Here is a 57096-nt window from a genome sequence, read left to right on the forward strand (position 1 = left end):
GCCATGCGCGACAAGGGCAAACCAGCCAAGCTCGTCATCATCGCCATCGCAAGACGCCTCCTCGTCGCCCTCAATGCAGCCGTGAGGGACAACAGAGCGTTCCTGTCTTGACATCTCACAACACAGTTGCTCGGGCTTGACCCGAGGATGACCAAGCGGCGCTGAGATCAGCTCTTCTTGAGCTGGAACGTGTGCTCGGGACCGGGGAAGCTGCGCGCCTTCACCTCTTCAGCATAGGTCGCGAAGGCCTCGCTCATCACCGGAGCGAGATTGGCGAAATGCTTGACGAAGCGTGGCTTGAAGTCGGTGAAGATGCCGAGCACGTCGTCGACCACCAGCACCTGCCCGTCGCAATCCGGCGAAGCGCCGATGCCGATGGTCGGGGCCTTGACCTTGCCGGTGATTTCACGCGCCAGCGGCTCGACCGTGCCCTCGATGACGATGGCAAACGCGCCGGCATCGTCGATGGCCTTGGCATCCCGGCGGATCTTCTCGACTTCCTTGTCGTTGCGGCCGAGCGAGCGGTAGCCGCCTGTCGTGTTGATGAGCTGCGGCATCAGGCCGACATGGCCCAGCACCGGAATGCCGCGCTGGGTGAGGAAATCCACGGTCTCCGCCATTTCCGCGCCGCCTTCGAGCTTGATCGCCGAACAGCCGGTTTCCTTCAGCACACGGGCGGCCGTCGCGAAGGCCTGCTCCTTCGACTGCTGGTAGGAGCCGAACGGCAGGTCGACGACGACGCAGGCGTTCGACGAGCCGCGCATGACGGCCTGGCCGTGCGCGATCATCATCTCGATCGTCACGCCGACGGTCGAATCCAGGCCGTAGAGCACCATGCCGAGGCTGTCGCCGACCAGCATGAAATCGACATGCGGATCCATGAGCTTGGCGACCGGCGTCGTATAGGCGGTGAGGCTGACGATGGGGCGTTCGCCCTTGAGGGCACGGATGTCGGCGGGCGCCAGACGGCGCTTTGCAGTGTGTACGCTCATGTCACGCTACCTTTGCAATTTTCACGTTTTTCGGGCCGATGACCCGGTTGTCGAGGAGTTTCGTGCTCCCGAAGCGCACGAAAAGCAACAAAAGAACCGGTTTTTCACCAATCCGGTCGATATCGGCCAGCGTTTCCGGGTCGCGCAGCGCGACCACTTCGGGCCTGGCCAGCGGCTCGGTGCGCAGGAAGGCGGTGACGCCCTCCTCCACCCGGGCGGCATTCGTTTCGCCGGCGGCGATCAGCCGCTCGGCCTCGTTGAGCGCCCGCGGCACGATGGCGGCGGCGGCGCGTTCTTCCGCCGAGAGATAGACGTTGCGCGAGGAACAGGCGAGCCCGTCCGCCTCGCGCACCGTCGGCACGCCGATCACCTCGACCGGCTGCGCGAGATCCTCGGCCATGCGGCGGATGATGGTGAGCTGCTGGAAATCCTTCTCGCCGAAATAGGCGCGGTCAGGCCCTGCAATGTTGAAGAGTTTCGTCACGACCGTCGCCACGCCGGCGAAATGGCCGGGGCGCACCGAGCCTTCCAGCTCGGCGCCGAGTGTCGGCACATCGACCACCGTCTCCATCGGCCGCGGATACATGTCCGCCACGCCGGGCGCGAAGAGGTAGTGCACGCCTTCGGCTTCCAGCATCGCCTGGTCGCGGGCGAGATCGCGCGGATAGCGCGCCAGATCCTCGTTGGCGCCGAATTGCAGCGGGTTGACGAAAATGGTGGCGACGACGATGTCGTTTTCGGCGCGCGCGCGGCGGGCAAGCTCCATATGGCCGACATGAAGATAGCCCATGGTGGGCACGAGGCCGATGGTGCGGCCGTCGAGCCGGTGCGGCGCAAGGGCCGCGCGCAAATCCGCGATGGTGGTGAACGTCTGCATCGGCGGTCCTCCTTGCTCTCGCCCTCTCCCGCAGGCGATGCCGCCCGCGCGGTCTCTTCCGGACCGTCTCAGGCAGGCGCCGTTTTCTATCTTGTGCAGCGCAAAAAGACAATCGGCAAACACCTTTCCCGGCGTTCGGCGGGCCCGCTGGGCAGCGTTGCGTTTTGCGCACTGTACATTTCGGCCAATCGCCGGTAGAGAGCGCACCACACGCCCGTCCCGGATGGGCTGAGAGTGCGACGCCGGTTCGTCGCGAAACCCGAATTCCGAAAGACCCTAGATGACAAGTTTTGAAGGCCTCGCTCCGGCGATGGCAAAGGCGTTGGAAAAACGCGGCTACACCACGCTGACGCCCGTCCAGATCGCCGTCTCCGACCCCAAGCTGAGCCAGGCCGACGCGCTGGTCTCCGCGCAGACCGGCTCCGGCAAGACCGTGGCCTTCGGCCTGGCGCTCGCGCCCACGCTGCTCGGCGGCGCGGAACGCTTCGAGCGCGCCGAAAGCCCGCTCGCCCTCGTCATCGCGCCGACCCGCGAACTCGCCATGCAGGTCAACCGCGAGCTGGACTGGCTCTACGAGATGACCGGCGCCGTCATGGCCTCCTGCGTCGGCGGCATGGACATGCGCACCGAACGCCGCGTCCTCGAGCGCGGCGCGCACATCATCGTCGGAACGCCCGGCCGCCTGCGCGACCATATCACGCGCGGCAACCTCGATCTCAGCGCCATCCGCGCGGTCGTGCTCGACGAAGCCGACGAGATGCTCGACCTCGGTTTCCGCGAAGACCTCGAATTCATCCTCGAAGCCGCCCCGGAAGACCGCCGCACGCTGATGTTCTCGGCCACCGTGCCGAAGGAAATCGCAGCCCTTGCGAAAAACTACCAGCGCAACGCGATGCGCATCTCGACGGCCGCCGAACGCGAGCAGCATGTCGACATCGACTATCGCGCCCTGCTCGTTGCGCCCTCCGACCGCGAGAACGCCATCATCAACGTGCTGCGCTTCTACGACGCCCAGAACGCCATCGTCTTCTGCTCGACGCGCGCCGCGGTGAACCACCTCACCGCCCGCTTCAACAATCGCGGTTTTTCCGTCGTGGCGCTCTCCGGCGAGCTCAGCCAGAACGAACGCACCCATGCGCTCCAGGCAATGCGCGACGGCCGCGCCCGCGTCTGCATCGCGACCGACGTCGCGGCCCGCGGCATCGACCTGCCGAACCTCGAACTCGTCATCCACGCCGACCTGCCGACCAACCCGGACACGCTGCTGCACCGCTCGGGCCGCACCGGCCGCGCCGGCCGCAAGGGCGTCAGCGCCCTCATCGTGCCGCTGAGCGCGCGCCGCAAGGCCGAGCGCCTGCTCCAGATCGCCAACCTCAAGGCGAACTGGGCAACCCCGCCGTCGGCCGAGGACATCCTGCGCCGCGACGACGAGCGCCTGCTCGCCGACCTGACGCTGACCGACAAGATCCGGGAAGACGAGGTCGAAACCATCGACGCCCTCGTCGGACGCTACGATGCGCGGCAGCTCGCCGCCGCCGTCGCCCGCTTCTTCAAGGCCGGCCGTTCGGCGCCGGAAGATCTGATCGAAGTCTCGCTCGAACAGCGCAAGCCGCGCGAACGCGGCAACGATTTCATTCCGGCTGAAACCAAGCGCCCGCGCGACGGTTTCGGCTCCAGCGTCTGGATTTCCGTCTCGGTCGGTCGCAAGCAGCGCGCCGAGCCGCGCTGGCTGATCCCGATGCTCTGCCGCAACGGCAACATCACCAAGAACGAGATCGGCGCGATCAAGATGCAGCCGGAGGAGACCTTCGTGGAACTCTCCGCCGCCGCCGCCGACGGCTTCCTCGGCCATCTCGGCCCGGCGAGCACGCTGGAGCGCGGCATCCGCGTGACCAGGCTCGACGGCCAGCCGGACCTTACCCCGCAGCCGTATGAGCGCATGCCCGGCGAGAAGAACCCGCGCTACGACAAGCCGGAGCGCCGCGCCGACTGGAAGCCGAAGGGCGAATTCGACAAGAAGCCGCGGTTCGAGAAGAAGCGCGACGGCGACAAGCCGGAGGGTGCCGCCGCCAGGCCGCACTGGAAGGACCGCGACGGCGACAGCAAGAAGCCGGCAAAACCCTTCGCAGGCGCAAAGCCCTTCAAGGGCAAGCGCGACGAGAAATTCGCCAAGCCGGACGGCGCGCCCCGCAAGCCCAAGGCCAAGAAGCCGGATTACTCCTGACGACCTTCGGCGGCGCGGAACTATCGTGACCGCGCCGCGTTACCCTCGCGCTTTTGCGAGGGGATTTTGAATGGCAGGCGAAGCGGCATCCGCCCGGGACGAGAGAAGTGAATTCAACCGCTTCGTGACCGGCCTCGGCCGGGGCATCGCCGGCGCGCTGTTCCTGGCGCTGCCCATGCTGATGACCATGGAAATGTGGTATCTCGGCTTCTACATGGCGCGTGAACGCCTGCTGCTCCTGCTTCTCCTCAACATTCCCCTTCTCGTTCTGCTCGCCCATCGCATCGGCTTCGAGGAGACCTTCACCTGGCGCGAGGCGGTGCGCGACGCGATCATCGCCTATGGCATCGGCATCCTCGCGAGCCTCGTCGTGCTGTCGGCGCTTGGCCTGCTGAAAGGCGGCATGCCGGCAAGCGAACTCGTCGGCAAGGTGGCGCTGCAATCGGTGCCCGCCAGCATCGGCGCCATGCTCGGCCGCAGCCAGCTCGGCCATGACGACGAAAAGGACCACGACGACGCGAAGGAAACGCGCTACCCCGCCGAACTCCTGATGATGGGAGCAGGCGCGCTCTTCCTGTCGCTCAACATCGCGCCCACCGACGAGATGATGGTGCTCGCCTACAAGATGACGATCTGGCACGCCATGGTCGTCACCGTCATCTCCATCGCGCTCATGCACGGCTTCGTCTATGCGGTCTCCTTCATCGGCGGGCACGAACTGTCGCCGGAGACGCCCTGGTGGCATGCCTTTGTGCGCTTCACCTTGCCGGGTTACGTCATCGCGCTGTCGATCAGCGTCTTCACGCTGTGGGTCTTCGAGCGCCTCGGCGACAGCTCCGCCGTCGAGATCATGCTCTCCGTCATCGTTCTCGGTTTTCCCGCTTCGCTCGGCGCCGCCGCCGCGCGGCTCATCCTGTGAGGCCGTCATGACGAAAACCGAAAAGGGCCGCCACCGGGAACGCCACGAACCGCACTGGATCGAATGGCTGACCGGCCTCGTCTCCGCCGTGCTGGTCGCCGGCCTGCTCGGCTGGCTCGGCTGGGAGGCCTTTACGCGGGAGGGGACCCCGCCCGACCTCTCCATCACCGTGCTCACGACGGAGAAGGCGGCAGCAAGCCACCGCGTCACCTTCGACATCTACAACACCGCGACCACCACGGCCGCGGCCGTCACCGTCATCGGCCGGCTGATGGAGGGCGAGAAGGTGATCGAGGAAAACCACGTCGTCTTCGACTATGTCGCGGCGGAATCGAAAGCGACGGGCGCCATCCTGTTCCAGAGCGATCCGGCCGGCCGCACGCTCGATATCCGGCCCGCGGGATATACCGATCCGTAGAACAACGACAAGCTGTGGACGACGGTCGGCAGGCGGAACCAATTCCGCCCCGGTGGATTGAACCCCAGGCAACCGTGTCCGCCGACCAGAAAAGGGCATGGCAGATCCCGCAAGGCTCGAAACATGGTACTGCCCCTTCTCATCCTGCTGATAACGCAGGTCCTTCTGCCAGCCTTCTTCCTTCTGTGGTTATGGTTGCCACGCCCGCCCGACAGGCTCGGCTGGCTCATGCGCGTGTTCTACGGCGCATCCTTTTTCGCCTTCATCGCCGTCATCGGCCGCTGGGATTTCCTGAGCACGACGCTGGCGATCCTGTTGCCGCTCGCCTTCGTCGCCTGCGCCGCCCTCTCCTACCAACGCGTGCGCGACCGCGCCTGGAACCGCTCGTTCTCGACGCTGCGCGCGCATGGTTTTACCGCGGCAATGGCCGTCTTCTTCCTGGCGCTCACCGCCCGCGCGCTGTCGGGCTACGGCTATCAGGACAGCGCGGTGGAACTCGCCTTCCCCTTCGCAGCCGGCCACTACTATATCGGCCAGGGCGGCAGCGCGACGGCGATCAACAACCACCATGCCGACCAGAGCCAGCGCTTCGCGCTCGATATCGTCGCGCTCAACGGCTTTGGCGCCCGCGCCGACGGGTTGATGCCGAAGGGGCTTTCCGACTACGAGATCTTCGACCACGAGGTGAAAAGCCCCTGCACCGGCGTCGCCATCTCGATCCGGGATGGCATCGACGACAACCGCATCTTCGAAACCAACACCGACCAGCCGGCCGGCAACCACGTCATCCTCGCCTGCGGCACGGCGCGCATCCTGCTGGCGCATTTGCGCAAGGGCTCGATTGCGGTCGCGGCCGGCTCCATCGTCAGCGAAGGCGACACGCTCGGCCGGGTCGGCAATTCCGGCAATTCAACCGAGCCGCACCTGCACATGCACGCCTATCTCGGCGGCACGCTCGACTACAATGCCGGCCAGGGCGTGCCGATGACCTTCGACGGCCGCTTCCTCGTGCGCGGCTCGACCGTCACTGTGCCTTAATTCGCTCGAACCAGCCGTCCTCGTCGATCACCTCGACGTTGAATTCCTTCGCCTTGTCGAGCTTGGAGCCGGCGCCCGGACCCGCCACCACGAGATCGGTCTTCTTGGAGACCGAACCCGCCACCTTGGCGCCCAGCCGCTCGGCCATCGCCTTTGCCTCGTCGCGCGTCATCTTTTCGAGCGAGCCGGTGAACACCACCGTCTTGCCGGCGACCGGGCTCGACGTCACCACCAACGCTTCAACGGCCTCCGGCGTCACCTCCTGCAGCAGCCGGCCGATCACATCGAGATTGCGCGGCTCCTTGTAGAACTCCACCATCGCGCGGGCGACGACCTCGCCGATGCCGTCGATGCTGTTGAGCTCGCCCCACGCCTCGCCCGAGAGCGAGACGGACGCCGTCATCGCCTCCGCGAAGGCCGCATAGGTGCCGTAGGCGCGCGCCAGAAGCTTGGCATTCGTCTCGCCGACATGGCGGATGCCGAGCGCGTAGATGAAGCGGTTGAGGGAAATCGACCGCCGCGCATCGATGGCGTCATAGAGTTTGCGTACGCTCACCTTGCCGAAGCCGTCGATGTTTTCGAGCTTGGTCAGCGAATCCGCCTGCCGCTTTTCCAGCGTAAAAATATCCGGCGCGGTGCGGATCGTCAGCGACGGGTCTTCCGCCTCGAAGAAGAAGTCGATCTGCTTCGAGCCCAGCCCCTCGATATCGAAGGCGTTGCGCGAGACGAAATGTTTGAGATGCTCCACCGCCTGCGCGCGGCAGACGAAGCCGCCGGTGCAGCGCGTGACCGAATCGAGCCGGCCGGTCTTCTCGTTGCGCTCGCGCACCGCATGACTGCCGCAGACCGGGCAGGTTTTCGGGAATTCATAGGCAACCGCATCCGCCGGCCGCTTTTCCATCACCACGTCCAGCACCTGCGGGATCACGTCGCCCGCACGCTGAACGATGACGGTATCGCCGATGCGGATGTCATGCTCCTCGGCGCGGATACGCTCGCCGCTATTGCCGATGCCCTCGATATAATCGGCATTGTGCAGCGTCGCATTGGTGACGACCACGCCGCCGACCGTGACGGGCGTCAGGCGCGCGACAGGCGTCAGCGCGCCGGTGCGGCCGACCTGGATGTCGATCTTTTCAACCGTCGTGAAGGCCTGCTCGGCCGGGAATTTATGCGCGGTCGCCCAGCGCGGCGAGCGGGAGCGGAAACCGAGGCGCTCCTGCAGCGCCAGTTCGTCCACCTTGTAGACGACGCCGTCGATGTCGTAGTCGAGGTCGGGGCGGGCGAGCCCGATCTCGCGATAATGCGCGATGATGTCGTCGACGCGCGACAGCCGCTTCGTCATCGGGTTGACGGGGAAACCCCAGGATTTCAGCACCTCGATCATGCCGTACTGGCTGGCCGCCGGCATCGCGGACATCTCGCCCCAGGCATAGGCGAAGAAGCGCAGCTTCCGGCTCGCCGTCACCGTGGCGTCGAGCTGGCGCAGCGAGCCCGCGGCCGTGTTGCGCGGGTTGACGTAGGTCTGCTTGCCGTCCGCCGCCATCTTCTCGTTGAGCGCCAGGAAGTCGCTCTTGGCCATGTAGACTTCGCCGCGCACCTCGACGACATCAGGCGCGCCGGCCGGCAGGCGGTTGGGGATTTCGCCGATGGTCAGCACGTTCGCCGTGACGTTTTCGCCCGTCGTGCCGTCGCCGCGCGTCGCGGCGCTGACCAGCCTGCCGTTCTCGTAGCGGATCGACATGGAGAGCCCGTCGATCTTCGGCTCGGCGGTAAAGGCGATCGATTCGTCGGGCAGGCGGCCGAGGAAGCGGTAGACCGAATTGACGAAATCGCGCACGTCCTCGTCGGAGAACGTGTTGTCGAGCGACAGCATCGGGCGGGAATGGGTGATCGGCGCGAAGGTCGGCAGCGGCGCGGAGCCCACCCGGCGAGACGGGCTGTCATCGCGCACCAGTGCCGGAAACCGCGTCTCGATCTCCTCGTTGCGCCGCTTCAGCGCATCGTAGTCGGCATCCGAAATCTCGGGCGCATCCTGCCCGTGATAGAGCTCGTCATTGCGCGCGATCTCCGCCGCCAGAAAGGCCAGCTCGGCCGCAGCCTCTTCTTCGGTGAGATTCTCGACGGGGGTTTTCGCGTTCGCCATGGCATGCTCCGGATTCTGCCACCGGTTTTAGAGGAAATGGGGTGAAAGAAAAGATGGGAACGCCGTGAGATACGGCTCTACTGTCCGCTCTTGGCCTACCCCCCTCTGCCCTGCCGGGCATCTCCCCCTCAAGGGGGGAGATCGGCAAGACGAGCGCACATTGCTCAACCGGTGACGTTTGCGATGGGTGAAATCATGCCCCATCCAATCTCCCCCCTTGAGGGGGAGATGCCCGGCAGGGCAGAGGGGGGGGTGAGCCTTGGAGCCTGCGTTAACCGCTACACCCCACCCGACAACAACCGCGCCGCCGCCGCCCTCGCCTCGTCGGTCACCGAGGCGCCGGCGAGCATGCGGGCGATTTCTTCCGTGCGGGCGCTGGCATCCATGCGGGCGACGCGGGTGGCGACGGTCTCGCTGCCTTCGACGGGGCCTTTGGAGATGAGGAGATGGGTCGCAGCGCGGGCGGCGACCTGGGGGGCGTGGGTGACGGAGAGGACCTGCACCGTCGCAGAGAGGCGCTTCAGGCGCTGGCCGATCGCATCGGCGACGGCGCCGCCGACACCGGTGTCGATTTCGTCGAAAACGAGCGTCGGAGCCGAGCCGCGGTCGGCAAGTGCCACCTTCAGTGCCAGCAGGAAACGCGACAGTTCACCGCCGGACGCAACCTTCATGATCGGGCCGGGGCGCGTGCCGGGGTTGGTCTGGACATGGAACTCGACCGTGTCGATCCCCTCCTCCGCGCCGCCGTCCGGATCGGTGGTAATCTGGACGGTGAAGCGCGCGCGCTCCAGCTTCAGCGCCGGCAGTTCCGCCATGACGGCGGCGGCGAGCGCCTCGGCCGTGTGGTGGCGTTTTTCAGAAAGCGAACGCGCGGCGAGCTCGAAGGCGGCGCGCATCTCGGTCAGCCGCGCCTGGAGCTGCACCAGCTTCTCCTCGCCGGCATCGAGATCGGCCAGATCGGCGATCATCTTCGCCGCAAGCGCCGGCAGGCCGGTGACGGGCACGGAATATTTGCGGGCGGCGGCGCGCAGCGCGAAGAGGCGTTCTTCCGTGCGCTCCAGTTCCTTCGGGTCGTATTCCGTCTTGCGCAGCGCCGTCTCGACCGCCATCTGCGCGTCGGAAAGCTGGCCCAGCGCCTGGTCGAGCAGCTCGACCGTTTCTTCCAGCAGGCCCGGCGCCTCGTGGCTCTTGCGCTCCAGCCGGCGCACCAGCGCGGCGATCAGCGGCACGGGCGAGGCATGGCCGTTCAGGAACTCGCTCGCCTCGTTGATATCGCCGGCAATACGCTCGGCCTTCATCATGCGGGCGCGCACGTCCGCCAGCGCATCCTCCTCGCCGTCCTGCGGCGAGAGCGCTTCGAGTTCATCTACGGAGGAACGCAGGTAATCCGCCTCGCGGGCGGCGGCCTCCACCTTGTCGCGGTGGCGGCGCAACGTGCGCTCGGCCTCCTTCCAGAGGTGATAGAGCGTGCCGACCTCGGCCGCCGCCTCCCCGAGGCCACCGAAGGCGTCGAGCAGCAGGCGGTGCGCGTCCGTATCGACGAGCGCGCGGTCGTCGTGCTGGCCGTGGATTTCGACGAGAAGCTGGCCGGCCTGGCGCATCAGCTGCACGGAAACCGGCTGGTCGTTGACATAGGCCTTGGTGCGGCCGTCGGCGGATTGCTGGCGACGGAAGATCAGGTCGCCATCGTCGTCGATGCCGTTGTCGCGCAGGAGTGCGCGGGCGGCGTGGGCGTTCGGTACGTCGAACACGGCCGTCACCTGGCCGCGCTCCGTGCCGTGGCGCACCAGCGAGCCGTCGCCGCGCCCGCCGAGCGCCAGCGAAAGGCTGTCGAGAAGGATGGATTTACCGGCGCCCGTCTCGCCCGTCAGCACGGAAAGACCCGGCTCGAACGCAAGGTCGAGCCGTTCGATCAGGACGATATCGCGGATCGATAGCTGGGCCAGCATGCCGGATCATATCTCTTGCGTCAGACGCCGATCAGCTTCTTGCCGGCACGCGAAATCCACGATCCGGAATTTTCGCGCGGCTCCAGCCCCTTGGACTGAAGCAGCTTGTAGCTGTCGGCATACCACTGGCTGTCGGGATAGTTATGGCCGAGCACGGCGGCGGCGGTCTGCGCCTCGGTCTCGACGCCCATTGCGTAATAGGTCTCGACGAGACGGGCGAGCGCTTCCTCGATCTGGTTGGTCATCGGGTATTTTTCGACGACCACGCGGAAGCGGCTGGCGGCAGCGATGAATTCCCTGCGTTCGAGATAGTAGCGGCCGACCTGCATTTCCTTGCCGGCGAGCTGGTCGCGGGCAAAACGGATCTTGGTCTGCGCGTCCTCGACATATTCCGAATCGGGGTAGTTCTCGACGACGGCCTGCATGGCTTCCAGCGTCTGCGCGGAGGCGCGCTGGTCCTGCGTCACGCTCGGGATCTGCTTCCAGTAGGCAAGGCCGACGATATATTGCGCATAGGCCGCATCGGACGAACCCGGATAGAGATTGAGGTAACGCTTGCCGGCGGCGATCGCCTCTTCATTGCGGCCCTGGCGATAATTCGTGAAGGCCGACATGACGAGCGCCTTGCGCGCCTGTTCGGAGAACGGATGCTGGCGGTCGACGGCCTCGAACTTGCGGCCCGCCTCCGTCACCTTGCCGGCATTGAGGTTGGCAAGACCCTGATTGTAGAGCGTATCGGAAGATTCGGTCTCAGCCGAAAGCTTCGTGATGTCGATGTCCGGATCCGACTGGCATGCGGAAAGAGCGACGGAGGATCCCGCCGCGAAAAGCGTAAGATAGACAATGCGCGCCGTCTTCTTCACACCAACAGCCCCTGCAACAACCATGTGATAATCCCAGTTCAACAGTGCCCCATGCGGACAGGCCGCACACGCGCCCCGCGTTTTATCTCCAAATATGCGAAGACCGCAACGCCATGCCGGCGCATTAACGCATTTTTATGGCGGAGGTGTCGGGAAAGCGGCAACCGGGTCTAACCGCTGGCCTCAAAGAGACCAGGGAGCGAATTCCGGGGCGTTGACGGCGATCAGTTCGCGCTGCCCGGCGCGCGAGCGCGGTGCGGTCGCCTCGACCACTTCATAGGCGGTGCGGTCGCTGAGCAGCGCCTTCAGCGCATAGGCGTTCATCTTGTGGCCGCCGCGATAGGAGCGGTAGCAGCCGATGAACTGCGCGCCGGCAAGCGCTAGGTCGCCCACGGCGTCGAGCGTCTTGTGGCGCGCGAACTCGTCCTTCGCGTAGCGCAGGCCTTCCACGTTGATCACGGTGTTGTCATCGGAAATGACGACGGAATTTTCCAGCGACGAGCCGAGCGCATGGCCGGAAGCCCAGAGCCGCTCCACATCGCGCATGAAGCCGAAGGTGCGCGCGCGCGACAGTTCCGTGCGGAACGTCGCCGGCGTCAGGTCGCCCTTCCAGGACTGCCGGCCGATCAGCGGGCAGTCGAAATCGATCTCGACTTCGAATCGCGTGCCGTCATAGGGCGAGAACTCGGCCCAGGAGGCGCCAGCCTCGACGCGGACCGGCTTGATGATTCGGATATAGCGGCGCTTGACCGTCAACGGAATGAGGCCGACCTGGTCGATCGCGTCGATGAAGGGCGCGGAGCTGCCGTCCATGATCGGCATTTCGGCGCCATGTACTTCGATCAGCACATTGTCGAGGCCGAGCGCGTAAAGTGCGGCCATGACATGCTCGACCGTGGCGATCGACGTCGAGGGGGAGAAGCCGAGAACGGTGCAGAGATCCGTGTTGCCGACCTGCGAGGAGACCGCGCGATATTCGCTGACCGTGCCGTCGTCGTGCTGGCGCTGGAAGACGATGCCGAAATCGGCTTCGGCCGGGTTGAAGGTGATCGAAACGGTTGCGCCGGAATGGACGCCCGTCCCGGCAATCGTCACCGGGTGGGAAATCGTCGTCTGGAAACCGAGCATACCGATCGTCATGTGCATTCGCCTCGTCTTACTATCGGCTGATTCTTCGCCGACATCTTATTTCACGGCCCAAGAAAACCCTTGGCCGGGCGCGCCGCGCCCACCGACAAAGTCTGCCCGAACGTCTGGAGTGATTTGGTACGTCCCGGCCTGCGCCGACGATCCGATTCCTGACTGGCCCCTGTGCCTACGCTGAATGTAGTAGGTCCCTCAGTGTCATACAAATCACTGTTTCTTTCGCTTTGTTACGCTTCTTTCGGCCACCAACCAATTGAAAACAAATAACAATAAAAAATGCCCGGACCGAAATCCGGGCATTCTGTGACAAGACCCTGCGGGCGCCTCAGTTCGACTGGCGACGCAGGAACGCCGGGATCTCCAGCTGGTCGTCCTCGCCGAGCGCACGCGGCTGCGGATTGGCGCGACCGTGGTCGTCGAGCTGGCCGCGACGCGGTGCGTAGAGGCTGGCTTCCGGCGAGAGCGGGCGGCGCTGCTGCTGGGCGGGCGCTGCGGGCTCCTGGGCGGCCTGCGTTTCCTCATGACGGCCGAGCGACGAGGTCAGGCGCTTCAAGAGGCCCATCGGGCCACGCTCTTCGTGGTGCGAGGCGACCGGCTGCTGGGCCGAACGGTGGTCCATCTCCGCCTGCACGACCGGCGGAAAATCCTCGATCTTCGGCATGCGCATGGTCTGCGGCTCCTGGCGGATGATCGGAGCGGCAGGCTCGGCGCGCTGCTGCATGACCGGAGCGTGTTGGACCGGCTGCTGCTGGACCGGACGCTGCACCGGCGTCTCGGCCGGAGCGGAGAACAGGCGGTTCTGCAGGCGCGGCTCTTCCTGCATGGAAGCGACCGGCTGCTGCATCTGCGCCGGGCGGCTTGCCGGAATGGCAAGCTCGCGCTCGAGGCTCTCTTCCGAGGCGCGAATGGCTTCGGCGATCGGATCGACCATCGGCTGCTGAACGACCGGCTGCTGCATGATCGGCTGCTGGGCGACCGGCTGGGGAGCCGGTGCGACGGCCTGGACCGGAACGGCGGCGGAGGGACGAACTACCGGCTTGCTGTGGCTGCGAAAGTCAGCATTACGCGCAGCCACCTCCGAGGCCGCGCGGTCGATGCCGGTTGCAACAACGGAGACGCGGATCAGACCGTCGAGTTCTTCGTCGAAGGTTGCGCCGAGAATGATGTTTGCGTCCGGATCGACTTCCTCGCGGATACGGGTTGCGGCTTCATCGACTTCGAAGAGGGTGAGGTCACGGCCGCCGGTGATCGAGATCAGCAGGCCCTGCGCGCCCTTCATCGAGGTTTCGTCGAGCAGCGGGTTGGCAATCGCGGCTTCGGCGGCGGCCATTGCGCGGCCCTCGCCCGAAGCCTCGCCGGTGCCCATCATGGCGCGGCCCATCTCGCGCATCACCGAACGGACGTCGGCGAAGTCGAGGTTGATCAGGCCTTCCTTGACCATCAGGTCGGTGATGCAGGCGACGCCCGAATAGAGCACCTGGTCGGCCATCGCGAAGGCGTCGGCGAAGGTGGTCTTGTCGTTGGCGATGCGGAACAGGTTCTGGTTCGGGATGACGATCAGGGTGTCGACCGACTTCTGCAGTTCCTGGATGCCTTCTTCGGCAAGCCGCATGCGGCGGCCGCCTTCGAAGTGGAACGGCTTGGTGACGACGCCGACGGTCAGGATGCCCTTGTTGCGGGCGGCCTGGGCGACGACCGGAGCCGCACCCGTGCCCGTGCCGCCGCCCATGCCGGCGGTGACGAAGCACATGTGGGTGCCGTTCAGGTGATCGATGATCTCATCGATGCACTCTTCCGCAGCGGCGCGGCCGACTTCCGGCTGCGAGCCGGCGCCGAGACCTTCCGTGACGGCGACACCCATCTGGATGATCCGCGTCGCCTTGGTCATGGTGAGCGCCTGGGCGTCGGTATTGGCAACGACGAAATCGACGCCTTCCAGGCCCGCGGTGATCATGTTGTTGACAGCGTTGCCGCCGCCGCCGCCGACGCCGAAGACGGTGATGCGGGGCTTCAGCTCGGTGATGTCCGGCTTCTGGAGCTTGATAGTCATTGCAGTGTTCCTTTCGTTTCCGGCCGCTTCGCCCAGCCGGTCTATTCCCAAAACTCAGTTGTCGGTCTCTCCCGGCACTACGCCGCCGGGAAACCCGTCAGAAACTTTCCTTCAGCCACTGGCCCATGCGGGCGATACGGCCGTTGCCACCCGTGAGCTGCGAGAGCATGCCGCCCTGCACAGCGTGTTCTTCCAGTTCCGCCACCTGCGGATAGATCATCAGGCCGACCGCCGTCGAAAAGGCCGGGCCCTTCGCCGCCGTCGGCAGGCCGGAGACGCCGAGCGGGCGGCCGATGCGAACGTTGCGGGCGAGGATGCGGCGGGCCACTTCCGGCAGGCCGGTGAGCTGGCTGCCGCCGCCCGTCAGCACGATGCGTTTTCCGACGATCGGCGAGAAGCCGGAGCGCTGGATGCGGTCGCGGATCAGCTCGATGGTCTCTTCGATGCGTGCCCTGACAATGCGGGAAAGCAGCGCGCGCGGCACATGGGTCGGCTGGTCGCGGTCGTCGTCGCCGATCGACGGGACGGTGACGATATCGCGGTCGTCGCTGGCATTCGGCAGCGCCGAGCCATGCACGACCTTCAGGCGTTCGGCATCCTCGATGCGGGTCGAAAGACCGCGCGCAAGGTCCGTGGTGACGTGGTGGCCGCCGAGCGAGACCGCATCGGAATGCACCAGTTTTCCTTCGGCGAACACCGAGATCGTCGTCGTGCCGCCACCCATGTCGATGCAGGCGCAGCCGAGTTCGACTTCGTCGTCGACCAGCGCCGAGAGGCCGCTCGCATAGGGCGTCGCAACCATGCCCTCGACGGAGAGATGCGCGCGGTTGATGCAGAGTTCGAGGTTCTTCAGCGCGGCGCGTTCGGCGGTCAGCACATGCATGTCGACGCCGAGCACGTCGCCGAACATCGAGAGCGGATCGCGGATGCCACGTTCGCCGTCCAGCGAAAAGCCGGTCGGCAGCGAGTGCAGGATGGCGCGGTCCAGGCGCAGCGACTGCTGGCCGGCGACCGCGAGCACCTTGCGCAGGTCGTTCGCATCGACTTCCTGGCCGCCGAGATCGATGGTGGCGGTGTAGACGTCGCTCTGCAGGCGGCCTGCCGAGACGTTGACGATCAGGCTCTCGATGGTGAGGCCGGCCATGCGCTCGGCCGCATCGACGGCGAGCCGCACGACGCTTTCCACCGCATCGAGATCGGTGATGACGCCGTTCTTCACGCCGCGCGATTTCTGGTGGCCGATGCCGATGACTTCGACATTGTGCGTGCGGCCGGGCAGGATTTCGCTCTCGGCGCGCGGCGTCAGCCGGCCGATCATGCAGACGACCTTGGTGGAGCCGATGTCGAGGACCGAAACGACATGCGCCCGCTTGGAGGAAAGCGGCTTCAGGCGCGGCAGGCCAAAATGGGACGAACCGAAAATGCTCATGTGCGCTTCGCTGCCTTCTTCAGGTCCTTTGCCCTCTGCTCGACCGCCGCATTGCGACGTTCCAGCGCCCCTTCCGTCAGACGCACCGTCGTGCGGTCTTCCAACCGCAGATCGACGGCCGCGATATCCCGCTCCAAGAGCCCCTGCTCCGCTTCCAGCGTAGCCAGCACGTCCATGGCCCGCGGCACGTTGTGCTCCGGCAGTTTCACGACGATGCCGTTGTCGAGGCGCAGATCCCAGCGGCGACCGGCAACCCGGATATAGGCTTTCACCCGCGCCTTGATTTCCGGCCAGCTGTCGAACTCGTCCGCAAAAGCAGCCGCCGCCGTCTCGGCATCGCGGCCGACGAAGAGTGGCAGGGTCGAAAACTTGTTGTCGCGCAGCGGCGCAATCACGCTGCCGTTCTTCTCGATCAGCGAGAGATCGGTGCCGTGCTGCCAGATGGCGAAGGCGTCCCGCTCGTTGAGCGCGATCTCGATGGTGCCCGGATAGACCTTGCGGACCGAGGCGTCCTCGACCCAGGGCAATTCGATCAGCTGCTTGCGCGCTTCGTTGACGTCGAGCGCGACCAGCGAGGTCGTGCCGTCGAGGCCGAGGCGCTCCAGGATGTCGATTTCCGAGGTCTCGTTGTTGCCGGAAACCTTGACGTCCTCGATGGCAAAGCCGATCGCGGTCGTCGACGCCTGCGCGACGTTCTGCGAATGACCGCCGAGCGACATGCCGTAGAGGCCGGTGGCGCCAAGAAGGAGCACGGTCGCAACGCTGCCGGTATGGCGCGGAATGTGGATGCGGCCGGCCGCAAGGCTGATGAGGAACCGGACGATCCGGCGCAGCGGGCGCGGCAGCACGCGACCAGTTTCCGTCTCCGGAAGTCCGGCGGGGCGCACCCTGCTCTTATGCTTGACGCTCAACGCAAACACGACGCGTCCTCCACCATCCACCGCAAGAATTCACCAAAGGAATGGCCGGCATGAACGGCCATTTCGGGCACCAGGGAGGTAGGGGTCATGCCGGGCTGGGTGTTGATCTCCAGCCATACAAGCTCGCCATTCTCGGAGAATCGATCGTCGTAGCGGAAGTCTGAACGGCTGACGCCACGGCACCCGATCGCTTGATGCGCCTTGAGGGAGAGTGTTTGTACTTTTTGGTAAATATTCGGTGAAATTTGTGCCGGGATGACGTGTTTCGAGCCGCCTTTCACATATTTGGAATCATAGTCATAGAAGGCGTGGCCCTGCGGCACCACTTCGGTCACGCCAAGCGCCACGTCGCCCATGACGCCGCAGGTGAGTTCGCGGCCATAGATGTAGCGCTCGACCATGACGCTGTCACCGTAACCCCATTCCGAGGACGTGATGATCTGCGGCGGATGCGACTGATCTTCCTTGACCATGACGACGCCGAAGGACGAACCCTCGCGCACGGGCTTCACCACATAGGGCGGCTTCATCGGGTGTGCCGAGGTGAAATCGAAGCGGTTCATCAGCCGCTGTTCGGCGATCGGAATGCCGGCCGCCTTGGCGATGATCTTCGCCTGCCCCTTGTCCATGGCAAGCGCGGACGCGAGCACACCGGAATGGGTATAGGGAATTTGCAGAAATTCGAGGATGCCCTGGATCGTGCCGTCCTCGCCGAAGGGACCGTGCAGCGCATTGAAGGCGACGTCCGGCTTCAACGCGCCGAGCACGCTTGCAATGTCGTGGCCGACATCGACGCGGGTCACCTGAAGGCCCTCGGCCTCAAGCGCGTCGGCGCAGGCGTTGCCCGACGAAAGGCTCACCGGCCGTTCCGACGAAAAACCACCCATCAGCATCGCGACATGCTTCACGCTCATAGAACCCCCAACTTAAGTTCCAACACTGCCTCTCGTCGCTTGTGCGGACCTGATTTGCGTCTGCGATCCGACTCGGCCAGCGAGATGGGATCACTAGAGCGTCATTAAGGTTAATGAAGCGTTTACTTTCGTTAACTTGGCGCGGGACGAAGAGAATTTTTCCTCGCACCGAATCAAGCCACGCCTCGATTCTCTCTCTGGAATCAGAGAGTTGAAGCGTGTGCAAGAGGATGGCCGAAACCGGGACGCGAGAACGGGCGGTAAACGCCCCCGCGAAGCCTTGGTAAACGTGACGGCTGCCGGTGCGCACGAAAAGTGCGATTTTCCGGTCTTTCGGGCACATTTATTGTTTCATCGACCAAGCGGTTGGCGTATGAGCCCGCTGCTGCCTCCCAAGACGGCAAAGAAAAACATCAAAAAAGGCACCCACGATGAGTGAAACACTCGCTTCCGGGTCGCCGACCGCGACGCATGCCAACCGCGCCGGGCTTAACTCCCCGGCGCGCGTTCTCTTTGCAAGCCTGGTCGGAACGACCATCGAATTCTTCGATTTCTACGTCTACGCCACGGCCGCCGTGCTGGTCTTCCCGACGCTGTTCTTCCCGAACAACGATCCGACGACGGCACTGCTCGCGTCCTTCGCGACCTTCTCCATCGCCTTCTTCGCGCGCCCCCTCGGCGCCATCGTCTTCGGTCACTACGGCGACCGTGTCGGCCGCAAGACGACGCTTGTCGCGGCCCTTCTGACCATGGGCGTCTCGACCGTGATCATCGGCCTGCTGCCCTCCTACGAGACGATCGGCGTGATGGCGCCCCTGCTGCTGGCACTTTGCCGCTTCGGCCAGGGTTTCGGGCTTGGCGGCGAATGGGGCGGCGCGGTGCTGCTCGCGACCGAAAACGCCCCGCCGGGAAAACGCAGCTGGTACGGCATGTTCCCGCAGCTCGGCGCGCCGGTCGGCCTGTTCCTGTCCTCCGGCGTCTTCTGGCTGCTGCTGCATGTCATGTCGCAGGAATCGCTGCTCGCCTGGGGCTGGCGCGTGCCCTTCATCGCCTCGATCGTGCTGATCGCGGTCGGCCTCTGGGTGCGCCTGTCGATCACCGAGACGCCGGCCTTCCAGAAGGCCATCGACAAACACGAACGCGTCGACGTGCCGGTCGTGGAGCTCTTCCGCAACCACAAGCGCAGCCTCGTGCTCGGCACCTTCGTGGCGCTGGCGACCTTCGTGCTGTTCTATATCGGCTCGGCCTACCTGCTGTCCTACAACATCAAGGTGCTCGGCATCCCCTTCGTCGAGGCGCTCGAAGTCCAGCTCCTCGGTTCGGTGCTGTTCGGCATCTTCATCCCGATCGCCGGCAAGCTGGCGGAGCGATTCGGCCGCCGCGAAGTGCTGATCGCCACCACGGTCATGATCGGGATCTTCTCGTTCTTCCTGCCCGGCCTGATGACGAGCGGCGAAACGGCGATCTTCGTCTTCGTGATCGTCGCCATGGCGCTGATGGGCATGACCTACGGGCTGATCGGCACCGCGCTTGCAGCCCCCTTCCCCACGAAGGTGCGCTACACCGGCTCCTCGATCACCTTCAACTTCGCCGGCATTTTCGGCGCGTCGCTCGCCCCATACATCGCGACGTGGCTGCAGGCGAATTACGGCATGACCTATGTCGGCTACTATCTCGGCATCGCGGCGGTCATCACGCTCGCCTGCATCCTGCTTTCGGGCAAGGAAGAGGTCTGAGCCTTCAACGACCGAAAACCCGCCGCGGCAACGCGGCGGGTCTTTTTTTGCCCTGCGATCAGTCGTCTTCGCCGACGATCTTCCAGGCGACGGCGCCGATCACCGCCCCGACGATCGGGGCAAGCCAGAACAGCCAGAGCTGCGACAGCGCCGCCGTCTCGGCAAAGAGCGCCACGCCCGTGGAACGCGCCGGGTTGACCGAGGTGTTCGTCACTGGGATCGACACGAGATGGATCAGCGTCAGGCCGAGGCCGATGGCGATGGGGGCGAAACCAACCGGCGCGCGGCCATGCGTCGAGCCGAGGATGATGATGAGGAAGAACGCCGTCAACACCACTTCGGCAATGAGCGCCGCCGTCAGCGAATAGCCGCCCGGCGACAGCTCGCCGTAACCGTTCGAGGCAAAACCGCCCGCCTGAAAACCGGCCTTGCCGGAAGCGATCAGGTAGAGCACGCCCGCAGCCACGACCGCGCCGACGACCTGCGCCACGATATAGGGCACGAGGCTTGCCGCCGGGAACTTGCCGGCAACCGCCAGGCCCACCGAAACGGCAGGGTTGAAGTGCCCGCCGGAAATGCCGCCGACCGTATAGGCCATGGTCAGCACGGTCAGGCCGAAGGCGAAGGAGACGCCGACAAAGCCGATCCCGACATCCGGGAAGGCGGCGGCAAGCACGGCACTGCCGCAACCGCCGAAGACAAGCCAGAACGTACCGAGAAATTCGGCAGAAAGTTTCTTGAACATGAAAGCTCCCCCTAGTGCGAACGCCGCCGGAGCGGCGCCGAACCGCGCAACCACTGCGCGATCTGCCATGTTTTCACCAAACTTGACTGAACGGAAGCTGAATGAAAAGGGAATTTTTGTTCGCTCAATCGTTTTCGCCGACAACCTCCAGACCACGGCGCCGATGACGACAGGTGCCGATGAATTCGGCGGAGAGTTTTTGAACAAGAGAGCCCCCATCGACCCTGCGCAAGCAGGGCGCGTCGCGCACCGGACACTTGCCTGATGGGGAAGAGGGAGTGGCGCGACGTCAGAAAACGCCCGCGAAGCCCCGCAAGGGTACGACGTATCAGGCCGTTGCGCGGCCCAGGAATTCTTTCACATCATAGCCCGGCATGAACCTGCCGAGGCGCTTGATTTCCCATTGCAGCAGGATGCCGGAATGTTCCAGCACGCGGCTGCGCACGGTCTCGCCGAGATATTCGAGCTCGTAGCCCGTCGCCTGCCCGGTGTTGATCATGAAGTTGCAATGCATCGGCGACATCTGCGCGCCGCCGATCATCATACCGCGGCAGCCTGCCTCGTCGATCAGCTTCCAGGCGGAATGGCCTTCCGGGTTCTTGAAGGTCGAGCCGCCGGTCTTTTCGCGGATCGGCTGCACCGTCTCGCGGTGCTGGCGCACGGCATCCATTTTTGCGCGGATCTCGGTCTTGTCGCCCGCCTGCCCCTGGAACACCGCATGGGTGAAGATCAGGTCGGGGGACGCTGCGGACTTGCGGTAGGTGTAGCCCATGTCCGCATTGCTCAGCACATGCTGCTTGCCCTTGCGGTCGACGGCATGCACCTCGACGACGACATCCTTCGTCTCGCCGCCGTTGGCACCGGCATTCATGCGCAGTGCACCGCCGATCGCGCCGGGAATGCCGTAATAGAATTCGAAGCCGGCAATGCCGTGGTCGAGCGCCATGGCGGCAAGGTTCTTGTCCGGGCAGATGCAGCCCGCCTTGATTCGGTTCTCGCCGGCAAGCTCGACATCGCCGAAGCCCTTGGCCGAGAGCCGGATGACGACGCCCGGAATGCCGCCGTCGCGCACCAGCAGGTTCGAGCCGACGCCGACGATGGTGAGCGGCACCTCTTCCGGCACGATTTTGAGGAAGGTGACGAGATCGTCGACGTCATGCGGATGGAACATCAGCTCGGCAAGGCCGCCGGCGCGGAACCACGTCACGCGGTCCATCGGTGCATCCGGCGTCAGGCGGCCGCGGACTTGCCCGATCCCCTCGCCCAGCGACGCCAGTAGTTTTGCACCATCCACCTGCTTCATGCCACCTGCCCCGAAATGTCTGCCAGTTCCTTCGGCAGCGCCTGCGCCCAATATGTAATGCTGCCAGCCCCCAAGAGAACCACAAAGTCGCCAGGCTTTGCAATGGTAGCGACGATCGGCGCCAATGCTTCCGGCGATTGCAGGAAGCGCGCATCGCGATGGCCGCCGGATTTGATGCGCGAAACCAGCTCTTCCGCGCTCACACCCTCGATCGGATCCTCGCCCGCCGCATAGACCGGCGCGATCATCACGGTGTCGGCATCGTTGAAGCAGCCGGCGAATTCCTCGAACAGGCTCGCCACGCGGCTATAGCGGTGCGGCTGGTGGATCGCGATGATTCGGCCAGCGCAGGCCTCGCGCGCGGCGCGCAGCACCGCCTTGATCTCGACGGGGTGGTGGCCGTAATCGTCATAGACGCTGACGCCGTTCCAGGTGCCGGTCAGCGTGAAGCGACGCTTGACGCCGCCGAAACTCGCCAAGCCCTTCGCGATCGCCTCCGGCGACATGCCGAGACGCTGCGCCACGGCAATCGCCGCCGTCGCATTGGAAACGTTGTGACGGCCGGGCATCGGCAGGCGCAGGTCCTTGAGCGAAATCACCTGCCCCGTGCGGCGGCGGCGGATCTCCACGTCGAAGACCGAGGTCGCGCCGTCCATGCGGATATTGCCGAAGCGCACGTCGGCCTGCGGATTTTCGCCATAGGTAATGACCTTGCGGTCCTCGATGCGGCTGACCATCGCCTGCACTTCCGGATGGTCGAGGCACATGACCCCGAAACCGTAGAACGGCACGTTCTCCACGAACTGGCGGAAGGCTGCGCGCACGGCATCGAAATTGCCGTAATGGTCGAGATGTTCCGGGTCGATATTGGTGACGACGGCGATGTCGGCGGGCAGTTTCAGGAAGGTGCCGTCCGATTCGTCGGCCTCCACGACCATCCACTCGCCCTCGCCCATGCGGGCGTTGGTGCCGTAGGCATTGATGATGCCGCCATTGATGACCGTCGGATCGAGCCCGCCGGCTTCGAGCAACGTCGCGACCATCGAGGTCGTCGTGGTCTTGCCATGCGTGCCGCCGATGGCGATGGCATTGCGGAAGCGCATCAGCTCGGCGAGCATTTCGGCCCGGCGCACGACCGGCAGCAGTTTTTCGCGCGCCGCGACGAGTTCCGGATTGTTCTTGCGGATGGCGGTCGAGACGACGACGACTTCCGCCTCGCCGAGATTTTCCGGCTTGTGGCCGACAAAGACCTCGATACCCTTTTCGCGCAGGCGCTGCACGTTGGCGCTGTCCGCCTGGTCGGAGCCCTGGACCTTGTGGCCGAGATTGTGCAGCACCTCGGCAATGCCGCTCATGCCGATGCCGCCAATGCCGATGAAATGAACGAGCCCTATGCTCTGCGGCATCTTCATGGCCGTTCTCCCTTGAATTGTGCTATCGTCCTGCCGCCCGCAATAGCCTCTACCATCGATGCGAGCAAGCGCGCGGCGTCCGGTTTTCCGGCCTTCCTGGCGCTCTCGGCCATGGCCGTCATGCGGGCCGGATCGTGCATCGCCTTGGAAACGATGCCGGCAAGCCGTTCCGTGGAAAGCTCCGCCTGCGCAATGACCTTAGCCCCACCACCCGAGGCAAGAGCCGCCGCATTCGCCGCCTGATCGTGATCCAGCGCATAGGGATAGGGCACGAGCACGGCCGGCCGGCCGATGACCGAGACTTCCGAAACCGTCGACGCGCCCGAGCGGCTGATGATGAGATGCGCCCGCCCGATGCGCGCCGCCATGTCGTTGAAGAAGGGCGAGACATCGGCCGGAATGCCGAGCTCGGCATAGGTGCGCACCACCTCGTCGCGGTCTTCCGTCCGCGCCTGCTGGGTGATTCTCAACCGTGCGCGGTCGGCGGGTTCCATCGCGGCAATCGCCGAGGGGATGGCCTTGGAGAAGAACTGCGCGCCCTGGCTGCCGCCGAAGACGACGAGACGGAATTCGCCATCCGTCGAGGGCTCGTAGGGAATGGTCGCGGCTTCAAGCACGGCGGGGCGCACCGGGTTGCCCGTCGTCACCGTCTTGTCGGCATATTGACCACCGGTCTCCGGCAAAAAGCCCCCGGCAATCGCCTTGACGCGGTTGGCGAGCGCCTTGTTGGCGCGGCCCATCACGGCGTTCTGCTCGTGGATCATCGAGGGAATGCCCATGCCGGTCGCAGCCAGCAGCGGCGGCACGGTGGGATAACCGCCGAAACCGACGACCACCTTCGGCCTCAGCCGCGCCATCAGTTTTCGCGCGGCACGGATGCCGGTCCACAGCGTGAAGAGCGAGCGGGCGACGCTGATCGGGTTCTTCGAGCCGATCGTCGCGGAGGGCACGACATGGATCTCGTCCGCCGGGAATTCCCCCGCAAAACGCTCCGCGCGGCTGTCCGTCACGAGATGCACCGACCAGCCGCCGGCCTTCAGCTCATGCGCCAGCGCCTCTGCCGGAAAGAGATGGCCGCCGGTGCCCCCGGCGGCGAGAAGAACGATTCCTTTGCTCATCGGCTGCATGCCTCATGCCTTGCGGAGGACATACCCCCCTCTGCCCTGCCGGGCATCTCCCCCTCAAGGGGGGAGATCGAATTGTGGCACCGCTTCGCCTCCAGCCGATCTCCCCCCTTGGGGGGGAGATGCCCGGCGGGGCAGAGGGGGGCGAAACCCGCACGCACCATCGCTGCCGTCACTCCGCTGCCGCGACGATGCCGCCGCGGAAAAGGCTGCGCTCGGAGGCGCGCTTTTCCGGGCGGTGGCGGGTCAGGGCCAGGATGAAGCCGGCCGTCACGCAGATCGCGACCATCGACGACCCGCCGTAGGAGATCAGCGGCAGCGTCATGCCCTTGGCCGGCAGCAGTTCGAGGTTCACGCCGATATTGATCATCGACTGCGTGCCGAGCTGCAGCACGAGGCCGGCGACGGCAAAGCGCGTGAAATCATTGCGCTCCTTGAAGGCATGGTTGAGGCCGCGCATCACCACGAAGGCGAAGATCAGCACGATGACCATGCAGAACAGGATGCCGAACTCTTCCGCCGCGACGGAGAAGATGAAGTCGGTATGGCTGTCCGGGATGATGCGCTTGACGATGCCCTCGCCCGGCCCCTGGCCGAACCAGTCGCCGCGGATGATGGCCTCGCGCGCCGTATCCATCTGGAACGTATCGCCCTCGCCGGTCATGAACTTGTCGATACGGCCCGCCACGTGCGGCAGGAACGTATAGGCCGTCAAAAGCCCGCCGACGGCGGCACCGCCGAGCACGATGATCCACAGCCACGGCATGCCGGCCATGAAGAACATGCCGCCCCAGACGGCGGCCGTCAGGATGGTCTGGCCAAGGTCGGGCTGGGCGACGAGCAGGGCCGCGACGATGCCGAAGAGAATGATGGCGAAGAGATTACCGGGGATTTCCGGCTGGCGGGCATGTTCGGCAAACAGCCAGGCGCAGATGACGACGAAGGCCGGTTTCATGAATTCGGACGGCTGGATGGAGAAGCTGCCGATCGATATCCAGCGCCGCGACCCCTTGACCTCGACGCCGAAGAACAGCGCGAGCACCATGGCCGCCAGCGAAATGACGAGGAGGATCATCGCCGCGCGCCGCACCTGTCGCGGCGACATGAAGGAGATGCCGAACATCACGGCAATCGCCGGCAGCAGGAACACCGCATGGCGCTTGACGAAGTGGAAGCTGTCGAGCCCGAGACGCTCGGCGACCGGCGGGCTTGCCGCAAACGACAGCATGAAACCGAGGCCCATCAAAAGGATGAAGGCCGCGAGGAAGAACCGGTCTATCGTCCAGAACCAGTCCGCCAATGCACCACGTTCGGCACGACTAACCATTATCAAGTTCCTTCGCTGAGCGGTTCCGGATCTGCGGCCTTATGCTCCTCCCCTCCGTCATCCTCGGGCTTGACCCGAGGATCCACGCGGCACGCGCAGCGTCAATGGATCCTCGGGTCAAGCCCGAGGATGACGGCGGAGAGAGGAGCAAGGCTGAAAACCCCGATACCATCCTAAACCTCGACCAACATGGACACGCCCGGCAGCGCCGCGACATGTTTCACGAAGGCATCGCCTCTGACTTCAAAGTTCTTGTACTGGTCGAAGCTTGCGCAAGCCGGGGATAGAAGAACGGCGACGGGGCCGCTCCCGTCCCGCCCAGCATCCGCCGCCGCGTCCTCGACGGCCCGCTCCAGCGTGCCGGACATCTCGAACGGCACCGCCTCGCCGAGCGTCGCCGCAAAGGCGGGCGCCGCCTCGCCGATCAGATAGGCCTTGGCGATCTTCGGGAAGAAGTCGCCGAGCGTGGAAATGCCGCCCTCTTTCGCAACACCACCGGCGATCCAGTAGATGCGCTCGAAGCTCGACAGCGCCGGAGCCGCGGCATCGGCATTGGTGGCCTTGGAATCGTTGACGAACAGCGTGTCGCCCTTGTGCCCGACCGGCTGCATGCGATGCTTCAGGCCCGGGAAGGAGGCAAGCCCGGCGCGGATCTCGTCCTCGCCGACACCAACCGCAAGGCAGGCGCCGACGGCAGCCGCAGCGTTCTGGGCATTGTGGGCGCCGCGCAGCGTCTGGATCGGCGCGAGGTCGGCGATTTCATGCGTCGCGCCACTCCGGGCGACAACAAGACGGGAACCTTCGGCATAGATGCCATCGGCGAGCACATTGCGCTTGGAGATGCGCACGACCTTCGTGCCGGCCCGCTCGACGCGGTCGGCAATGCGTTCGCAATAGCTGTCGTCGACGCCGACGATCGCCGTCCTGCTGCCGGCGACGAGGCGTTCCTTGACGTCGGCATAATGCTCGATCGAGCCGTGCCGGTCGAGATGATCGGGCGTCACGTTGAGCAGGATGCCGGCGGACGGGTTCAGCGTCGGCGCGAGGTCGATCTGGTAGGACGAGCACTCGACCACGTAGAAGCGGCCGGCCTTCGGCGGATCGAGCGTCAGCACGGCCGTGCCGATATTGCCGCCGAGCTGCGTGTCGCGGCCGCTCGATTTCAGGATATGGGCGATCAGCGCCGTGGTGGTCGACTTGCCGTTCGTGCCGGTGATGGCGATGAAGGGGCAATCCGGCGCATGCGCCCGGCGCTCGCGCACGAAAAGCTCGATATCGCCGATCACCTCGACGCCGGCGGCGCGGGCGAGATCGGCGCTCCAGTGGGGCTTGGGATGGGTCAGCGGCACGCCGGGCGACAGCACCAGCGCGGCGATCTTGCTCCAGTCGAGATTGCGCAGGTCCCCGGTCTTCACGCCGGCAGCAGCGGCATTCTCGACGCTCGCAGTGCTATCGTCCCAGGTGGTGACGTCGGCACCACCGGCGGCGAGCGCCAGCGCCGTCGCAAGGCCGGAGCCGCCGAGCCCGAAGAGCGCGACCGCCTTGTCCTTGAAGGTGGTGACCGGGATCATCGAAGCCTCACCGCAGCTTGAGCGTGGAGAGGCCGACCAGGCCGAGCACGACGGCGATGATCCAGAAGCGCACGACGACCTGGCTTTCCGTCCAGCCCTTCTTCTCGAAATGGTGGTGGATCGGCGCCATGAGGAAGACGCGTTTTCCCGTGAGCTTGAACGAGGCGACCTGGATGATGACCGACAGCGTCTCCATGACGAAGAGGCCGCCGATGATCGCCATGACGATCTCGTGCTTGGTGGCGACGGCCACCGTGCCGATCAGGCCGCCGAGCGCCAGCGACCCGGTATCGCCCATGAAGATGGCGGCGGGCGGCGCGTTGAACCACAGGAAGCCGAGCCCGGCGCCGATGACCGCGCCGAGCACGACGGCCAGTTCCCCCGTGCCGGGCACGAAATGGATCTGCAGGTAGTTCGCGAAGACCGCGTTGCCGGCGAGATAGGCGATGACGCCGAAGGAGGCAGCCGAGATCATCACCGGAACGGTGGCGAGGCCATCCAGGCCGTCCGTCAGGTTCACCGCATTGCCGGCCGCCACGATGACGAAGCCACCGAACAGCACGAAGAAGATGCCGAGATTGACCATGAAATCCTTGGCGAAGGGAAAGGCGAGCGAGGAGCCGAAGGTCGACCCCGCCGGTCCCGTCGCGAGCGAGGCGCGCATCATGAAATAGGTGGCGGCACCCGCGATGATGAATTCCAGGGCGAGGCGCGCCTTGCCGGAAAAGCCCTTGTCGGTCTGCTTGGTGACCTTCAGGTAGTCGTCGTAGAAGCCGATGGCGCCGAAGCCCAGCGTCACGAGCAGCGTCGCGACCACGTAGACGTTGGAGAGATCCGCCCAGAGCAGCGCACTGCCGACGATGCCGGCGAGGATCATCAGGCCGCCCATGGTGGGGGTGCCGGCCTTCTTGAAGTGGGTCTGCGGCCCGTCGGCGCGGATCGGCTGGCCCTTGCCCTGGCGGATGCGCAGCGAGGCGATGATCATCGGCCCGAACAGGAAGACGATGGTGGCCGAGGTGAACAGCGCAGCGCCCGTCCGGAAGGTAATGTAGCGGAACAGGTTGAACACCTGAACGGTGTTCGCGAGCTCGACGAGCCAAAGCAGCATTGTCACCCTTTCCCCAAAAGGTTCCCCGAATCATCCCGGCGTGACCGGCCGAGATGGGAAAATCACATAAAAAGCGAGGTCCGGCGGGCTTTTTGTCTGACGCAATTCCGGACGCAAAACCGCTTTCGCACTTTTGCTGGAATTGCTTTAAGCCCGGCCGAACCCCCTCAACTCTCGCGTCCCCTCTCGGAGAACGCCGGATATTTGTCAAGCAGGGCCGCCACGATGCGGCTGAATCCCGTGCCCTTCGACGACTTGACGACCAGCACGTCGCCCGCCCGCACTGCGCCGAGCGCGAAAGCGGCAAGGTCGTCGGCGGTGTCGCGATATTCCCTCTGCACGCCCTCCGGCAGCGCATCCCTCAGCGCCGCCATGTCGGGGCCGGCAAGCCAGACGTCGCCGATGCCGGCTTCGACCAGCGGTTCGGCAAGGCCGGCGTGAACAGAGGGCGAGTGCTCGCCCATTTCCAGCATATCGCCGAGCACGGCGATGCGCCGGCCGCCCTCATGCGGCTCGGCATCGCGTAAGAGCGCGATTGCGGCGCGCATCGAGGCCGGGTTGGCATTGTAGCTTTCGTCGATCAGCGTGAACCAGCCGCCATCCGTGGCAAGCTGGTAGCGGCGCCCACGGCCCTTTTCGGCCTGCATGGTGGCAAGGCCCGCCATCGCCTTCTCGATATCGCCGCCGGTCAGGTGAACGGCGCCGAGCACGGCCACGGCGTTTTCCGCGATGTGGCGGCCGGGCGCACCCATCGGCACTTCCAGCGTCTGCCCGCCGATCGCCGCGCGAAGCAGACCACCCTCAGCACTCGGCATGAAATCGAGCAGGCGGAACTCCGCCTTCGGATCGGCGCCGAAACTGTGGATATGCGCAACGCCGGCTGCCTTCGCCGCCTTTTCGAGGAAAGCAAACTGCTCGTTGTCGCGGTTGAGGATGGCATGGCCGCCCGGCACGACGCCTTCGAAGATTTCGGCCTTGGCGGCGGCGATCTCTTCCAAGTCACGGAAATTGCCGAGATGGGCCGGCGCGATCGTCGTGATCATCGCCACATGCGGGCGCACCATGGCGACCAGCGGGCGGATCTCGCCCACATGGTTCATGCCGATTTCGAAAATGCCGAAATCCGTGGTTTCCGGCATCCGGGCGAGCGTCAGCGGCACGCCCCAGTGATTGTTGAAGGAGGCGACGGAAGCGTGCACGCTGCCGGAGGGCGCGAGCGCCTGGCGCAGCATCTCCTTGCTGGTCGTCTTGCCGACCGAGCCGGTGACGGCGATGATCCGGGCCGCCGTGCGATCGCGCGCCGCGCAACCAAGATTGACCAAAGCCTGGAGCACGTCCGGCACCACGATCATCGGCGTCACGAGCCGGCCGAGCGCCGGCAGTTTGCCCTCGCTGACGACGAGCAGTGCGGCGCCATTGGCGACGGCGAAGCTTGCAAAATCATGGCCGTCGACGCGGTCGCCCTTGATGGCGAAGAAGGCTTCGCCGGGGCCGATCGCGCGGCTGTCGATGGAAATGCCGGTCACGCCCTGCGGCAGGTTGCCGATGGGACGGCCATGCATGGCCGCAACGAGATCAGCGCTGGTCCAGAGCCATTTCACCGGTCGAGCTCCTCCAGCGCTTTACGCAGTTCGGCATGGTCGGAGAACGGCAGCTTCACCGTGCCGACGGTCTGCCCCTCCTCATGCCCCTTGCCCGCGACGATCAGCGTATCGCCGGAACGCAACATCCGCACGGCGCAGCGGATCGCCTCCGCGCGGTCACCGATCTCGGTGGCGCCCTTGGCGGCTGCCATGATCTCGGCGCGGATGGCGGCCGGCACTTCGGAGCGCGGATTGTCGTCGGTGACGATGACCACGTCGGCAAGGCGCGTGGCGATCTCGCCCATGATCGGCCGCTTGCCCTTGTCCCGGTCGCCGCCGCAACCGAAGACCACGATGACACGGCCCGCCGTGAAGGGGCGAACGGAGGTCAGCACGTTTTCCAGCGCATCCGGCTTGTGGGCGTAATCGACATAGGCGAGCGCGCCGTTCTTGGCGTGGGCGACCAGTTCGAGGCGGCCGACGGCGCCGATGAGCTTTTCGAGGGCTTCCATCGCGACGGGAGCGGAAACACCGGTCGACATGGCGAGGCCCGCCGCGACCAGCGCATTCGCCACCTGGAAATCGCCGGCGAGCGGAATGTGCACTTCATAGATATCGTCGCCGACATGCACCTCGGCGGTCTGCTTGTGGCGGAAATGTTCGACGCGCTTCAGCGCGAGATAGTCGCCCTTGCGGCCGACCGTGCGCACGTCCAGCCCGGCCTTGCGCGCCACGCCGATCGCCTCGGCCGACCATTCGTCGTCGGCATAGATGATGGCGGGAAGACCCTTCGGCAGCAGCGTATCGAACAGCCGCATTTTCGAGGACATGTAGTGCTCGACCGTCGGATGGTAATCCATATGGTCGCGACCGAGATTGGTGAAGGCGGCGGCGGCGAGCTTCACGCCGTCGAGCCGCGCCTGGTCGAGGCCATGGCTGGAGGCTTCCATCGCGGCATGGGTGACGCCGGCATCGGCAAGTTCGGCGAGCAGTTCATGCAGCGACACCGGATCGGGCGTCGTCAACGAGCCGTAATCGTTGCGGCCGGGGGCGACGACACCGGTCGTGCCGATCATCGCGGCCGCGTGGCCGGCATGCGCCCAGATCTGGCGGGTGAAGGAGGCGACGGAGGTCTTTCCCGCCGTGCCGGTGACGGCGACCATGGTTTCCGGCTGGCGGCCATGAAAACGGGCGGCGGCAAGCGCCAGGAAACGGCGCGGCTCGGCAACGGAAATGACCGGAACGGCGGCGTCGATGGAGGCTCCGGACGAAACGACGACGGCGGCGGCACCGCGGGAAACGGCATCGGCAACGAAGGCGCTGCCATCGGCCTTGGTGCCCGAAAGGGCGACGAAGAGGTCGCCCGGCTTCACCTTCCGGCTGTCGCTGGTAATGCCGCTGACGTCTATCGCGGCAGCGGCGGAGAGGTCGTTGGTTTCGGGTCCGGCGAGGTCACTGATCTTCATTGTCTGCTCTGTTGCTTTCCATGGGCCGCCGTTTCGCTTCCGAATCGGCGTCCCGTCTTCTCCATTCAATAAGACACAAGCAAGGCAGACCCGTCCTCACCGAATTTCGGCTTTACACCGAGAAGGGCTGCCGAGCGGCGGATGATCTCGCCCACCATCGGGGCGGCGTTGAGGCCGGCGGTGCGGCCCCCGCCCTCGCCCGTCTGCGGCGCGTCGATGAAGGTCAGGACCACGTATTTCGGGTCGTCGATCGGGAAGGCGGAGAGGAAGGCGTTGAAGTTCTGCGTGTTGGAATAACGCCCGCCGACGACCTTGTTGGCCGTGCCCGTCTTGCCGCCGACATTGAAGCCCGGCACGAGCGCGCGGCGCCCGGAACCGTCATTTGCGTTGAGCTTGAAGAGGTAGCGCATCTTATCGACCGTGTCGGGCTTGACGACGACCTTGGCGACCTCGTTCGCCTCCTCGACCGTGCGCGGCAGGAAGGTCGGGTTGATCAGCATGCCGCCATTCATCAGGGCGGCGGCAGCCACCGCCGTCTGCAGCGGCGTCGTCGAGACACCATGGCCGAAGGAAATGGTGATCGAGTTGATCTTCTTCCATTCGCGCGGCTGCGTCGGGGTTTTCACCTCCGGCAGCTCGGTTTCGAGACGCGTCAGCAGGCCCAGGCGGGTGAGGAATTCCTTGTGCCCGGCAATGCCGATGACATCGGCCATCTTGGCCGTGCCGATGTTGGACGAATACTGGAAGATTTCCGGCACGGTCAGCACCCGGTGCTTGCCGTGAAAGTCCTTGATGGTGAAGCCGCCGATGCGGATGGGCGCGCGCGCGTCAAAACTGTCGGTGATCTTCACCTTGCCCGAATCAAGCGCCATCGCCGTGGTGAAGCTCTTGAAAGTCGAGCCCATCTCGAACGTGCCGTTCGACATGCGGTTCATCCAGCCGTCCTTGGCGCCTTCGGCCGGGTTGTTCGGGTCGTAGTCCGGCACGGAGGCCATGGCGAGGATTTCGCCGGTATGCACGTCCATCACGACGGCGCCGGCGGCCAGCGCCTTGTATTTCTCCATGCCCGTCGCGACGACGTCGCGCACGATGGCCTGGACGCGCAGGTCGATCGAAAGCCGCACCGGCTCCAGCTTGGCGTCGCTCGTCATGCCGATCGCGGCAAGGTCGGCGAGGCCCTGGCTGTCGATGTAGCGCTCCATGCCGGCAATGCCGCGGTTGTCGATGTTGACGTGGCCGACGATGTGCGAGGCGGTGACGCCGCCCGGATAGAAGCGGCGCTTTTCCGGCCGGAAGCCGACGCCGGGAATGCCGAGCGCGAGAATACGGCTCTGCTGCTTGGGCGTCAGCTGGCGCTTCAGCCACTGGAAGCGGGATTTGGAGGTGAGCTTGCGATAGATGCCGCGCCGGTCGAGTTCCGGAAGCACGGTGGCGAGCATTTCGACCGCCTCGTCCGCATCGACGATCTTGTGCGGTTCGGCATAGAGCGAAACGGTGCGGATGTCGGTGGCGAGGATTTCGCCGTTGCGATCGACGATATCGGGGCGCGAGGCCATCAGGTGGTCGGCCGGGCCGATCGAGGAAACGCTCTCCGGCGAGGCCATGCCATATTGCACCAGACGCCCGCCGATGACCGCATAGACCATGCCGAAGCAGCAGATGATGACGGCGACGCGGCTGCGGGCCTGCGACCCCGTGCGCTTGCGCGTGCCTTCGAAGGCCTGGCCGCCATTGCCGCCGGACCGGGTGTTGTTGTTGCCGCCGGCGTTGAAATGCGCCTTGCTCTTGAGGTCCATGATGCGGGAGAGGAACGACATCAGTTGGCCACCGATCCGGTTTGGATTGCGTCCGTGCTCTTCTTCTTGGTCTTCTTGCCGTCCTGGGCGACCTTTTCGTCCTTCGCCGGCTCCAGCGCCGGCAGTTCGGCGGTCGCCATGGGCAATTCGCTCGGCTGGGCGAGCTGGGTCGATTCGGTCGGCACGAGCTTCAGGTCGGTCTCGTAGGCCTTGACCAGGCGGTTGAGGCGGTTCGGCTGGGTGAGCAGCGCCCAGTCGGCCTTCAGCAGGTCGATCGTGTCCTCTTCCAGCTTGATCTCGGCATCGAGCTTGCGCACCTGCTCGAGCTTGTTCTCGGCCTGGTGCTTGATCGAGTAGGTGACGGTTGCTGCTGCGGTCATGACGGCGATCATCACGACATCAAGGGTACGGAACATCACTCAGCTTCCCATCTTCTCAAGGCTGGCAAGGTTGGGCAGGTTGAAAATGGACAGATCATCCGTCCCGGCAGGAGCGCCGGTGCGCTCGCCTGCCCTAAGCTTCGCGGATCTTGCACGCGGATTGACCGCACTCTCCTCGTCGCTGGCGGCCACCATAGGGCGCCCGACTGGTGCGAAGGTTGCGGCTTTATCGTGAACTTCCGGCAAATGACGGGATCCGGCAGCCTTTCCGGCGCGATCCTGGAAGAATTTCTTCACAATGCGGTCTTCCAGCGAGTGAAAGCTGACGACGACGAGCCGCCCGCCCGGCTTCAAGGCACGCTCGGCGGCAAACAGCGCCTCGGCAAGTTCGCCGAGCTCGTCATTGACGAAGACGCGCAGCGCCTGGAAGACGCGCGTCGCCGGATGGATCTTGTCCTTGGCCTTGCGCGGCGTCGTCAGCTCGATGAGGTTGGCAAGCTGGCGCGTCGTGGTGAAGCGCTCCTTCTCGCGCGCCTTCTCGATGGCACGCGCGATGCGACCGGCCTGCTTTTCCTCGCCGAGGAAGCCGAAGATGCGGATGAGATCGGAGACTTTTGCCCGGTTGACGACATCGGCCGCCGAAACGCCCGACGCGGACATGCGCATGTCGAGCGGCCCGTTCTTCTGGAACGAAAAACCGCGCTCGGCCTCGTCGATCTGCATGGAGGAGACGCCGATATCGAGCACGACGCCGTCGAGCCCGCCGGCGGGCGCATGGTCGGCAAGCGCGGAAAAGCGGGAGTGTATAAGGGAAAGCCTGCCGCCGGAGGCTTCGACCAGCGGCTGGCCGCCGGCAATCGCGTTCGGATCGCGATCGAGCCCGATGACGCTGGCGCCCTCTGCAAGAATGGCGGATGTGTAGCCGCCTGCCCCGAACGTGCCGTCGAGAATGACCTGGCCGGGTTTCGGCGCGAGCGCCGCGACGACCTCGGAGAGAAGAACCGGAATGTGACGAACCGGTCCGTCATCGGCATCAGTGAAACCTCCGCCAAGATCCGCCGCCATTCCGATTCTCCGTCTTATCCCGAGCCCAGACCTCGCGTCCTGAACTCTTCCCGGGCCGTCGCCTGCGTCTCTTCGAATGCTTGCGGTGCCCAGAGCTGAAAATGATCCGCCCGACCGACAAAGGTCACGTCCGTGGTGATGCCCGTATAGTCCCGGATGAAATCCGTGACCGGCAGGCGCCCCTCCGAATCGAGCTTCATGAAGACGCCGCCCCCGTGAATGAGGAGCGACATCCGATTGGCTTTCGGCGAAAAAACATCCTCGCTGGCGATCTGGCGCTCCAAACGATCGAGCAAATCCAGCCCACCGACGCTGATGGCCGGAAAGGTGAAATCCTGAAAGCAATACAGCTCCCGGATGTCGCGTTGCGACAGAACGGAACGAAATGCCGAAGGGACGGAAACCCTCCCCTTTGCATCGATCCTGTTTGTCGCATTCGACAGGAATCGGTTCATGACACGCTACAGCCGCTTCCCCTACCGGAACGCTGTGCATCCGCCCCGGCATAACCAACACAACACCACGCGCATGGACCAGCCCGGATGCAACGCGTTCGCGTCGCACCGTCCCCAGCCGGTTAGCCTCAAAGCTTTGCGATGGTCGGACGCTCATGCGTCCTCGTGTAGTGTGAGTTTGGGATACCATGGGACCATATGGGCGTCAATGGGAAGGAACCTCTTTCCCGGTCCTCAGACCGTCAAACGTTTATAAGGCGTTAAGTTTAACAAATGGTTAGAGAACGCCGCCCAAGGCCTTGTATTTACACATTCCGAAACGCCGCGCGCGTGCATTTCAACGCGCGGCAAGTCCTGCGCGAAGCCCAAGGAATTCAGCGCATTAGCGCGTCATGAAAAATCATGAACGAGAGGAGGTTTTTTGCCAGTTGGCCTGTAAGCCGGGTTCTGTATGGCTCCGGCTTTCGCCGGAACGTGGCAGCCATTCATCTGGGACCGGACTTGCGCCCGGCCTCTTGCAACCCACCCGGATGACCGGCCCGGAAACGGGCTGAAACGCTTGCGCGTTTCGCGTCATCCCTATTCGGTTTTGCTCCCGGTGGGGTTTGCCTTGCCAGCCCTGTCGCCAGGGCCGCGGTGGGCTCTTACCCCACCCTTTCACCCTTACCTTCCGGGGAAGGCGGTTTGCTTTCTGTGGCACTTTCCCTGGGGTCGCCCCCGCCGGACGTTATCCGGCACCGTGTTTCCGTGGAGCCCGGACTTTCCTCACCCTGCGGCCTTTCGACCCTTGCAAAGCGCGGCTGCCCGGCCAACTGGCAGGCGCTGACTAGCCCATGCGGAACGGAAAGACCATAGGCTCAGCGGAAATGAACGGCAAAATCCGTCGCATAGTCCGGTTCATCCATTTTTCCGCGAATCACCAGGTCCGCGCCGATGCGGCCGATCTCGTCGGAGCTTTTCGCCGCCGCCCCGTTGCCGCCCGTCAGAAGGGCCACGCGCTCGCCCCCGACGAAGCCGGCATAGGGATAGCCGTGCACCGTGTAGGTGGTGACGCAGGGAACGGAGATCAGCCGCACCGGATCGAGGTCCGGCACGGAGCGCAAAAGCAGCCGCTTGAGATGGGCGATCGCTTCCGGACCACCTTCGCCGCGGAACCAGTCGCGAATCGCCTGCTCCTCCTCGATCTCGACCTCGGTCGGATCGCCGCCGATCTTGAGATAGGAATGGCCGTCGGGATAGACGATCGGCGGCAGGAAGTAGAAATGCTCCGAGGGGACGGTGCTCTCGTCGATCCAGGACGGCATGCCCCGGTAAGCCGCCACCTGTTCGGGCGAAAGCTGCGCCAGCACGACGGTGCGCGCCTTGACGACCAGCGCCGGCACCTTCGGCAGCAATCCCGGTGCACGCGAAAAGCCGCCGGTCGCCACCAGCACGCGCCCGCCCGTCACCACCGCGCCCGACTTCAGCGTCACGGTCGCCCATTCGCCGGCATCGATCACCGAGACCACGTCTTCCGGGATGCAAACGCCGCCCGCCTTTTCGACGCAGACGATCTGCGCGGCGACGAGCTTGCGCGGGTCGACATAACCCGCCCCCTTCGCCTCGAAGACGCCAGCCGAGGTTTCCGGCAGGTCGAACCAGGGGAAACGCGCCCGCAGTTCCGCCCGGTCGAGCAAGGGTGCGTCGAGCCCATGGCGCTTCGCCACCGCCTCGACCGAATTGACGAAATCGCTGCCGGCAGGACCGCTGAGCAGGCAACCGGTCTCGCCGTAGAAGGCGATGCCGCTCTCCGCCTCGATCTCGCGATAGCGCGCGATGGAGCGGTTGGCGAGCAGCGCCCAGTCCGGGTCCTGGTCGATCGTGCGGGTGATGCGGCCGCTGTCGTAATGGCTGGAGAAGACGCCGTCATGGTTCTGCCAGTCGGCCGGTTCGCCCCGGCCGACGAGCGCCACGGAGGCGCCCGTTCTGGACAGGTGCCGCGCTGCCGCAGCCCCCATCATGCCCCTGCCCACGACGACGAAATCGAAATGCCGATCCATGCTTGACCCTCACCTATCTGTCGACGGCATAGCATGCCCGCGGGCCAAATCCAGCCCGCGAAAAATCGCCCGTCACCGACCTCAGTCGATGATGCTCTGGACCTTGCCGCAATAGCGCTTGGAGACCGGGTTCATGCGCTTGGCGCCGTGGCCGGCATTGTACTTGAGGATCGTGCCGCAGGTCGTGCCGCCGCCGAGTTCATGGGCCATGGCGAGATACTTCATGCCGAACTTGATGTTCGTTTCCGGATCGTAGAGCCCCTTGGCGCCGCCGCTATAGCCCATGGCGCGTGCCGTCGCGGGCTTGATCTGCATGAGGCCGATTTCGCCGGCGCTGCCGCGAGCCCGCGGGTTGAAATTGCTCTCGACGCGAACGACGGCATGGGCGAGATCCACCGGAACGCCGTAGGTCTTCGCATAGGTCTGGATCAGGCTGGAATAGCTCGCCGACTTGAGGTCCGCCGTCAACGGGTTTTCCGCCTTGGGGTAACCTGTCGTGCTGTCGAAGGTCTTCAGCTTGCCGACGACCACGCCGTCCCTGTCGATCACTTTCGTGCGCTTGGAGCGCTTGCCGGAAACTTTCCGGGATTTCGTCTTGCTGGCAACCTTCTGGGATTTTGCCTTGCTGGAAGCCTTGTGGGTCTTCGTCTTGCCGGCGGCATCCTCCTTGGCGGAGGGCTGGAAGAGATATTGTTTTTTAGCCGGTCCCCTGGTGGATTCGGCATGCGCCATTCCGGCGGAAAAAACGGACACACAAAAGCAGGCCGCGCTAAGGGCAGCAAGAAGTCTTCTCATCTAGTTTTCGTCTCCAAAAGGCGCAAAGGCAGAGCCTTGGCCGGCGGCATCTCAAGCCGCACAACCTGCGCAAACGTCTCGATCCTCGTTGATCGCGATCAGGCCCTGACCGCATGTTGCGCTGCACTGAACGCAGCCGGAAAAGACATGGCCAATCGGGTCAGGATGTGGCGAAGCGGTAAACTTCTGTTACAGCCTGTAATATTCGAATATTCGGAAAGGCCGTCAGGCGGCCAGCCGCGGCAGGGCGGAAAGCAGCCTGTGCAGCGTATCGATGGTCGAAAAATCGGCGATGCCATCGACCCGTTCCGGCCGGAAGTGGCGCTGGAAAGCGGCAACGTCGCCTTCGGTTTTTTCCGAGTAAAACCCATTGATTTCAGTGCCATAGCCGTAGAGCGACAGCATCGTCTGCAAGGCCTCGACGGGTTGACCCTTATCGCCGCGCTGAAAGAAGCGACCACCAGCGATGGGCGACGGCGTCACCCAGTGCCCGACACCTGCCGCATGAAGGCGTCCCCAGGGGAATTTTTCACCCGGATCGACCTTGCGGATGGGGGCCACATCGCTGTGCGCCAGCACCCGCTCGGGGGCAATGTCCCACCTTCTGCCACAATCGAGACACAGTTCGACGACCGCGTTCACCTGCTTTTCGGGGAAATCCGGCAGCCCGCCGGGATGGCCGGCATTGGCGATCTCGATGCCGATGGAGGCCGAATTGATGTCGGCCTCGCCCTTCCAGACGCTCTTTCCCGCATGCCAGGCGCGATCCGCCTCGCGCACGAGCTGCTCGACGCGCCCGTCCTCGTGCACGAAGTAATGACAGGAGACTTGGCTTTCCGGCGCGCAGAGCCACTTCAGCGCGCCGTCTGCCGTTGCCATGCCGGTATAATGCAGGAGGATGATGTCCGGGGAGCGCCCGCCCGCCCGTTCGCCGAAGTTCGGCGACGGCGCGGCGGTCGCACCGGCATAGTCACATGTGAATGCGCTCATGCAGCGCAGCGTTCCTTCTCGATCGCCTCATAGGCAGCGTTGAGCGCGGCCATGCGGTCGTTCGCGATCTGATGGAACTCGGCCGGCACGCCACGCGCCACCAGCCTATCAGGATGGTTCTCCGAGGCAAGCACCCGGTAGCGCTTGCGGATATCGGCGAAGTCGTCACTCGGCTTGACACCCAGCACCTTGTAGGGGTCGCGGCCGCTGACATGGACGTGGCGCGCCGTGATCTGCTCGAAGCGCTCGTCGGCCATGCCGAAGATTTCCGCGACGCGGCCGAGGAAGGCCATCTCGTTCTCGTGAATCAGCCCATCGGCCTTGGCGATATGGAACAGGCCGTCGACGATGTCTTCCAGGATCGGGCAATTCTTCTCGCAGGAGACGCAGAGCGCCTTCATCTTTTCCGCATAGGCCTCGTAGCCGGCGACATCCTGGCGCGCGAGGTTATACAGCCGGGCGACATTGGCCGCCTGGTTGTCCGGATATTTGAAGATGTCCTTGAAGGCATCCACTTCGGCCGTCGTGACGATGCCGTCGGCCTTCGCCATCTTGGCGGAAAGCGCGATCATCGCGATGGAAAAGGCGACCTGCTTGCGCGTTTCCGGATCACCCTCGAAGAGGGTACGCACGGCTTCCACCACGCCGGACAGCACGTTGCTGGCGGCATCCGAGACCATGCCGACGAGGCGATCCCACACGGCACTGATGAAGCAACTGGGCGAATTCTGGAACATAAGGTGATCTTGATCAGACAATTGCAGGGAAAGCAAGGCGGGAAACGTCAGGATGACAAAATTTTGATGGCCCTCATGAAGTGGAGGCATCGGAAATTGGGGCGCCGGGAATTATCGCCTGTGGAGCACGAAAGACAATCCGTCATGGAGCACGGATAAGTTCACCGTGCCGTTTCCCTTGAGCGGGATTCTGCGCTAGACAACGCCCACCCATCCAGACGTGCTGAAGCCGAGGAGGAATTATGGCCAAGCAGAAAGTCGCAATGCTGACCGCTGGCGGGCTCGCGCCCTGCCTGTCGTCCGCCGTCGGAGGCCTCATCGAGCGTTACAGCGACGTCGCACCGGAGATCGAGCTCGTCGCCTATCGCTCGGGTTACCAGGGCGTGCTGCTTGGCGACCGCATCGAAATCACCCGGGACATGCGCGAAAAGGCGCCGCTGCTGCACCGCTACGGCGGCTCGCCGATCGGCAACAGCCGCGTCAAGCTGACCAACGCCGCCGACTGCGTGAAACGCGGCCTCGTCAAGGAAGGCGAGAACCCGCTGCGGGTCGCCGCCGAGCGGCTCGCCAAGGACGGCATCACCATCCTGCACACGATCGGCGGCGACGACACCAACACGACGGCGGCCGATCTTGCCGCCTATCTCGGCGCCAACGGCTACAACCTCACCGTCGTCGGCCTGCCGAAGACGGTCGACAACGACGTCGTGCCGATCCGCCAGTCGCTCGGCGCCTGGACGGCCGCGGAAGTCGGCGCGGGCTTCTTCGACCACGTCAGCAACGAGCAGAGTGCGGCCCCGAAGACGCTCGTCGTGCATGAAGTGATGGGCCGTCATTGCGGCTGGCTCACCGCCGCCACGGCGCGCGCCTATATCCAGAAGACCGGCGCCAACGAATATGTCGACGGCTTCATGATGAACAAGCAGCTGAAGAACATCGACGGCCTGTACCTGCCGGAACTGGACTTCAACCTGGAGGCCGAGGCCGAGCGCCTGAAGGCCACCATGGACCGCGCCGGCTTCGTCACGCTCTTCGTGTCGGAAGGCGCCTGCCTCGACGCCATCGTCGCCGAGCGCGAAGCCGCCGGCGAAACCGTCAAGCGCGACGCCTTCGGCCATGTCAAGATCGACACCATCAATGTCGGCAACTGGTTCTCCAAGCAGTTCGCGGCCCTGCTGGGCGCCGAACGCTCCATGGTGCAGAAGTCCGGCTATTACGCCCGCTCGGCCCCCGCCAACCGCGACGACCTGCGCCTGATCCAGAGCATGACCGACCTTGCCGTCGAAAGCGCGCTGAACAAGGTGTCCGGCGTCACCGGCCATGACGAAGGCCAGGGCGGCAAGCTGCGCACCATCGAGTTCCCGCGCATCAAGGGCGGCAAGCACTTCGACACCTCGGCAAAGTGGTTCGGCGACGTGATGGACGTCATCGGCCAGAAGTGGAAGCCGGCTGCATAATCCAGCCGCATAATATTGTCCTTGACGCCGAAAGTGCGTGATGGCTTGCTCTCCGGATCGATACCGATCCGGGGAGTTTTTATGTCCTTCGAACATTGGCTGGCCTTCGCCGCAGCCTCCGCCATCATGCTGGCCATTCCGGGCCCGACCATCCTCCTCGTGATCTCCTATGCGCTCGGCCATGGCCGCCGCACGGCGGGCGCCACCGTCGCGGGCGTGGCGCTTGGCGATTTCACCGCCATGACCGCCTCCATGCTCGGCCTCGGCGCGCTGCTTGCGACCTCCGCCGCCGTCTTCACAGTGTTGAAATGGGTGGGCGCCGCCTACCTCGTCTGGCTCGGCATCAAGCTTTGGCGCGCCCCCGTCTCCAGCGGCGCGGAAGGCCAGGCACCGGCGGAGGAAAAACCGGTCCGCATCTTCGCCCATGCCTATGTGGTGACGGCGCTGAACCCGAAGAGCATCGTCTTCTTCGTGGCCTTCCTGCCGCAGTTCCTCGACCTCACGCAACCGGTGCTGCCGCAGATGGTGATCTTCGAAGTGACCTTCCTCGTGCTCGCCACGCTGAACGCCTTTTCCTACGCCCTGCTCGCCTCCGCGGCGCGCAAGACCATCCGCAAACCCTCGGTGCAGAAGGTCGTCAACCGCACCGGCGGCACGCTGCTGATCGGTGCCGGATTGCTCACCGCGGGCCTCAAGCGGGCGACCACCTGAGGCGTCCGTCAGCCTACGGGTTGCCGCTTCGCGCCTGATCGGCTATGGACGGGGACGGCCACGGCCGATTGATTTGCAAAACGTGCGGGCGTACCAGCGCCCGCGCATCCCGGCAAACCGAGAGCGACGACCATGGCTGACACTTCCGTTTCCCGTCCGGCACGCATTGCCACGCTTGCCTGCGCAGGCCTTCTTGTGACGCTTGCCGGCTGCGCCAGCGTCGCCGACGACGCGACCTCGGCGAAAACCGTGTCGCCCACCTCGACCACGGAAATCGCCGCTGCGGATGGCACGACGACCGAAGTCGCCTACGCCGCCCTGCCCGCCGTCAAGCCCGGCACGGAGAATACCGCGCAAGCCCTGCCGACGCCGATCGCAGTTGCGGCCGATACCGCCGGCGGTGCCGTCCCGGTCTCGGCGCTCACGGAAGCAAAATCGGTTACGGGCGCAGCGGCAGCGACCGCCGCACTTGCCGGCAACACGTCGACCGGTGTTCAGCCCATGGATACGGTCATCGGCGTTTCGGTGATGGAACCGGGCTTCGACAGCGGCGAGCCGGAAGGCCTCGAACAGCTTGTCGCCAGCCGCAAGATCGTGCCGATGGCCAAGCCCGCGCTGATCAGCAACGCCGTGCTGACCACCGAGACGCGTCTCGTCGTGCCGCAGGGCGATCAGCCGTTCAAGAAGTCCGGCACGCCGATCGACGCGATCATCAGCAAATATGCGGCACTGTACGGCATACCGGAATCGCTGCTGCATCGCGTCGTCAAGCGCGAGAGCACCTACAATCCCAAGGCGTATAATCGCGGCCATTACGGCCTGATGCAGATCAAGTACGCGACCGCCAAGAGCATGGGCTTCGAAGGCCCGGCCGAAGGCCTGTTCGACGCCGAGACGAACATCAAATATGCCGGCAAGTATCTGCGCGGCGCCTGGATGGTCGCGGACGACAAGAACGACGGCGCGGTGCGCCTCTACGCGGCCGGCTATTATTACCACGCCAAGCGCAAGGGCCTGCTCGACGAGACCGGCCTGAGATAAGCCGCTACCGCGCAGCCTTCAGCCAGAACGACATCGGCTTTTCCGTCTCGTTTTCTTCCCCGATATCCTGCCAGGCCAGCATCGTGCGCAAGTCGGCGCGGTGCGCGTAACCGCGCTTGCCCCAGAATGCATCGAGCGGCACATAGCCAGCCGGGCGCAGCGGATGGTCCTGCGGCCGTTCGACGGCGCAGAAGGTGCACCAGTCGAAGCGGCCGAGGCGGCGCGCATAGGCTTCGCGTTCCTCGAAGAAACGCACGCCGAGCCCCCTGCCCCGGTAGGTCGAGAGCAGCACGGATTCGCCGAAATAGAAGACCTTTTCCGGAGCGATGCCGGCAGCGATGAATGGCGCTTGAAAAACGCCGGACGCATCCGGCATCGGCACGCCGGTGGAGGCCCCGACGATGCGCTCGCCGTCGAGCGCCAGCACGAAGAGGCTTTCGGGCGACCTGGCATAGGTCGCGAGATAGGAGGCCTCGTAATCCTCGCTGCCTTCATAAAGGTACGGGAAAGCGCGAAAAACTTGCGTGCGCAGCCGCGCGAGGTCCGCGATATGCGGCGTCACGGCCTCTCCCTGGACGATCTTGATCCGCATGATCCGTGAATGTTCCCAAAGGCTTGAACAATGCTATAAGGCGATCTGGTTCCGCCTGACGCCATTGATATGAGGAATGACATGCCAGCAAAAGAGACGATCCGCGCCTATTACGATGCTTTCAACAGGCAGGATATGGAGGCCTTCCTCGATCTCCTGCACGACGATGTGGTGCACGACATCAACCAGGGCGGCCGCCAGACCGGCAAGCAGGCGTTTCGCGACTTCATGGCGCATATGAACCGCAGCTACCGCGAGACGCTGACCGACATCGTCATCATGTCGAGCGACGACGGCAAACGCGGTGCGGCGGAATTCGTCGTCAACGGCCAGTATCTCGCCACCGATGAGGGCCTGCCGGAGGCAAACGGCCAGACCTACGTGCTGCCCGCCGGCGCCTTCTTCGAGATCCGCGACGGCAAGGTCGCGCGCATCTCCAACACCTACAATCTCAACGACTGGATCGCTCAGGTCGGCGCCTGAGCGGTTTTCGCCTCGAGCGCATCGAGAATGCGCTTGATCAAGGGTTGGGGCCGGTAGCCGAGTTTCGACGGCGTCAGCCCCAGCCGGATCACCGCCACCTTGCGCGACGGGATGATGGCGGCCGACTGGCCGTCATGGCCGAGCACCCAGAACGTATCGTCCGGCAGGCCGTAATCCGTGTCGCTCTCCCGGCCCGGTCCCATGGTCCAGGTCTGCATCCGGCTATAGGCGCCGCCCGAGGCCTTGGTGGGCGTCGCCATGGCGCCGACGAACCCTGCCGGCAGCAGCCGGCTTCCCTTCCAGACGCCGTCGTTCAGAAGGAAGAGCGAGAACCGCGCCCAGTCGCGCGCCGTCGCATACATATAGGACGAGCCGACGAAGATGCCGGTCTCGTCCGGCTCCATCACCGCGCTCGCCATTCCGAGCGGCGCAAACAGCGCCTTTGCCGGGAAGGACAGCGCCTGGCTGCGCCCGCCGAGCGCGCCCATCCACAGGCGTGACAGCAGCATGGCGGTGCCGCTCGAATAGTTGAACTTTTCGCCCGGATTGGCCTCCAGCGGCAGCGACAGCACGAAGCGCGTCATGTCCGGCTCGAGGAAGAGCATGCGCGTGACATCGGCGACATCGCCGTAGCTCTCGTTGAAGGCGAGCCCGCTTTCCATCGCGAGAAGCTGGGCGAGCGTGATCTCGGAGCGCGCATCCTCTCGCCATTCCGGAAACAGGTCCTTCATCTCCGGCGAAAGCGCCCCGGCCTGCATCAGCCGGCCGATGAGCGCCGCATTGACCGATTTGGTCATCGACCAGCCGAGCAGCGGCGTCGTGGCGGCAAAACCGTCGCCATAGGCCTCCGCGACGATCCGCCCCTCATGCACCACCACGATGGCGCGCAGGCCCGGCCCGGCAAGGCTCAAATCGGCAAGCAGCGGCGACAGGCTGTCGTCCGGCGTCACCGCCTCGCCGTCCGGCCAGGCCACGGCCGGGTCGGCCGCCGGCAGTTTCGGCAGCGCGACGTCGGAAACGGCCTGGTGTGCAGCGCGAAAATCGCCGTCCGGCACGCTGGAGCAGCCGAACCCCTCATGCCAGGCGGCATAACCCGGCGCGAAGAGGCCGAGCAGACGGGTCGTGACGGTCTTGCCGGCGAGATCGACGTCCTGCCGCATCAACTTCAGCAGCGGATGGCCGGGCGCCTGCACGTCCTCGGCAAGCACTTGCGCCGGATCGCGGCCGGAAACGAAGACGCTGGAGCAGACGATTTTTGCGGCATAACCGGAGCCGACGCTGAGCAGCGCGGGCGGCGATACGATGAGCCAGCTCGCCCCCACCAGGACGACGAGGGCAAGGAGGGAAAGCGCCCAAGCGGCCAGCCTGTAGAATCGTCTCATAACGGCCTCTCTCCTTCCAGTCGCGAGACAAGCAGGATTCCACTGTCATGAAAAGGCTTTTCGCGCTTGTGACAATCTCAGGCCGAAAGCCGATTTTCCGTGTGCAGCAGGAAGCGCACCACGTCTTCCGCGGCCACCGGCCCGGAAATCAGGAAACCCTGCGCCTCGGAGGCGCCGCGCTGGCGGATGAAATCGAGCTGGCCTTCCGATTCGATGCCCTCCACCGTGGTCGTCACCTGGAACGTCTGGCCGAGCTTCAGGATGATATCGACGAGGTCGGCATCCCGCTTGCTCTCCATCATCGCGCGCGCAAAGGAGCGGTCGATCTTCAGCTGGTCGATCGGGAAGGCGCGCAGGTTGTTGATCGAGGAAAAGCCGATGCCGAAATCGTCGAGCGCGACGCGCACGCCATGGTCGCGCAGCTCGCAGAGGCTCTCGCGGATCACCGTCTCATCGACCGAAAAGGCCGATTCCGTCACTTCGATCGTCAGGCGCCCCGGGGCAAGCCCGGCTTCGGCGAGGCATTGTTTCACATAGTCGACGAAGGCCCGGTCCTTGAACTGGTCGCCGACGACATTGACGGCGACGCCGGCCGGCGCCGGCCATTTCGCGGCTTCCCGGCAGGCCGCGCGAACGACCCAGTTGCCGAGCGGCAGGATGAGCCCGGTCTTTTCGGCCGCCGGAATGAAGAGATCCGGCATGATCCTCCCCTTCTCCGGATGCTGCCAGCGCAGCAGCGCCTCGAAGGAGCGAACCACACGGCTCTCCACGCCGACGATCGGCTGGTATTCGAGGAAGAATTCTTCGGCGCCCACGGCGCGGGCGAGATCATGCTCGATGGCCAGGCGTTCCTGCACGGTGGCGGCAAGGGCCGCATCGAAGAAGCGGAAGCCGCTGCCCGGCATCTCCTTCGCCTCGTAGAGCGCGACGTCGGCGCGCTTCAAAAGCTCGGACATCGAGGCATCGCCCGCCTCCATATAGGTCACGCCGATGCTGCAGCCGCTCGAAACCCGGTGCCGCTTCAGCTCGAACGGTTCCTGGAACAGATCGCAGATCGTGCGGCAGACATTCTCGATCTTGCCCTCGGAGGGCCGCCCGGCGATCGTCACGACGAACTCGTCGCCGCCGAGCCGGTAGACATGCGCGGTCGGCGAAAGCGCGCGCTGGAGCCGCCCGGCAATGGCCGCGAGCAGCGCATCGCCCGCGTCATGGCCGAGGCTGTCGTTGACGAACTTGAAGCGGTCGAGATCGAGCAGCATCAGGGCCGGACGGTCGTCCTCCTCGCTTCCCTCGACGATCGCCTGGATATCCCGCTCCAGGCAGAAGCGATTGGCAAGCCCGGTCAGCCGGTCGTGATAGGCGTCATGCGTCAGCCGCTGCTCCGTCTGCCGGCGCTGGCAGAGTTCGGCGATGAGCTCGGCCTTCGATCGGCCGATCTGGTAGAAGCCGACGCCGAAGAAGACGGGCATGAGCGCAAGCGCGGTGGCGGTGGGTGTGGAAAAACCGAAGACGCTCGCCTGCGTGTGGTCACGCAGAAGCTGGTCGGCGGCGATGCAGATGGTCGGCAGGAAAGCTCCGAAAACCGATCCCGTCAGCGCATAACGCTGTTCGATCCTCGGCAACAAGGTTTTCAACATCATGTAACCCTAAACCGTTGTTATCATTACAACAGGGTGCGCCCAGCCGGATATCGGCCTTGCGATGTTTCTAGAGGACAAAGAATGACAGAGTGTTAAAGGAGCGTTGGCATTCGCCCCCAAGATTCAAGGGTATTTTTTCTCTTTGGAACCATGGTCCGCTTCAAACGTTTGAGGCCTTGTTGTCATTCGTGCGTGGGGCTTCGCGCGATTATCGAGTGGGAAGGACCATCAGATGAAATCCATGATCTTCGGTGCCGCCGGCATCCTCGTTACCGCCGGTGCGCTTCCGGTTTTCGCGGCCGACATGGCCGTTGCCGAACCGCCGATCGAAACGCCGATCGTCGAGACGGCCGGCATCTACGATTGGGGCGGCTTCTATGTCGGTGTGAACGGCGGCTACGGCTGGACGAATGCCGATTCGGGCGGCCCGGCGCCAGCCATCGACCAGGATCTCGGCGGCTTCGCGCTCGGCGCCTTCGCCGGTTACAATTTCTTCAACAACGGTTGGGTCTACGGTGTCGAAGCCGACGTCAAACACGACTTCAACAACGAGCGCTTCTCGTCCGGCGGCACGCGCTACGAGGCGGAAACGAACTGGGGCGGCTCGGTCCGCGCCCGTCTCGGCTACGCCTTCGACCGCACGCTGATCTACGGCACGGGCGGCTGGGCCTTTACCCGCGCCGAGCTCCGCGACCGCGATGCCGGCGTGACGGAGAAGGACACGGCGCATGGCTGGACGGTCGGCGCCGGTGTCGAGCAGGCCTTCACCGACACGGTGGCGGGCCGCGTCGAGTATCGCTACACCGACTACGGCAATTCCGACATCTTCGATGCGGCAGGCCGCCGGGGCGACCTCGATTCGCACTCCATCATGCTGGGCGTCAGCATGAAATTCTGACGATAATCCGGGCGGCGGCACTGCCGCCGCTCCGGTTTAACGTCCCGCTAACCGTAATTTTACGAAAATACGCGATAGGTCACGATACCTGCTCGCGCGCTCCCCTTTACGGCCCGCCCCATTCGAGGCAGGATTGGTAAACGCGCGAACCACGGGACCTCCATGCGTCGGCTCATTCTGGCTCTCCTGCCCCTCGCACTCCTCGCCACATCCTGTTCCACCACCGACTACGACCTCGTCGCGACCGCCTCCGTGCCGCCGCGCTTCGAGGACAAGGATCCGCAGGATTTCGGCGCGCGCACGCCGCACCGTCATCAGGTGCACGGCATCGACGTTTCGAAGTGGAACGGCGATATCGACTGGCACACCGTCAAGAAAGGCGGCGTCTCCTTCGCCTTCCTGAAGGCGACCGAGGGCACGGACCGTCTGGACAGCCGGTTCAACGAATATTGGAGCGGTGCGCGCGCCGCCGGTGTCGCGCACGCGCCCTATCACTTCTATTATTTCTGCTCGACGGCGGATGCGCAGGCCGACTGGTTCATCGCCAACGTGCCCAAGCAGGCGGTGCAGCTGCCGCCGGTGCTGGATGCCGAGTGGAACCCCGCCTCGCCGACCTGCAAGACCCGCCCGCCGGCCGACGAGGTGCGCGTCGCGCTCAAGCGCTTCATGGACCGCCTCGAGGCGCATTACGGCAAGCGGCCGATCATCTATACGACCGTCGATTTCCACCGCGAAAATCTCGTCGGCCATTTCGAGAACTATCCCTTCTGGCTGCGCGCGGTGGCCGAGCATCCGGAAAACATCTATTCGTCGCGCAAGTGGGCGTTCTGGCAATATACCTCGACGGGCGTGGTTCCGGGCATTGCCGGCAACACGGACATCAACGTCTTCGCGGGGTCCGCCAAGAACTGGAACACCTGGGTCGCGACGGTTTCCCGCTGATTCCAGCACAATTGCGTGACAAAAAGCGGCAGCACGCCGAGGTTGCCTTTTTCTTCTTGCTTCCGTCACATTCATCTGAGACAGCCGGGCCAATCTGAGACAGCAGGGCAACGGACCCAAGGAGCATTCAAGATGCGGCAAAACCTGAAGACGACACTCGCGGCAAGCCTCACGGCCCTTCTTCTCGCCGGCGGCGCCCATGCCCAGACGGCGGCAGAGCCGGCCGCGGCCTGCGGCGGCGATGTCGGCGCTTTCCTTCAGGGCGTGAAGGCCGAGGCGCTGACGCGCGGCGTTTCCGCCGAGATCGCCGACCGGGCGCTTGCCGGTGCCGCGATCGACCAGAAGGTGCTGTCGCGCGACCGCGCCCAGGGCGTCTTCCGCCAGACCTTCCTCGAATTTTCCAAGCGCACGGTGAGCCAGTCGCGCCTCGATATCGGCCGCAAGAAGCTGACGGACCTCGCCTCCGTCTTCGCCCGCGCCGAGCAGGAATTCGGCGTGCCGGGCCCGATCATCGCCGCCTTCTGGGCAATGGAAACCGACTTCGGCGCCGTGCAGGGCGATTTCAACACCCGCAACGCCCTGGTGACGCTGTCGCACGACTGCCGGCGCCCGGACCTGTTCCGCCCGCAGCTTCTCGCGGCCATCGAGATGGTCGGCCATGGCGACCTCGACCCGAACGGCACGACGGGCGCCTGGGCCGGTGAAATCGGCCAGGTGCAGATGCTGCCGAAGGACATCATCGAATTCGGCGTGGACGGCGATGGTGACGGCCATGTCGACGTCAAGAAAAGCGCGCCCGACGCCATCCTGACGGCGGCGAAGTTCATCCAGCATCTCGGCTTCGTGAAGGGCCAGCCCTGGATCCAGGAAGTCTCCGTGCCGGACGTGCTGCCCTTCGAGAAGACCGGCCTGCAGCCGGGCATGAAGGCCGCCGACTGGTTCGCGCTCGGCGTGACGCCGCGCGACGGCGACACCTCCTTCGGCAATCTCGAAGCCTCGCTGGTGATCCCGCAGGGGCGCAAGGGCCCCGCCTTCATCACCTATCCGAACTTCAACATCTATCTCGAATGGAACCAGTCCTTCATCTACACGACGTCGGCCGCCTATTTCGCGACGCGTCTCGCCGGCGCCCCGCCCTATGAGCGCGGCACGCCGGAGGAGGGTCTTTCCGAAGACGGCATGAAAGAGCTCCAGACCAAGCTGCAGGGCCTCGGCCACGATGTCGGCAAGATCGACGGCATCCTCGGTTCCGGCACGCGCGCCGCCATTCAGAAGGAACAGCTCCGCCTCGGCCTGCCGGCCGATGGCTGGGCGACGCAGGCCCTGCTCTCCGCCCTCTGACGAAATCGGGTGGCCGCGCGCCGCCCGGTATTATAGGACGGAACGAGACCAAGAATGCAGCCCGGTCATGCCGGGCTGTTTCTGTTTTGACGACATGCCCTGGGAGGGGATGATGGAACAGCGCGCGGCCCCGGCAGCAACAGGCATGAGCATCCGGACCTGGGGCCTGCTGGCCCTCCTCGGCATGATCTGGGGCGGCTCCTTCTTCTTCGCCCGCGTGGCGGTCGCCTACATACCGCCGGCGACGCTGGTGCTGCTGCGTGTCGGCATCGCCGCCCTCGCCCTCCATATCTACATTGCCGGCCGTTTCGGCATCTATCCGACCCTGCGCGCCCGCTGGCGCGAATTCCTGCTTCTCGGCCTCATCAACAATGCCGTGCCGCACATGCTGATCTTCCTCGGCCAGACGCAGATCGGCGCCGGCCTTGCCGCCATCCTGAACGCCACGACGCCGATCTTCACCGTGCTCATCGCCAACAAGATGACGGTGGACGAAAAGCTTTCCTCGCAGAAGATCGCCGGCTGCCTCATCGGCCTCGTCGGCACTGCGGTGCTGATCGGCCCGCGCGCGCTGGCCCCCTTTACGGGTGACAGCGGCCCGCCGCTCTGGGCCGTCCTCCTGCCGGTGCTCGCCGCCGTCTCCTACGGGCTGGCTGCGACCTATGGCAAACGCTTCCGCGGCGTCGCCCCGCCGGTCACGGCCGCCGGCCAGCTCACCGCCTCGACGCTGCTGATGCTGCCGGTCTCCTTCGCGCTCGATACGCCCTGGCAGATCGCCCTGCCGCCGCTGACCGCCATCCTCGCCGTGCTGGCGCTGGCCCTCGTCTCGACCGCCTATGGCTACATCCTGTTCTTCCGAATCATGGCGGCGGCCGGCGCGACCAATACCTCGCTCGTCACCCTGCTCGTGCCGCCGAGCGCCATCCTCGCCGGCATGCTCTTCCTCGGTGAGGAATTGACGCCGCTCGGCATGCTCGGCATGGCCCTCGTGCTGTTCGGCCTGGTGGTGCTCGACGGGCGCGTTTTCGCCCGTTTCCGGCGCGCCTGAAAAAGCCGGGAACAAAGCGCGCTGCCGGCCGTTTCATGGCAATCCGCCGGATTGCCGGCCCGGCTTGCGCCACAATGGTAAATGCACAATGTCGGCATTCGTCATCTGGTAGGGATTGTGAATTTTTTGTGGCGTTCACATTAATGGAGGAAATTCAGCAGGTTAGCGCTGTGAATAAACGGCCGCCACGAACCGTATGTTGCGGCGCAGCAACAAAACACCTTTCCAACACGCTTTTTTCGGTCTTAATATCAGGCCGTCAACGCAAGGAGGTAAGCCATGGGACTCACACATTCCTTGAATGTTCTGATGATCAGTGCAGCGTTCCTCTTCATCGCAACGATGATCTTCATCTGAAGCGAAACAAGCGCAGTCCGGGAGGTCAGGGACGACAAAATAACAAAAGACCCTGCCGAAACGAATTCATGAAAGATGCATGGCCCCGGAGACGGCGCCATGCATTTTCATTTCGGGCCGGCGTGGCGCGTCAGGCCGCCGCACCTGCCGCGCGGCTGCGGTCGATCTTGGCGAAGCCGACGCGGTCGCAGACGGCGGAAACCAGCGTGGCGCGGTTCATCGTATAGAAGTGGAATTCGCCGATGCCGCGGGCGATGAGATCCTCGATCTGTCTCGCCGCAAGGTCGATCGCCACGGCAGCACGCTCCTGCGGCCGGTCGTCGAACGGCGCCAGCCGGTCGGCAAGCCAGCCCGGCACCGAGGCGCCGCACATGCCGGCGAATTTCTGCACCTGGGACAGATTGTGCACCGGCAGGATGCCCGGCACGACGGGGATCGTGATGCCGGCCTTGCGCACGCGCTCCAGGTAACGCTCGAAATCGTCGTTTTCGAAGAAGAACTGGGTGAGCGCGCGCGTCGCGCCGCCATCCACCTTGCGCTTCAGCATGTCGATATCGGCCGCGACATCCGGGCTCTGCGGGTGCTTTTCCGGATACGCGGAAACCGAGATCTCGAAATCGGCGAGACCCCGCAGGCCGGCGGCGAGTTCCGCGGCATTGGCGTAGCCGCCCGGATGCGGATGGTAGGCCGTGCCCACGCCGCCCGGCGGATCGCCACGCAGTGCCACGAAGTGCCGGACCCCGACGGCCTGGAAATCGGCGACCACGGCATGCACCTCCTCCTTCGTCGCACCGACGCAGGTGAGATGCGAGGCGGCCGGCAGGCCCATCTTCAGGAGCTGGCGCACGGTGGACAGCGTCGGCACCTTGGTGGAACCGCCGGCGCCGTAGGTCACCGACATGAAACCCGGATCATAGGCCGAAAGCTCGGCGGCCGTCTCCCAGAGCTGGCCTTCGGCCTCCGCCGATTTCGGCGGGAAGAATTCGAAAGACAGGCGGATGTCCTTGCGGGCTGGGCTTGGGGTCGCCGGTTTCATGTCAACTCCTCCTGCGGATGGCGATAGGGTCGGCCGCGCGCTCACGCTGGTCGCGGGCAAGCCAGATGGTCACGGTCAGCGCATCGTTGGCCGACTGCACGGGGTTGAGGTCGACGACCTCCTCGACCGCGAGCCCCGCTTTCTCCAGCCATTCGGACATGGTCTGGTGCGAGAAGCCGAGGCGGATATGGGCGTGTTCGTCGCGCAGGTGTTCCAGCGCGTGAGGCGCGAGGTCGATGATGGCGAGGCGCCCGCCCGGGGCCAGCATGCGCGCAGCCTCGCCGACCGCCGCTTCCGGCTCCTCGAGGAAGTGCAGCACCTGGTGGATCGTCACGACGTCGAACTCGTCGCGCTCCAGCGGCAGGTTGAAAATATCGCCGTGGCGGATCGAGGCCTTGGTGATGCCGGCGCGGTCGAGATTGGCGCGGGCGACCGCCAGCATGTCGCGGCTGGCATCGACGCCGACGCCGCGCCGGTAAAGCCCTTCGAAGAGCTGGAGGATGCGCCCCGTGCCGGTACCGAGGTCGAGAAAGGCATCGACCGGCTCGGTGCCGATCAGCGCGGCGAGCTTCGCCTCGACTTCCGCCTCGCTGACATGCAGGCGGCGTACCGCGTCCCACTCCGCCGCGTTGCGGCTGAAATAGGCCTGCGCCTTGTCGGAGCGGATCTTCTTCAGCGCCCGAAGCCGCTCGTCGTCGCGGGCGAAAACCGCGTCCGCCGGGTCGCTGGCTTCGAGAAGCTGGCGGGCGAGCGCCACGGCCGGGCCGCCCTGGCTCAGCCGGAAAAAGGCCCAGGCGCCCTCCTGGTAGCGATCGATCAGGGCCGCCTCCGCGAGCAGCTTCAGGTGGCGCGAGATGCGCGGCTGGGACTGGCCGAGGATGTCGGTGAGATCCGTCACGGTGAGATCGCCATGCGCGAGCAGCGCGATGAGGCGAAGGCGCGTCGGCTCACCCGCCGCCTTCAGTATCTCCACGATGTCGTCCAGTCCGAGTTTCTGCATGTCGCCCATGACCAATCCAATCAAGACATAAAGATATGTTTATGTGATTAACCCGCGTCGCGCAAGGGCAAATCCGTGTCGCCGATCTTCCCACCAACGGCCCAAAAGAAAAACCCCGGCAAGCCGGGGTTTCTCAAAGGCTGTGATGGCGCTTCGACTCAGCGCGTCAGGCGCTTGTAGGCCTGGCTGCCGGGATTGAGGGCATCGGGGCCGAGACGGCGGACCTTGTCCTCTTCGTAGTCCTCGAAATTGCCTTCGAACCATTCGACGTGGCCGTCGCCTTCGAAGGCCAGGATGTGCGTCGCGAGGCGGTCGAGGAACATGCGATCGTGGCTGATGATGATCGCGCAGCCGGCGAAGTTTTCCAGCGCGCTTTCCAGCGCACCCAGCGTTTCCGTATCGAGGTCGTTGGTCGGTTCGTCGAGTAGCAGCACATTGCCGCCGGCCTTCAGCATCTTGGCAAGATGCACGCGGTTGCGCTGGCCGCCCGAAAGATTGCCGACCTTCTGCTGCTGGTCGCCGCCCTTGAAGTTGAAGGCGCCGCAATAGGCCCGGGAGTTCATGTCGAACTTGCCGAGCTTGATGACTTCGGCGCCGCCGGAGATTTCCTCCCAGACCGTCTTGCTGCCGTCGAGCGCGTCGCGGCTCTGGTCGACATAGCCGAGATGCACGGTATCGCCGATGCGGATCGAGCCGCTATCGGGCTTTTCCTGGCCGGTGATCATCTTGAACAGCGTCGATTTGCCGGCGCCGTTCGGGCCGATGATGCCGACGATACCGCCCGGCGGCAGCTTGATCGACAGGTCGTTGATCAGCGTGCGGCCGTCGAAGCCCTTCTTGATGCCTTCCAGCTCGATGACCACGTTGCCGAGACGCTCGGAGACCGGGATGATGATCTGGGCGTCGCCGGGCCGGATGTTTTCCGCCGCATCGACCAGCTGTTCATAGGCCTTGATACGGGCCTTGGACTTCGCCTGACGCGCCTTCGGGCTGGAGGCGATCCACTCCTGCTCGCGCGACAGCGCCTTCTGGCGACCGGCTTCCTCGCGGCTTTCCTGCTTCATGCGCTTGGCCTTGGCCTGGAGATAGGCGGAGTAGTTGCCCTCATAGGGAATGCCGCGGCCGCGGTCGAGCTCGAGGATCCAGCCCGTCACATTGTCGAGGAAGTAGCGATCGTGGGTGATCATCATCACGGCGCCCGGATAGTCGCGCAGGTGCTTTTCCAGCCAGGCGATGGTTTCGGCATCAAGATGGTTGGTCGGTTCGTCGAGCAGCAGCAGGTCCGGCTGCGACAGCAGCAGGCGGCAGAGCGCGATACGGCGGCGTTCACCACCCGACAGCAGCGTGACATCGGAATCCTTCGGCGGGCAGCGCAGCGCTTCCATCGCCATCTCGACCTGCTGTTCCAGGTCCCAGAGGTTCTGGCTGTCGATGATGTCCTGGAGCTTGGCGCCCTCGTCCGCCGTCTCGTCGGAATAGTTCATCATCAGCTCGTTGTAGCGGTCGATGATGGCGGTCTTGTCGGCGACGCCGACCATGACGTTCTCGAAGGCGGTCTTGGCCGGGTCGAGATGCGGTTCCTGTTCCAGGTAGCCGACGGTCGCGCCATCGGCGAGCCAGGCTTCGCCGGTATATTCCTTGTCTTGGCCGGCGATGATGCGCAGCACCGTCGATTTACCGGCGCCGTTCGGGCCGAGGATACCGATCTTGGCATCCGGGTAGAAGGACAGGTTGACGTTTTCGAGGATCTTCTTGGCGCCGTAGGACTTGTTGAGCCCCGACATGTGGTAGATGAATTGACGTGCCATGCAAACGTGCTCCGGGTCGGACGAATTTGCCCGCTATGTAGGCGAATTCTCCGCCCGCGGCAATGTAAGAAAGCCGCATCGTCAGCACCGGCGCGCAGGGACCGCCCGTTCGCCCCCGGCAATCAGCCCGCCTGCGCAACCCCTGTTAGACCCTCGACGCAGCGCGACTTCGTCGGCGACGCGCCACCGATCAGCGCCGCCAGCTTCGGGTCGTCCCCTGCAATGCCGATGGTGAGGCCGATCACCACGGCCTTGTCCCCCGCCTTGCGGCAGCTGAGGCGCACCCGCTCGCCGGCACCGGCGCCAAAAGCCTTGTCGAAGGCCGCGCGCACGTCTGCGAGCTTGATGGTCGCGCCTGCCTTTTCCGTGAAGAGCGTGCGCACCGGCGAGGCATTCAGCTGGTCGAGCAGGTCCAGCGACCGGCTGTAATAGGCCTCTGCGGAGGCAGCGACGCAACTGCCGCTTCTCAGCCATTGCTGGCGGTCGAGACCGAGGCGCGCGGCGGGCATGGCGGCGAGCAGGCGCTGCTTGGTGCCGGAGGCGAGCACGATATCCGGCAGCTCCGTCCACTTGCCCTTGCGCGCCCGCTGTTTCAGATCGGCTTCGATGCCGCAATAGCTCTTGCGCACCTGGAAGAGGCTGACAAGCGAGAATTGCCGCGCGGCCGGCGACGTGGCGGAGAAATCCGCACAGCCGCGGCTCTTCGGCCGCGCCGCGCAATAGCCGGGCTGCCAGCTGATCGAGAGGACCTCGCGCACCGCCTCACCGGCCGGCACCGATTGCGCGCGCGCCAGACCGGGCCCCGCGAAGAACGATAGACACACAATGAGAAAGGACAATGCGGCTTTGAAAGTCAGTGCAGCTTGCGTCTTCATGACCGGCCCCTGATGAGAACAAAACAAGATCATATGCAACCAAAAATCCGGAAATTGCAACCCTGAATCGGAAAAATCGCGAAATGCGCGAGGATTTTCAAAAATGCACGCCGCATCCCATTGTCTTTGCATGGCAAATCGCGTTGACCTTGCGCAAACGGGAGGAATGGCGGTGTTTTCTGAAGCCGGGATGCTGAAAAGCCCCAGTGGGGCGACGCTGGCGCTGCGACACGCGCCTGCCCGCGGCGCGGCGCGCGGCATCCTGCTTCTCAGCCACGGCCTTGCCGAACACAGCCTGCGCTATGCGGATTTTGCCGCGCGCATGGCGTCCGAAGGCTTTCACGTCTACGCCCACGATCATCGCGGCCACGGCCTCACCACGGCACCCGATGCGCCGCGCGGGCAGTTTGCGCCGCGGGGTGGTGTCGCCCGCGTGATCGAGGACATGCGGGCGGTGCGCGATCACGCGGCCGCGCGCCATGCGGGCCTGCCGATCGTGCTCTTCGGCCATTCGATGGGCGGCCTGCTGGCGCTGGCCTTCGCGCAAAGCCATGCCGCTGATATCGACGCGCTCGCCGTCTGGAATTCCAACCTCGAACCCGGACTTGCGGGCCGCGTGGCGCAGATCGTGCTGGCGGCGGAGCGCATGCTGAAGGGATCGGACGTGCCGAGCGCCGTCCTGCCCCGCCTCACCTTCGGCGCCTGGGGCAAATCGATTGCCGGGCGGCGGACGGACTTCGACTGGCTGTCGCACGATGCCGCCGAGGTGGACGCCTATATCGCCGATCCGCTCTGCGGCTTCGACGTCAATGTCTCGATGTGGATCGACATCTTTGCCGTCACCTTTGCGGGTGCATCCGCCGACGGCCTCGCACGCCTGCCGAAAGGCTTGCCGATCCACCTCGTCGGCGGCGACGAGGATCCGGCGACCGATTGCGGCCGGGCGACGCTCGCCTTTGCCGGACGAC

The 57096-nt window shown here is 64.9% G+C and carries 49 protein-coding genes and 1 other RNA gene (1 of these 50 only partly in view); 15 read left to right on the forward strand and 35 right to left on the reverse strand.

The features are described 5' to 3' along the window. Positions 1-167: 167 nt before the first annotated feature. Both panB and panC read right to left on the reverse strand, forming a co-directional pair. Complete coding sequence (gene panB / locus VGN93_RS27025) at positions 168-992, reverse strand: 3-methyl-2-oxobutanoate hydroxymethyltransferase (protein WP_319317503.1); 825 nt, start codon at positions 990-992, stop codon at positions 168-170. A gap of 1 nt (position 993) precedes the next feature. Next, positions 994-1869: a pantoate--beta-alanine ligase gene (gene panC / locus VGN93_RS27030; protein WP_327510072.1), complete on the reverse strand. Its 876-nt coding sequence runs from the start codon at positions 1867-1869 to the stop codon at positions 994-996. A gap of 280 nt (positions 1870-2149) precedes the next feature. On the opposite strand from panC, the gene VGN93_RS27035 reads away from it, so the two are divergent. From VGN93_RS27035 to VGN93_RS27050, 4 genes are all read left to right on the forward strand, one after another. Then, positions 2150-4093, forward strand: coding sequence for a DEAD/DEAH box helicase (locus VGN93_RS27035; RefSeq protein WP_327510073.1), 1944 nt, complete (start codon positions 2150-2152; stop codon positions 4091-4093). Positions 4094-4163: 70 nt separating this feature from the next. Further along, the gene (locus VGN93_RS27040; protein WP_327510074.1) at positions 4164-5012 is read left to right on the forward strand and encodes a TIGR02587 family membrane protein; all 849 of its coding nucleotides are present in this window, start codon (positions 4164-4166) and stop codon (positions 5010-5012) included. A gap of 7 nt (positions 5013-5019) precedes the next feature. Continuing rightward, positions 5020-5430 carry a TIGR02588 family protein gene (locus tag VGN93_RS27045; RefSeq protein ID WP_319317491.1) on the forward strand — a complete coding sequence of 137 codons (411 nt, stop codon included), beginning with the start codon at positions 5020-5022 and terminating at the stop codon, positions 5428-5430. 123 nt (positions 5431-5553) lie between these two features. Continuing rightward, a complete protein-coding gene (locus tag VGN93_RS27050) occupies positions 5554-6468 on the forward strand; it encodes a M23 family metallopeptidase (protein WP_327510075.1) in 915 nt (304 codons plus the stop codon). On the opposite strand, the gene ligA is transcribed toward VGN93_RS27050, so the two are convergent. The 8 genes from ligA to VGN93_RS27095 all read right to left on the reverse strand — a co-directional run bounded on the left by ligA (position 6455) and on the right by VGN93_RS27095 (position 17885). Next, positions 6455-8614, reverse strand: a complete 2160-nt coding sequence (gene ligA / locus VGN93_RS27055; RefSeq protein ID WP_327510076.1) for an NAD-dependent DNA ligase LigA — start codon at positions 8612-8614, stop codon at positions 6455-6457. The two genes, VGN93_RS27050 and ligA, sit on opposite strands and share 14 nt — an antisense overlap. 278 nt (positions 8615-8892) lie before the next feature. Beyond that, positions 8893-10563: a DNA repair protein RecN gene (gene recN / locus VGN93_RS27065; protein WP_327510077.1), complete on the reverse strand. Its 1671-nt coding sequence runs from the start codon at positions 10561-10563 to the stop codon at positions 8893-8895. Positions 10564-10583: 20 nt separating this feature from the next. After that, positions 10584-11450 (reverse strand): outer membrane protein assembly factor BamD, encoded by an 867-nt coding sequence (locus VGN93_RS27070; RefSeq protein WP_319317484.1) that lies wholly within the window; start codon positions 11448-11450, stop codon positions 10584-10586. A 159-nt stretch (positions 11451-11609) separates the two neighbouring features. Further along, positions 11610-12566 (reverse strand): UDP-3-O-acyl-N-acetylglucosamine deacetylase, encoded by a 957-nt coding sequence (gene lpxC / locus VGN93_RS27075; RefSeq protein ID WP_327510078.1) that lies wholly within the window; start codon positions 12564-12566, stop codon positions 11610-11612. 331 nt (positions 12567-12897) lie between these two features. Continuing rightward, entirely contained in the window at positions 12898-14622 is a 1725-nt protein-coding gene (gene ftsZ / locus VGN93_RS27080) for a cell division protein FtsZ (RefSeq protein WP_327510079.1), read from the reverse strand. A gap of 97 nt (positions 14623-14719) precedes the next feature. Continuing rightward, the gene (gene ftsA, locus VGN93_RS27085) at positions 14720-16051 is read right to left on the reverse strand and encodes a cell division protein FtsA (protein ID WP_319317475.1); all 1332 of its coding nucleotides are present in this window, start codon (positions 16049-16051) and stop codon (positions 14720-14722) included. After that, positions 16048-16971, reverse strand: coding sequence for a cell division protein FtsQ/DivIB (locus VGN93_RS27090; RefSeq protein ID WP_319317472.1), 924 nt, complete (start codon positions 16969-16971; stop codon positions 16048-16050). The genes ftsA and VGN93_RS27090 overlap by 4 nt, the downstream gene beginning before the upstream one ends. Further along, complete coding sequence (locus VGN93_RS27095) at positions 16959-17885, reverse strand: D-alanine--D-alanine ligase (RefSeq protein ID WP_319317469.1); 927 nt, start codon at positions 17883-17885, stop codon at positions 16959-16961. The genes VGN93_RS27090 and VGN93_RS27095 overlap by 13 nt, the downstream gene beginning before the upstream one ends. A 431-nt stretch (positions 17886-18316) precedes the next feature. Here VGN93_RS27095 and VGN93_RS27100 point away from each other — a divergent pair, with 431 nt between their 5' ends. Next, positions 18317-19621 carry an MFS transporter gene (locus VGN93_RS27100; protein ID WP_327510080.1) on the forward strand — a complete coding sequence of 435 codons (1305 nt, stop codon included), beginning with the start codon at positions 18317-18319 and terminating at the stop codon, positions 19619-19621. A gap of 58 nt (positions 19622-19679) precedes the next feature. Here the strand turns inward: VGN93_RS27100 and aqpZ are convergent, their stop codons facing one another. Then, complete coding sequence (gene aqpZ / locus VGN93_RS27105; RefSeq protein ID WP_319317463.1) at positions 19680-20366, reverse strand: aquaporin Z; 687 nt, start codon at positions 20364-20366, stop codon at positions 19680-19682. Here aqpZ and VGN93_RS27110 point away from each other — a divergent pair. Beyond that, entirely contained in the window at positions 20359-20631 is a 273-nt protein-coding gene (locus VGN93_RS27110) for a hypothetical protein (RefSeq protein WP_327510081.1), read from the forward strand. The genes aqpZ and VGN93_RS27110 overlap by 8 nt on opposite strands. A gap of 63 nt (positions 20632-20694) precedes the next feature. On the opposite strand, the gene murB is transcribed toward VGN93_RS27110, so the two are convergent. The 17 genes from murB to VGN93_RS27195 all read right to left on the reverse strand — a co-directional run bounded on the left by murB (position 20695) and on the right by VGN93_RS27195 (position 39517). After that, positions 20695-21669 carry a UDP-N-acetylmuramate dehydrogenase gene (gene murB / locus VGN93_RS27115; protein ID WP_327510082.1) on the reverse strand — a complete coding sequence of 325 codons (975 nt, stop codon included), beginning with the start codon at positions 21667-21669 and terminating at the stop codon, positions 20695-20697. Further along, positions 21666-23081, reverse strand: coding sequence for a UDP-N-acetylmuramate--L-alanine ligase (gene murC, locus VGN93_RS27120; protein WP_319317458.1), 1416 nt, complete (start codon positions 23079-23081; stop codon positions 21666-21668). Before murC ends, murB begins: the two co-directional genes overlap by 4 nt. Continuing rightward, positions 23078-24199 (reverse strand): undecaprenyldiphospho-muramoylpentapeptide beta-N-acetylglucosaminyltransferase, encoded by a 1122-nt coding sequence (gene murG / locus VGN93_RS27125; RefSeq protein ID WP_327510083.1) that lies wholly within the window; start codon positions 24197-24199, stop codon positions 23078-23080. The genes murC and murG overlap by 4 nt, the downstream gene beginning before the upstream one ends. Before the next feature lie 178 nt (positions 24200-24377). Continuing rightward, the gene (ftsW, locus tag VGN93_RS27130; RefSeq protein ID WP_319317452.1) at positions 24378-25532 is read right to left on the reverse strand and encodes a putative lipid II flippase FtsW; all 1155 of its coding nucleotides are present in this window, start codon (positions 25530-25532) and stop codon (positions 24378-24380) included. A 173-nt stretch (positions 25533-25705) separates the two neighbouring features. Then, on the reverse strand, positions 25706-27103 hold the full coding sequence (gene murD / locus VGN93_RS27135) for a UDP-N-acetylmuramoyl-L-alanine--D-glutamate ligase (RefSeq protein WP_327510084.1): 1398 nt from the start codon (positions 27101-27103) through the stop codon (positions 25706-25708). 7 nt (positions 27104-27110) lie between these two features. Next, the gene (mraY, locus tag VGN93_RS27140; protein WP_319317446.1) at positions 27111-28211 is read right to left on the reverse strand and encodes a phospho-N-acetylmuramoyl-pentapeptide-transferase; all 1101 of its coding nucleotides are present in this window, start codon (positions 28209-28211) and stop codon (positions 27111-27113) included. A gap of 167 nt (positions 28212-28378) precedes the next feature. Continuing rightward, positions 28379-29812 (reverse strand): UDP-N-acetylmuramoylalanyl-D-glutamyl-2,6-diaminopimelate--D-alanyl-D-alanine ligase, encoded by a 1434-nt coding sequence (locus VGN93_RS27145; RefSeq protein ID WP_327510085.1) that lies wholly within the window; start codon positions 29810-29812, stop codon positions 28379-28381. Beyond that, entirely contained in the window at positions 29809-31260 is a 1452-nt protein-coding gene (locus VGN93_RS27150) for a UDP-N-acetylmuramoyl-L-alanyl-D-glutamate--2,6-diaminopimelate ligase (protein ID WP_327510086.1), read from the reverse strand. Before VGN93_RS27150 ends, VGN93_RS27145 begins: the two co-directional genes overlap by 4 nt. Before the next feature lie 65 nt (positions 31261-31325). After that, complete coding sequence (locus VGN93_RS27155) at positions 31326-33077, reverse strand: penicillin-binding protein 2 (RefSeq protein WP_319317437.1); 1752 nt, start codon at positions 33075-33077, stop codon at positions 31326-31328. Continuing rightward, entirely contained in the window at positions 33077-33472 is a 396-nt protein-coding gene (gene ftsL, locus VGN93_RS27160) for a cell division protein FtsL (RefSeq protein WP_319317434.1), read from the reverse strand. Before ftsL ends, VGN93_RS27155 begins: the two co-directional genes overlap by 1 nt. Positions 33473-33475: 3 nt before the next feature. Next, positions 33476-34501: a 16S rRNA (cytosine(1402)-N(4))-methyltransferase RsmH gene (gene rsmH, locus VGN93_RS27165; RefSeq protein WP_327510087.1), complete on the reverse strand. Its 1026-nt coding sequence runs from the start codon at positions 34499-34501 to the stop codon at positions 33476-33478. Between the two features lie 14 nt (positions 34502-34515). After that, positions 34516-34956 (reverse strand): division/cell wall cluster transcriptional repressor MraZ, encoded by a 441-nt coding sequence (gene mraZ, locus VGN93_RS27170; protein WP_327510088.1) that lies wholly within the window; start codon positions 34954-34956, stop codon positions 34516-34518. A 420-nt stretch (positions 34957-35376) separates the two neighbouring features. Next, positions 35377-35772: RNase P RNA component class A (gene rnpB, locus VGN93_RS27175), an RNA gene on the reverse strand. A 41-nt stretch (positions 35773-35813) separates the two neighbouring features. Next, complete coding sequence (locus VGN93_RS27180) at positions 35814-36995, reverse strand: NAD(P)/FAD-dependent oxidoreductase (RefSeq protein WP_327510089.1); 1182 nt, start codon at positions 36993-36995, stop codon at positions 35814-35816. An 81-nt stretch (positions 36996-37076) separates the two neighbouring features. Beyond that, complete coding sequence (locus tag VGN93_RS27185) at positions 37077-37727, reverse strand: lytic transglycosylase domain-containing protein (protein WP_413818655.1); 651 nt, start codon at positions 37725-37727, stop codon at positions 37077-37079. A 288-nt stretch (positions 37728-38015) separates the two neighbouring features. Continuing rightward, positions 38016-38780, reverse strand: coding sequence for an N-acetylmuramoyl-L-alanine amidase (locus VGN93_RS27190; RefSeq protein WP_327510091.1), 765 nt, complete (start codon positions 38778-38780; stop codon positions 38016-38018). After that, positions 38777-39517 carry a DnaJ family molecular chaperone gene (locus VGN93_RS27195; RefSeq protein WP_319317415.1) on the reverse strand — a complete coding sequence of 247 codons (741 nt, stop codon included), beginning with the start codon at positions 39515-39517 and terminating at the stop codon, positions 38777-38779. The genes VGN93_RS27190 and VGN93_RS27195 overlap by 4 nt, the downstream gene beginning before the upstream one ends. Before the next feature lie 242 nt (positions 39518-39759). Here VGN93_RS27195 and VGN93_RS27200 point away from each other — a divergent pair, with 242 nt between their 5' ends. The 3 genes from VGN93_RS27200 to VGN93_RS27210 all read left to right on the forward strand — a co-directional run bounded on the left by VGN93_RS27200 (position 39760) and on the right by VGN93_RS27210 (position 42726). Then, positions 39760-40974, forward strand: coding sequence for a pyrophosphate--fructose-6-phosphate 1-phosphotransferase (locus tag VGN93_RS27200; protein ID WP_319317411.1), 1215 nt, complete (start codon positions 39760-39762; stop codon positions 40972-40974). A gap of 81 nt (positions 40975-41055) precedes the next feature. Beyond that, a complete protein-coding gene (locus VGN93_RS27205) occupies positions 41056-41685 on the forward strand; it encodes a LysE family translocator (RefSeq protein ID WP_327510092.1) in 630 nt (209 codons plus the stop codon). 132 nt (positions 41686-41817) lie between these two features. Further along, positions 41818-42726 carry a lytic transglycosylase domain-containing protein gene (locus VGN93_RS27210; RefSeq protein WP_327510093.1) on the forward strand — a complete coding sequence of 303 codons (909 nt, stop codon included), beginning with the start codon at positions 41818-41820 and terminating at the stop codon, positions 42724-42726. 4 nt (positions 42727-42730) lie between these two features. Here VGN93_RS27210 and VGN93_RS27215 read toward each other — a convergent pair whose 3' ends face one another. Next, positions 42731-43318, reverse strand: a complete 588-nt coding sequence (locus VGN93_RS27215; RefSeq protein WP_327510094.1) for a GNAT family N-acetyltransferase — start codon at positions 43316-43318, stop codon at positions 42731-42733. A gap of 81 nt (positions 43319-43399) precedes the next feature. Here VGN93_RS27215 and VGN93_RS27220 point away from each other — a divergent pair, with 81 nt between their 5' ends. After that, a complete protein-coding gene (locus VGN93_RS27220) occupies positions 43400-43801 on the forward strand; it encodes a ketosteroid isomerase-related protein (RefSeq protein WP_327510095.1) in 402 nt (133 codons plus the stop codon). On the opposite strand, the gene VGN93_RS27225 is transcribed toward VGN93_RS27220, so the two are convergent. Together VGN93_RS27225 and VGN93_RS27230 are read right to left on the reverse strand one after the other, a co-directional pair. Next, positions 43786-45183 (reverse strand): serine hydrolase, encoded by a 1398-nt coding sequence (locus VGN93_RS27225; RefSeq protein ID WP_327510096.1) that lies wholly within the window; start codon positions 45181-45183, stop codon positions 43786-43788. The genes VGN93_RS27220 and VGN93_RS27225 overlap by 16 nt on opposite strands. Positions 45184-45260: 77 nt before the next feature. Continuing rightward, complete coding sequence (locus VGN93_RS27230) at positions 45261-46805, reverse strand: putative bifunctional diguanylate cyclase/phosphodiesterase (RefSeq protein WP_327510097.1); 1545 nt, start codon at positions 46803-46805, stop codon at positions 45261-45263. 250 nt (positions 46806-47055) lie between these two features. On the opposite strand from VGN93_RS27230, the gene VGN93_RS27235 reads away from it, so the two are divergent. The 4 genes from VGN93_RS27235 (at position 47056) to VGN93_RS27250 (ending at position 51052) form a co-directional block, all read left to right on the forward strand. Then, the gene (locus tag VGN93_RS27235) at positions 47056-47721 is read left to right on the forward strand and encodes an outer membrane protein (protein WP_319317391.1); all 666 of its coding nucleotides are present in this window, start codon (positions 47056-47058) and stop codon (positions 47719-47721) included. A 162-nt stretch (positions 47722-47883) separates the two neighbouring features. Next, a complete protein-coding gene (locus VGN93_RS27240; RefSeq protein WP_327510098.1) occupies positions 47884-48663 on the forward strand; it encodes a GH25 family lysozyme in 780 nt (259 codons plus the stop codon). Positions 48664-48795: 132 nt separating this feature from the next. Next, positions 48796-50004, forward strand: coding sequence for a lytic murein transglycosylase (locus tag VGN93_RS27245; RefSeq protein ID WP_319317385.1), 1209 nt, complete (start codon positions 48796-48798; stop codon positions 50002-50004). A 112-nt stretch (positions 50005-50116) separates the two neighbouring features. Continuing rightward, positions 50117-51052 carry a DMT family transporter gene (locus tag VGN93_RS27250; RefSeq protein ID WP_327510099.1) on the forward strand — a complete coding sequence of 312 codons (936 nt, stop codon included), beginning with the start codon at positions 50117-50119 and terminating at the stop codon, positions 51050-51052. A 487-nt stretch (positions 51053-51539) separates the two neighbouring features. Here the strand turns inward: VGN93_RS27250 and metF are convergent, their stop codons facing one another. The 4 genes from metF to VGN93_RS27270 form a co-directional block, all read right to left on the reverse strand. After that, positions 51540-52445, reverse strand: a complete 906-nt coding sequence (gene metF, locus VGN93_RS27255) for a methylenetetrahydrofolate reductase [NAD(P)H] (RefSeq protein WP_327510101.1) — start codon at positions 52443-52445, stop codon at positions 51540-51542. A 1-nt stretch (position 52446) separates the two neighbouring features. Then, positions 52447-53454 (reverse strand): metalloregulator ArsR/SmtB family transcription factor, encoded by a 1008-nt coding sequence (locus VGN93_RS27260; RefSeq protein ID WP_327510102.1) that lies wholly within the window; start codon positions 53452-53454, stop codon positions 52447-52449. 149 nt (positions 53455-53603) lie between these two features. Beyond that, positions 53604-55253 (reverse strand): energy-dependent translational throttle protein EttA, encoded by a 1650-nt coding sequence (ettA, locus tag VGN93_RS27265; protein ID WP_319317373.1) that lies wholly within the window; start codon positions 55251-55253, stop codon positions 53604-53606. 122 nt (positions 55254-55375) lie between these two features. After that, on the reverse strand, positions 55376-56128 hold the full coding sequence (locus VGN93_RS27270) for a ribonuclease (RefSeq protein WP_327510103.1): 753 nt from the start codon (positions 56126-56128) through the stop codon (positions 55376-55378). Positions 56129-56300: 172 nt separating this feature from the next. On the opposite strand from VGN93_RS27270, the gene VGN93_RS27275 reads away from it, so the two are divergent. Then, positions 56301-57096, forward strand: the 5' portion of a protein-coding gene (locus VGN93_RS27275) for an alpha/beta hydrolase (protein ID WP_327510104.1). It continues 164 nt past the right edge of the window; only the first 796 of its 960 coding nucleotides appear in the window; its start codon is at positions 56301-56303; its stop codon lies off the right edge, out of view.

This window comes from Shinella sp. (assembly GCF_035998705.1).
Taxonomy (GTDB): Bacteria; Pseudomonadota; Alphaproteobacteria; order Rhizobiales; family Rhizobiaceae; genus Shinella.

Excerpts from the sequence above, each read along its gene's own strand:
- aqpZ (WP_319317463.1), bottom strand. The coding sequence starts at position 20,366 with ATGTTCAAGAAACTTTCTGCCGAATTTCTCGGTACGTTCTGGCTTGTC.
- VGN93_RS27155 (WP_319317437.1), bottom strand. The coding sequence starts at position 33,077 with ATGTCGTTCCTCTCCCGCATCATGGACCTCAAGAGCAAGGCGCATTTC.
- VGN93_RS27260 (WP_327510102.1), bottom strand. The coding sequence starts at position 53,454 with ATGGGCGACATGCAGAAACTCGGACTGGACGACATCGTGGAGATACTG.
- panB (WP_319317503.1), bottom strand. The coding sequence starts at position 992 with ATGAGCGTACACACTGCAAAGCGCCGTCTGGCGCCCGCCGACATCCGT.
- mraY (WP_319317446.1), bottom strand. The coding sequence starts at position 28,211 with ATGCTGCTTTGGCTCGTCGAGCTCGCGAACACCGTTCAGGTGTTCAAC.
- VGN93_RS27040 (WP_327510074.1), top strand. The coding sequence starts at position 4,164 with ATGGCAGGCGAAGCGGCATCCGCCCGGGACGAGAGAAGTGAATTCAAC.
- VGN93_RS27205 (WP_327510092.1), top strand. The coding sequence starts at position 41,056 with ATGTCCTTCGAACATTGGCTGGCCTTCGCCGCAGCCTCCGCCATCATG.
- VGN93_RS27190 (WP_327510091.1), bottom strand. The coding sequence starts at position 38,780 with ATGAGCGCATTCACATGTGACTATGCCGGTGCGACCGCCGCGCCGTCG.
- VGN93_RS27150 (WP_327510086.1), bottom strand. The coding sequence starts at position 31,260 with ATGAAGATCAGTGACCTCGCCGGACCCGAAACCAACGACCTCTCCGCC.
- recN (WP_327510077.1), bottom strand. The coding sequence starts at position 10,563 with ATGCTGGCCCAGCTATCGATCCGCGATATCGTCCTGATCGAACGGCTC.
- ftsA (WP_319317475.1), bottom strand. The coding sequence starts at position 16,051 with ATGAGCATTTTCGGTTCGTCCCATTTTGGCCTGCCGCGCCTGAAGCCG.
- murB (WP_327510082.1), bottom strand. The coding sequence starts at position 21,669 with ATGAAGCAGGTGGATGGTGCAAAACTACTGGCGTCGCTGGGCGAGGGG.
- VGN93_RS27035 (WP_327510073.1), top strand. The coding sequence starts at position 2,150 with ATGACAAGTTTTGAAGGCCTCGCTCCGGCGATGGCAAAGGCGTTGGAA.
- VGN93_RS27220 (WP_327510095.1), top strand. The coding sequence starts at position 43,400 with ATGCCAGCAAAAGAGACGATCCGCGCCTATTACGATGCTTTCAACAGG.
- ftsW (WP_319317452.1), bottom strand. The coding sequence starts at position 25,532 with ATGGTTAGTCGTGCCGAACGTGGTGCATTGGCGGACTGGTTCTGGACG.
- VGN93_RS27240 (WP_327510098.1), top strand. The coding sequence starts at position 47,884 with ATGCGTCGGCTCATTCTGGCTCTCCTGCCCCTCGCACTCCTCGCCACA.
- murG (WP_327510083.1), bottom strand. The coding sequence starts at position 24,199 with ATGAGCAAAGGAATCGTTCTTCTCGCCGCCGGGGGCACCGGCGGCCAT.
- lpxC (WP_327510078.1), bottom strand. The coding sequence starts at position 12,566 with ATGACGATCGGTATGCTCGGTTTCCAGACGACGATTTCCCACCCGGTG.
- panC (WP_327510072.1), bottom strand. The coding sequence starts at position 1,869 with ATGCAGACGTTCACCACCATCGCGGATTTGCGCGCGGCCCTTGCGCCG.
- VGN93_RS27210 (WP_327510093.1), top strand. The coding sequence starts at position 41,818 with ATGGCTGACACTTCCGTTTCCCGTCCGGCACGCATTGCCACGCTTGCC.
- VGN93_RS27180 (WP_327510089.1), bottom strand. The coding sequence starts at position 36,995 with ATGGATCGGCATTTCGATTTCGTCGTCGTGGGCAGGGGCATGATGGGG.
- VGN93_RS27195 (WP_319317415.1), bottom strand. The coding sequence starts at position 39,517 with ATGTTCCAGAATTCGCCCAGTTGCTTCATCAGTGCCGTGTGGGATCGC.
- VGN93_RS27070 (WP_319317484.1), bottom strand. The coding sequence starts at position 11,450 with ATGGTTGTTGCAGGGGCTGTTGGTGTGAAGAAGACGGCGCGCATTGTC.
- VGN93_RS27100 (WP_327510080.1), top strand. The coding sequence starts at position 18,317 with ATGAGTGAAACACTCGCTTCCGGGTCGCCGACCGCGACGCATGCCAAC.
- VGN93_RS27270 (WP_327510103.1), bottom strand. The coding sequence starts at position 56,128 with ATGAAGACGCAAGCTGCACTGACTTTCAAAGCCGCATTGTCCTTTCTC.
- VGN93_RS27245 (WP_319317385.1), top strand. The coding sequence starts at position 48,796 with ATGCGGCAAAACCTGAAGACGACACTCGCGGCAAGCCTCACGGCCCTT.
- VGN93_RS27095 (WP_319317469.1), bottom strand. The coding sequence starts at position 17,885 with ATGAGCGTGAAGCATGTCGCGATGCTGATGGGTGGTTTTTCGTCGGAA.
- VGN93_RS27250 (WP_327510099.1), top strand. The coding sequence starts at position 50,117 with ATGGAACAGCGCGCGGCCCCGGCAGCAACAGGCATGAGCATCCGGACC.
- VGN93_RS27215 (WP_327510094.1), bottom strand. The coding sequence starts at position 43,318 with ATGCGGATCAAGATCGTCCAGGGAGAGGCCGTGACGCCGCATATCGCG.
- ettA (WP_319317373.1), bottom strand. The coding sequence starts at position 55,253 with ATGGCACGTCAATTCATCTACCACATGTCGGGGCTCAACAAGTCCTAC.
- ftsZ (WP_327510079.1), bottom strand. The coding sequence starts at position 14,622 with ATGACTATCAAGCTCCAGAAGCCGGACATCACCGAGCTGAAGCCCCGC.
- VGN93_RS27045 (WP_319317491.1), top strand. The coding sequence starts at position 5,020 with ATGACGAAAACCGAAAAGGGCCGCCACCGGGAACGCCACGAACCGCAC.
- rsmH (WP_327510087.1), bottom strand. The coding sequence starts at position 34,501 with ATGGCGGCGGATCTTGGCGGAGGTTTCACTGATGCCGATGACGGACCG.
- murD (WP_327510084.1), bottom strand. The coding sequence starts at position 27,103 with ATGATCCCGGTCACCACCTTCAAGGACAAGGCGGTCGCGCTCTTCGGG.
- murC (WP_319317458.1), bottom strand. The coding sequence starts at position 23,081 with ATGAAGATGCCGCAGAGCATAGGGCTCGTTCATTTCATCGGCATTGGC.
- VGN93_RS27225 (WP_327510096.1), bottom strand. The coding sequence starts at position 45,183 with ATGAGACGATTCTACAGGCTGGCCGCTTGGGCGCTTTCCCTCCTTGCC.
- ligA (WP_327510076.1), bottom strand. The coding sequence starts at position 8,614 with ATGGCGAACGCGAAAACCCCCGTCGAGAATCTCACCGAAGAAGAGGCT.
- VGN93_RS27200 (WP_319317411.1), top strand. The coding sequence starts at position 39,760 with ATGGCCAAGCAGAAAGTCGCAATGCTGACCGCTGGCGGGCTCGCGCCC.
- VGN93_RS27185 (WP_413818655.1), bottom strand. The coding sequence starts at position 37,727 with ATGGCGCATGCCGAATCCACCAGGGGACCGGCTAAAAAACAATATCTC.
- mraZ (WP_327510088.1), bottom strand. The coding sequence starts at position 34,956 with ATGAACCGATTCCTGTCGAATGCGACAAACAGGATCGATGCAAAGGGG.
- ftsL (WP_319317434.1), bottom strand. The coding sequence starts at position 33,472 with ATGTTCCGTACCCTTGATGTCGTGATGATCGCCGTCATGACCGCAGCA.
- metF (WP_327510101.1), bottom strand. The coding sequence starts at position 52,445 with ATGAAACCGGCGACCCCAAGCCCAGCCCGCAAGGACATCCGCCTGTCT.
- VGN93_RS27235 (WP_319317391.1), top strand. The coding sequence starts at position 47,056 with ATGAAATCCATGATCTTCGGTGCCGCCGGCATCCTCGTTACCGCCGGT.
- VGN93_RS27050 (WP_327510075.1), top strand. The coding sequence starts at position 5,554 with ATGGTACTGCCCCTTCTCATCCTGCTGATAACGCAGGTCCTTCTGCCA.